The sequence below is a fragment of the Agrobacterium sp. 33MFTa1.1 genome (assembly GCF_004328495.1).
Classification (GTDB): Bacteria; Pseudomonadota; Alphaproteobacteria; order Rhizobiales; family Rhizobiaceae; genus Agrobacterium; species Agrobacterium pusense.
This window is the reverse complement of the sequence record NZ_CP036358.1, coordinates 790,962-848,632: the sequence shown is the minus strand read 5'-3', so window position 1 is coordinate 848,632 and position 57,671 is coordinate 790,962. Positions and strand designations below refer to the sequence as shown.

General features: G+C 59.5%; 53 protein-coding genes, 1 tRNA gene and 1 pseudogene. 17 read left to right on the top strand and 38 right to left on the bottom strand.

Annotated elements, in window-relative coordinates; genetic code table 11:
* Positions 1–28 precede the first annotated feature (28 nt).
* Complete coding sequence (locus EYD00_RS04290; RefSeq protein WP_004441220.1) at positions 29–646, top strand: FMN-dependent NADH-azoreductase; 618 nt, start codon at positions 29–31, stop codon at positions 644–646.
* Positions 647–836: 190 nt separating this feature from the next.
* Here the strand turns inward: EYD00_RS04290 and EYD00_RS04285 are convergent, their stop codons facing one another.
* Both EYD00_RS04285 and ilvA read right to left on the bottom strand, forming a co-directional pair.
* On the bottom strand, positions 837–1,148 hold the full coding sequence (locus EYD00_RS04285; RefSeq protein ID WP_004441218.1) for an HlyU family transcriptional regulator: 312 nt from the start codon (positions 1,146–1,148) through the stop codon (positions 837–839).
* A gap of 70 nt (positions 1,149–1,218) precedes the next feature.
* On the bottom strand, positions 1,219–2,493 hold the full coding sequence (gene ilvA, locus EYD00_RS04280; RefSeq protein WP_004441216.1) for a threonine ammonia-lyase: 1,275 nt from the start codon (positions 2,491–2,493) through the stop codon (positions 1,219–1,221).
* An 80-nt stretch (positions 2,494–2,573) separates the two neighbouring features.
* Between ilvA and EYD00_RS04275 the strand changes: the two genes are divergently transcribed.
* Both EYD00_RS04275 and EYD00_RS04270 read left to right on the top strand, forming a co-directional pair.
* Positions 2,574–4,031: a TrkH family potassium uptake protein gene (locus EYD00_RS04275; protein WP_004441214.1), complete on the top strand. Its 1,458-nt coding sequence runs from the start codon at positions 2,574–2,576 to the stop codon at positions 4,029–4,031.
* 96 nt (positions 4,032–4,127) lie between these two features.
* Positions 4,128–4,382 carry a heavy-metal-associated domain-containing protein gene (locus EYD00_RS04270; protein ID WP_004441212.1) on the top strand — a complete coding sequence of 85 codons (255 nt, stop codon included), beginning with the start codon at positions 4,128–4,130 and terminating at the stop codon, positions 4,380–4,382.
* Positions 4,383–4,773: 391 nt separating this feature from the next.
* Here the strand turns inward: EYD00_RS04270 and EYD00_RS04265 are convergent, their stop codons facing one another.
* From EYD00_RS04265 to EYD00_RS04190, 16 genes and pseudogenes are all read right to left on the bottom strand, one after another.
* On the bottom strand, positions 4,774–6,267 hold the full coding sequence (locus EYD00_RS04265) for an ABC transporter substrate-binding protein (RefSeq protein ID WP_034495779.1): 1,494 nt from the start codon (positions 6,265–6,267) through the stop codon (positions 4,774–4,776).
* Between the two features lie 230 nt (positions 6,268–6,497).
* Positions 6,498–7,508 (bottom strand): ABC transporter ATP-binding protein, encoded by a 1,011-nt coding sequence (locus EYD00_RS04260; protein ID WP_004441209.1) that lies wholly within the window; start codon positions 7,506–7,508, stop codon positions 6,498–6,500.
* Positions 7,509–7,519: 11 nt separating this feature from the next.
* A complete protein-coding gene (locus EYD00_RS04255; RefSeq protein WP_004441208.1) occupies positions 7,520–8,587 on the bottom strand; it encodes an ABC transporter ATP-binding protein in 1,068 nt (355 codons plus the stop codon).
* 139 nt (positions 8,588–8,726) lie between these two features.
* Entirely contained in the window at positions 8,727–9,626 is a 900-nt protein-coding gene (locus EYD00_RS04250; RefSeq protein WP_051674140.1) for an ABC transporter permease, read from the bottom strand.
* Positions 9,616–10,560 carry an ABC transporter permease gene (locus EYD00_RS04245; protein WP_004441204.1) on the bottom strand — a complete coding sequence of 315 codons (945 nt, stop codon included), beginning with the start codon at positions 10,558–10,560 and terminating at the stop codon, positions 9,616–9,618. Before EYD00_RS04245 ends, EYD00_RS04250 begins: the two co-directional genes overlap by 11 nt.
* Positions 10,561–10,627: 67 nt before the next feature.
* Positions 10,628–11,116 carry a Cu(I)-responsive transcriptional regulator gene (gene cueR / locus EYD00_RS04240; RefSeq protein ID WP_006697945.1) on the bottom strand — a complete coding sequence of 163 codons (489 nt, stop codon included), beginning with the start codon at positions 11,114–11,116 and terminating at the stop codon, positions 10,628–10,630.
* A gap of 47 nt (positions 11,117–11,163) precedes the next feature.
* Positions 11,164–11,463: pseudogene (locus EYD00_RS04235) on the bottom strand (2Fe-2S iron-sulfur cluster-binding protein); the annotation flags it as partial.
* An 11-nt stretch (positions 11,464–11,474) separates the two neighbouring features.
* A complete protein-coding gene (locus EYD00_RS04230; protein WP_004441199.1) occupies positions 11,475–13,979 on the bottom strand; it encodes a heavy metal translocating P-type ATPase in 2,505 nt (834 codons plus the stop codon).
* 238 nt (positions 13,980–14,217) lie between these two features.
* Positions 14,218–14,303: transfer RNA gene (locus EYD00_RS04225), tRNA-Leu, on the bottom strand.
* Positions 14,304–14,439: 136 nt separating this feature from the next.
* Complete coding sequence (locus EYD00_RS04220; RefSeq protein WP_004441197.1) at positions 14,440–15,168, bottom strand: thermonuclease family protein; 729 nt, start codon at positions 15,166–15,168, stop codon at positions 14,440–14,442.
* An 84-nt stretch (positions 15,169–15,252) separates the two neighbouring features.
* Entirely contained in the window at positions 15,253–15,786 is a 534-nt protein-coding gene (locus EYD00_RS04215; protein WP_004441196.1) for a MerR family transcriptional regulator, read from the bottom strand.
* Between the two features lie 276 nt (positions 15,787–16,062).
* Entirely contained in the window at positions 16,063–16,401 is a 339-nt protein-coding gene (locus EYD00_RS04210) for an integration host factor subunit alpha (protein WP_006697942.1), read from the bottom strand.
* 243 nt (positions 16,402–16,644) lie between these two features.
* The gene (locus EYD00_RS04205) at positions 16,645–17,616 is read right to left on the bottom strand and encodes a beta-ketoacyl-ACP synthase III (protein ID WP_004441193.1); all 972 of its coding nucleotides are present in this window, start codon (positions 17,614–17,616) and stop codon (positions 16,645–16,647) included.
* Positions 17,617–17,620: 4 nt separating this feature from the next.
* Positions 17,621–18,682, bottom strand: a complete 1,062-nt coding sequence (gene plsX, locus EYD00_RS04200) for a phosphate acyltransferase PlsX (protein WP_004441191.1) — start codon at positions 18,680–18,682, stop codon at positions 17,621–17,623.
* Between the two features lie 101 nt (positions 18,683–18,783).
* Positions 18,784–19,347 (bottom strand): YceD family protein, encoded by a 564-nt coding sequence (locus EYD00_RS04195; RefSeq protein ID WP_006697939.1) that lies wholly within the window; start codon positions 19,345–19,347, stop codon positions 18,784–18,786.
* A 7-nt stretch (positions 19,348–19,354) separates the two neighbouring features.
* Positions 19,355–19,894 carry a ubiquinol-cytochrome C chaperone family protein gene (locus tag EYD00_RS04190; protein WP_004441188.1) on the bottom strand — a complete coding sequence of 180 codons (540 nt, stop codon included), beginning with the start codon at positions 19,892–19,894 and terminating at the stop codon, positions 19,355–19,357.
* A 271-nt stretch (positions 19,895–20,165) separates the two neighbouring features.
* Between EYD00_RS04190 and EYD00_RS04185 the strand changes: the two genes are divergently transcribed.
* A complete protein-coding gene (locus tag EYD00_RS04185) occupies positions 20,166–20,696 on the top strand; it encodes an outer membrane protein assembly factor BamE (RefSeq protein ID WP_004441184.1) in 531 nt (176 codons plus the stop codon).
* Between the two features lie 75 nt (positions 20,697–20,771).
* Here EYD00_RS04185 and EYD00_RS04180 read toward each other — a convergent pair whose 3' ends face one another.
* The 12 genes from EYD00_RS04180 to EYD00_RS04125 form a co-directional block, all read right to left on the bottom strand.
* Positions 20,772–22,910: a sodium-translocating pyrophosphatase gene (locus EYD00_RS04180; RefSeq protein ID WP_004441182.1), complete on the bottom strand. Its 2,139-nt coding sequence runs from the start codon at positions 22,908–22,910 to the stop codon at positions 20,772–20,774.
* A 208-nt stretch (positions 22,911–23,118) separates the two neighbouring features.
* Complete coding sequence (locus EYD00_RS04175) at positions 23,119–24,348, bottom strand: MFS transporter (protein WP_022555986.1); 1,230 nt, start codon at positions 24,346–24,348, stop codon at positions 23,119–23,121.
* A gap of 22 nt (positions 24,349–24,370) precedes the next feature.
* On the bottom strand, positions 24,371–24,868 hold the full coding sequence (gene nusB / locus EYD00_RS04170) for a transcription antitermination factor NusB (protein WP_004441180.1): 498 nt from the start codon (positions 24,866–24,868) through the stop codon (positions 24,371–24,373).
* 4 nt (positions 24,869–24,872) lie between these two features.
* On the bottom strand, positions 24,873–25,319 hold the full coding sequence (gene ribH, locus EYD00_RS04165) for a 6,7-dimethyl-8-ribityllumazine synthase (protein ID WP_004441178.1): 447 nt from the start codon (positions 25,317–25,319) through the stop codon (positions 24,873–24,875).
* Between the two features lie 162 nt (positions 25,320–25,481).
* Positions 25,482–26,114 (bottom strand): LysE family translocator, encoded by a 633-nt coding sequence (locus tag EYD00_RS04160; RefSeq protein WP_004441175.1) that lies wholly within the window; start codon positions 26,112–26,114, stop codon positions 25,482–25,484.
* 296 nt (positions 26,115–26,410) lie between these two features.
* Positions 26,411–27,022 carry a riboflavin synthase gene (locus EYD00_RS04155; protein ID WP_004441174.1) on the bottom strand — a complete coding sequence of 204 codons (612 nt, stop codon included), beginning with the start codon at positions 27,020–27,022 and terminating at the stop codon, positions 26,411–26,413.
* Positions 27,022–28,266, bottom strand: a complete 1,245-nt coding sequence (gene ribD, locus EYD00_RS04150; RefSeq protein WP_034495789.1) for a bifunctional diaminohydroxyphosphoribosylaminopyrimidine deaminase/5-amino-6-(5-phosphoribosylamino)uracil reductase RibD — start codon at positions 28,264–28,266, stop codon at positions 27,022–27,024. The genes EYD00_RS04155 and ribD overlap by 1 nt, the downstream gene beginning before the upstream one ends.
* A 2-nt stretch (positions 28,267–28,268) precedes the next feature.
* Positions 28,269–28,748 carry a transcriptional regulator NrdR gene (nrdR, locus tag EYD00_RS04145; RefSeq protein WP_003512508.1) on the bottom strand — a complete coding sequence of 160 codons (480 nt, stop codon included), beginning with the start codon at positions 28,746–28,748 and terminating at the stop codon, positions 28,269–28,271.
* 12 nt (positions 28,749–28,760) lie between these two features.
* A complete protein-coding gene (gene glyA, locus EYD00_RS04140) occupies positions 28,761–30,050 on the bottom strand; it encodes a serine hydroxymethyltransferase (RefSeq protein WP_004441171.1) in 1,290 nt (429 codons plus the stop codon).
* 389 nt (positions 30,051–30,439) lie between these two features.
* Positions 30,440–31,771: a L,D-transpeptidase family protein gene (locus tag EYD00_RS04135; protein WP_004441170.1), complete on the bottom strand. Its 1,332-nt coding sequence runs from the start codon at positions 31,769–31,771 to the stop codon at positions 30,440–30,442.
* A gap of 374 nt (positions 31,772–32,145) precedes the next feature.
* Entirely contained in the window at positions 32,146–32,655 is a 510-nt protein-coding gene (gene ldtR / locus EYD00_RS04130; RefSeq protein ID WP_026363448.1) for a transcriptional regulator LdtR, read from the bottom strand.
* Between the two features lie 234 nt (positions 32,656–32,889).
* Positions 32,890–33,327 (bottom strand): DUF6163 family protein, encoded by a 438-nt coding sequence (locus tag EYD00_RS04125; RefSeq protein ID WP_006700200.1) that lies wholly within the window; start codon positions 33,325–33,327, stop codon positions 32,890–32,892.
* Positions 33,328–33,501: 174 nt separating this feature from the next.
* Here EYD00_RS04125 and hemB point away from each other — a divergent pair, with 174 nt between their 5' ends.
* From hemB to EYD00_RS04100, 5 genes are all read left to right on the top strand, one after another.
* A complete protein-coding gene (gene hemB / locus EYD00_RS04120) occupies positions 33,502–34,515 on the top strand; it encodes a porphobilinogen synthase (RefSeq protein ID WP_004441167.1) in 1,014 nt (337 codons plus the stop codon).
* A 95-nt stretch (positions 34,516–34,610) separates the two neighbouring features.
* Entirely contained in the window at positions 34,611–35,069 is a 459-nt protein-coding gene (locus tag EYD00_RS04115) for an RDD family protein (protein WP_004441165.1), read from the top strand.
* Between the two features lie 176 nt (positions 35,070–35,245).
* Entirely contained in the window at positions 35,246–36,004 is a 759-nt protein-coding gene (locus EYD00_RS04110; RefSeq protein WP_004441164.1) for an arginyltransferase, read from the top strand.
* Between the two features lie 99 nt (positions 36,005–36,103).
* Complete coding sequence (locus EYD00_RS04105; protein WP_004441162.1) at positions 36,104–36,325, top strand: AbrB/MazE/SpoVT family DNA-binding domain-containing protein; 222 nt, start codon at positions 36,104–36,106, stop codon at positions 36,323–36,325.
* Positions 36,322–36,711 carry a type II toxin-antitoxin system death-on-curing family toxin gene (locus EYD00_RS04100; protein ID WP_004441159.1) on the top strand — a complete coding sequence of 130 codons (390 nt, stop codon included), beginning with the start codon at positions 36,322–36,324 and terminating at the stop codon, positions 36,709–36,711. Before EYD00_RS04105 ends, EYD00_RS04100 begins: the two co-directional genes overlap by 4 nt.
* A gap of 66 nt (positions 36,712–36,777) precedes the next feature.
* Here the strand turns inward: EYD00_RS04100 and parC are convergent, their stop codons facing one another.
* Positions 36,778–39,030, bottom strand: a complete 2,253-nt coding sequence (parC, locus tag EYD00_RS04095) for a DNA topoisomerase IV subunit A (protein ID WP_004441156.1) — start codon at positions 39,028–39,030, stop codon at positions 36,778–36,780.
* Positions 39,031–39,259: 229 nt separating this feature from the next.
* Here parC and EYD00_RS04090 point away from each other — a divergent pair, with 229 nt between their 5' ends.
* Positions 39,260–40,450 (top strand): aq_1923 C-terminal domain, encoded by a 1,191-nt coding sequence (locus EYD00_RS04090; RefSeq protein WP_004441154.1) that lies wholly within the window; start codon positions 39,260–39,262, stop codon positions 40,448–40,450.
* A gap of 150 nt (positions 40,451–40,600) precedes the next feature.
* Here EYD00_RS04090 and creD read toward each other — a convergent pair whose 3' ends face one another.
* The 3 genes from creD to aspS form a co-directional block, all read right to left on the bottom strand.
* Entirely contained in the window at positions 40,601–42,052 is a 1,452-nt protein-coding gene (gene creD / locus EYD00_RS04085) for a cell envelope integrity protein CreD (RefSeq protein ID WP_004441152.1), read from the bottom strand.
* A 230-nt stretch (positions 42,053–42,282) separates the two neighbouring features.
* Entirely contained in the window at positions 42,283–42,759 is a 477-nt protein-coding gene (locus tag EYD00_RS04080; protein WP_022555974.1) for an FUSC family protein, read from the bottom strand.
* A 2-nt stretch (positions 42,760–42,761) separates the two neighbouring features.
* Positions 42,762–44,549, bottom strand: a complete 1,788-nt coding sequence (gene aspS / locus EYD00_RS04075; RefSeq protein WP_004441151.1) for an aspartate--tRNA ligase — start codon at positions 44,547–44,549, stop codon at positions 42,762–42,764.
* A 191-nt stretch (positions 44,550–44,740) separates the two neighbouring features.
* Between aspS and EYD00_RS04070 the strand changes: the two genes are divergently transcribed.
* The 7 genes from EYD00_RS04070 to EYD00_RS04040 all read left to right on the top strand — a co-directional run bounded on the left by EYD00_RS04070 (position 44,741) and on the right by EYD00_RS04040 (position 51,889).
* The gene (locus EYD00_RS04070) at positions 44,741–46,012 is read left to right on the top strand and encodes an MFS transporter (RefSeq protein ID WP_004441149.1); all 1,272 of its coding nucleotides are present in this window, start codon (positions 44,741–44,743) and stop codon (positions 46,010–46,012) included.
* Positions 46,013–46,094: 82 nt separating this feature from the next.
* Entirely contained in the window at positions 46,095–47,255 is a 1,161-nt protein-coding gene (gene rnd, locus EYD00_RS04065; protein WP_004441147.1) for a ribonuclease D, read from the top strand.
* Between the two features lie 329 nt (positions 47,256–47,584).
* Positions 47,585–48,613: an adenylate/guanylate cyclase domain-containing protein gene (locus EYD00_RS04060; RefSeq protein WP_004441145.1), complete on the top strand. Its 1,029-nt coding sequence runs from the start codon at positions 47,585–47,587 to the stop codon at positions 48,611–48,613.
* Between the two features lie 141 nt (positions 48,614–48,754).
* Positions 48,755–50,113 carry an esterase-like activity of phytase family protein gene (locus EYD00_RS04055; RefSeq protein WP_034495796.1) on the top strand — a complete coding sequence of 453 codons (1,359 nt, stop codon included), beginning with the start codon at positions 48,755–48,757 and terminating at the stop codon, positions 50,111–50,113.
* 136 nt (positions 50,114–50,249) lie between these two features.
* Complete coding sequence (locus EYD00_RS04050) at positions 50,250–50,597, top strand: YunG family protein (RefSeq protein WP_004441141.1); 348 nt, start codon at positions 50,250–50,252, stop codon at positions 50,595–50,597.
* A 164-nt stretch (positions 50,598–50,761) separates the two neighbouring features.
* The gene (locus EYD00_RS04045; protein WP_004441140.1) at positions 50,762–51,079 is read left to right on the top strand and encodes a hypothetical protein; all 318 of its coding nucleotides are present in this window, start codon (positions 50,762–50,764) and stop codon (positions 51,077–51,079) included.
* A gap of 177 nt (positions 51,080–51,256) precedes the next feature.
* A complete protein-coding gene (locus tag EYD00_RS04040; RefSeq protein WP_004441138.1) occupies positions 51,257–51,889 on the top strand; it encodes a DapH/DapD/GlmU-related protein in 633 nt (210 codons plus the stop codon).
* Positions 51,890–51,936: 47 nt separating this feature from the next.
* Here EYD00_RS04040 and ppx read toward each other — a convergent pair whose 3' ends face one another.
* The 4 genes from ppx to EYD00_RS04020 form a co-directional block, all read right to left on the bottom strand.
* Entirely contained in the window at positions 51,937–53,460 is a 1,524-nt protein-coding gene (gene ppx / locus EYD00_RS04035) for an exopolyphosphatase (protein ID WP_004441136.1), read from the bottom strand.
* Positions 53,457–55,655, bottom strand: coding sequence for an RNA degradosome polyphosphate kinase (locus tag EYD00_RS04030; RefSeq protein ID WP_034496238.1), 2,199 nt, complete (start codon positions 55,653–55,655; stop codon positions 53,457–53,459). Before EYD00_RS04030 ends, ppx begins: the two co-directional genes overlap by 4 nt.
* 101 nt (positions 55,656–55,756) lie before the next feature.
* Positions 55,757–56,485 (bottom strand): DnaA regulatory inactivator HdaA, encoded by a 729-nt coding sequence (hdaA, locus tag EYD00_RS04025; RefSeq protein ID WP_004441132.1) that lies wholly within the window; start codon positions 56,483–56,485, stop codon positions 55,757–55,759.
* Positions 56,486–56,487: 2 nt separating this feature from the next.
* Positions 56,488–57,645, bottom strand: coding sequence for an AI-2E family transporter (locus EYD00_RS04020; RefSeq protein WP_004441130.1), 1,158 nt, complete (start codon positions 57,643–57,645; stop codon positions 56,488–56,490).
* Positions 57,646–57,671 lie beyond the last annotated feature (26 nt).

The window sequence follows — 57,671 nt, the reverse complement described above, 5'->3', positions numbered from 1 at the left end:
AATTCATCGCATATGCAAGGAAAAGACCATGTCCAACATTCTTCTCATCACCTCCAGCCCGCGCGGCGAGGAATCGGTTTCGAACAAGTTCGCCGGTGAGCTCGCCAGCAAGCTGAAGGCCAAGTCGGCTTCCAACACCCTTGTCCACCGCGATCTCGCAGCTGACCCGATCCCACATCTCGACACCGTCAAGACAGCCGCAATCCGCAAGGCACCCGATCAGCGCACGGCTGAAGAAGCGGTTGCAGCCGATTATTCCGACAAGCTCGTTGCAGAGCTTCTGGCCGCCGACACCGTCGTCATCGGCACCGGCCTCATCAACTTCAACATCTATTCCGGCCTGAAGTCGTGGATCGACAACGTCGCCCGCGCTGGCCAGACCTTCAAATACACCGAAACCGGCCCGGTCGGTCTCGCCACTGGCAAGAAGGTGTACATCGTCCTGGCGGCTGCCGGCGTTTACTCCGAAGGCCCGGCCGTTTCGATGAACCATGCCGTTCCCTATCTGAAGACCGTTCTCGGCTTCATGGGCATGACCGATGTGGAAGTGATCTACGTCGAGGGTCTGGCTTTCGGCCCCGAAGCCGTCGAGAAGGCTGTAGCGGCTGCCGAAGCCAAGGTGGAAGAACTGGCACAGGCCGCCTGAGGCATTCATTCAAAGGCAATCCCGGCATGACCGCCGGGTATTGACCGAGCTCCGTTCCGTAACGGCCGTGGACCCTGTCCCGGCCGTTATTCTTTGCCACGTAGGCCACGCACCTGATTCAGATAACAAAGCACAGAAATACTGCCCGTCCCTGAAGGCCGTAGCGTTCAGGCACTCAATGCAGCCGTCATCATTTTCCTGGGAAGAGAGATGAGCCGTTCTGATCGATAATCAGCTTCGCCTTGCGGATGGTGAACTCCACCGCATCATCGAGGCTGGTGAAGACGTCGGCCCGCACGAATTCATGCACCAGCACCTCGTCACCGGCCTTTTTTTCAATACGGCCAGCCAGGCGGAACTGGCCACCTTCCTTTATCGGGGTCGCATAGATCAGATAGTCGCCATGCGCATGCGGTTCTGCCTGCGCCGTCTTCTGCGGGGCGTCGGAAGACGGCTGGCCGGAGCCGAAGGCCGAGAGGATTTTGGAAAAAAACGATGCCATGGCTTGCACTCCCTCAATTCGTGTCACGTTTGAAGGGCGGATGACACCCGCCCTTCCCTGCCTCTTCCGATCAGATGATCAGGTTTGACAGGATGTCATTTTCGGTGATGTCCTCATAACCGAGACCGGCCGCTTCGAAGCGCTCCAGCAGGCCGGCGAAGTTCTCCTTCGCGCTGGTTTCGATGCCGATAAGGATCGAGCCGAAGTTGCGGGCCGATTTCTTCAGATATTCGAAACGGGCGATATCATCATCGGGCCCGAGCAGGTTGAGGAAATCGCGAAGCGCACCGGGACGCTGCGGCAGGCGCAGGATGAAGTATTTCTTCACGCCCGTGTAACGCATGGCGCGCTCCTTCACATCCGGCAGGCGCTCGAAATCGAAATTGCCGCCGGAAACCACGGCGACGACCGTTTTGCCTTCCAGCTTTTCACGGCCGAGCTTTTCCAGCGCGGCGATCGAGAGCGCGCCTGCGGGCTCCAGCACCACGCCTTCGAGATTCAGCATCTCGATGATCGTCACGCAGATGGCATTTTCCGGGATGAGCTGGACCTGATCGGCCGGGAAATCCTTCAGCGCCTTGAAGTTGAGGTCGCCGATGCGGGCGACGGCGGCGCCATCGACAAAATTATCGATCTTGTTCAGCGTCACCGGTTCGCCACGTTCGAGGCTTTTCTTCAGGCTCGGTGCGCCTTCCGGCTCGCAGAACACGAAGTTTTCCTTGCGGACCGTCCCGGCCAAAAATCCGGACAGGCCAGCCGAAAGACCGCCACCGCCGACAGGCATCACGACGATGTCAGGCTTAGTGCCATCCGGGAGCTGGTCCATGATCTCGGCGGCAACCGTCGCCTGGCCCTCGATGATATCCTCATGGTCGAACGGCGGCACCATGTAGCCGTCATTGTCCTGCACGTGCTGGCGGGCAGCAGCGTAACACTGGTCGAATATATCGCCCACCAGACGGATGGAGATGAACTCGCCGCCGAAGATGCGGGTCTTTTCGATCTTCTGCTGCGGTGTGGTCACCGGCATGAAAACAACGCCATGAACGCCGAAATGGCGGCAGGCGAAAGCAAAACCCTGGGCGTGGTTTCCAGCCGAAGCACAGACGAAAATCTTGCCCTTGCCGGCCTTGGCCACCGCCTTGCGAAGAAAATTGAATGCGCCTCTAATCTTGTAGGAACGAACCGGGGACAGATCCTCACGCTTCAGCCAAATCGACGCGCCATACCGACGGCTGAGATGTTCATTCAACTGCAGCGGCGTTTCCGGGAATATTTCCCGCACTTCCCGCCGCGCTGCTTCCACAAGCTGCTTGTCCACGATAGTCAATCCATTGAAATTCATAATGGCACCCGCTATGCCATAGGAAGGCGTCCGAGACAAAGACTCATTTCAGCGCGGCCACGAACTCCGGGTTTCATTTCTTGAACAGTAACCTTCTGCGCTCGGTCATATATGTAGCGTCCATCTTCGGGCTCTATCTCGCCACGGCCATGTTCCTGCCCGCACTGACGGATCTTTATTACGGCAATGACGACTGGATGGTGTTCGCGCTTTCCGGCTTCATGTGTGGCGGGTTCGCGCTTGCCTGCGCGCTCGCCACGCGCGGGCCGATCGCTTCGTTCAACAAGCGTTTCGGCTTTTTGCTCGTCAACCTGCTCTGGCTGGTGTTTTCCATCGTCGGTGCAGTGCCGCTTTATCTGTCCGAACTCGGCCTGACGCCCGGCCAGGCGCTTTTCGAGTCCGTCTCCGCCATCACGACGACCGGATCCACAGCCATTTCGGGTCTCGACAATGCGCCGCAGGGTATTCTCCTGTGGCGGTCGCTGCTGTGCTGGCTCGGCGGCATCGGTATTGTCGCACTCGGCCTCTTCATCCTGCCGCTGCTGCGCGTCGGCGGCATGACCTTCTTCCGCATGGAATCCTCCGACACCGGCAACGACCGCCCCTTCGCCCGGCTGGCAAGCTTCACCCGGGCTTTCGTGGCGATCTACATCGTCATGACGCTCGCCTGTACCATCGCTTATGATTTTGCCGGCATGTCGCATTTCGATGCGCTGAACCATGCCATGTCGACGGTTGCGACGGGCGGCTTCTCCACCCATGACGCGTCCTTCGCCTATTTCAACAATACGGCCCTGCTGTGGATCGCCACCATCTTCCTCATCTTCGGCAGCCTGCCGTTCTCGGTCATGATCCTGCTCGCCGTGCGGCGCCGGCTGGAGACGTTGCGCGACCCGCAGATCGCGGTCTTCCTCGGCTACCTCTGCGCGATCTCGGTTGCCGTTGGTGTCTACCACCATTTCAGGAACGGCGTGCCGCTGGATGATGCGCTCAGCCATTCCTTCTTCAATATGACATCCATTCTGTCGACCGGCGGCTTTGCCAGCGATGACTACACGCTGTGGGGGCCCTTCGTCGTCGTCGTCGCCTTTTTCGCCACTTTCATGGGCGGCTGCTCGGGCTCGACGGCCGGCGGCATCAAGGCCTATCGTTTTCTGATCATCTTCAACGTGGCGCGGGCCGGGCTCAAGAAGCTGATCTATCCGAACGCCGTCTATTCCGTGCGCTACGGCCAGCAGGTGGTCGATCCGGAAACCATCCGCACCATCTTTCTCTTCATCAGCTGTTTCATCGCACTTTGGATTGCCGGCAGTCTGGCCATGAGCCTGATGGGCTATGATTTCCTCACCGCCACCTCGGCTGTGGCGACCTCGCTTGCCAATGTCGGCCCCGGCATCGGCCCGATCATCGGCCCGGCAGGCAATTTCTCCACGATAAGCGAACCGGCGCTCTATCTCCTGTCGATCCTTATGCTGCTGGGGCGTCTGGAAATCCTGACGGTTCTGGTGCTGCTGATGCCGATTTTCTGGAAGAGCTGAAATCACGGGCTTCGGGCGAATAAAGCGCTTGACCTTCCCACGTTGGAATAGTCCACGCTCTCCCTGTTACGAATTCCCAATCACGGAGAACCGCCTATGTGCACCGCTCACCAGCATCACCCGGAAACCACTGCCGCACCTGTCAATGCCGACCTTTCTTTCCACGTTGAAGACATGACCTGCGGGCACTGCGCCGGTGTGATCAAGGGTGCGATCGAGAAGACCGTTCCCGGCGCTGCCGTACATGCCGATCCGGCAAGCCGCACAGTCGTGGTTGGCGGCATCTCCGATGCGGCACGTATCGCAGAAATCATCACCGCGGCTGGGTACACGCCGGAAGCACGCGCCTGATCAGACGAGATACCGGCGGCGCTTTCATACAGCCGCCGCCGGATCGCACTGCCTGCCCCGCTTCGCGCTGAATTGTGTGACGGGTTTGGACGGCATCCATCCCTCTCTCCTTCTGGACGGCAAACGCCCTCTCCCTTTCAATCAAGGGTGACGGAGGAGGTTTCCCCAGCTTAATGAATCGAATCCGCCCTCCTCCGTCGTTCCGGCCCTGAACCGGAATCCAGCTGACGCGCGTCTGCACGGCGGGAAGACTCCTTTCAGTCCAAGGACCTGGACTGGCTGGATTCCGGCACAGGGCCGCAATGACGGCGAAGAGGTTCAGGGGCCTTCTTATAAAAGAGACCCGGCTCTTGCGAACCGGGCCACACCTCGTCAGCAATGTCACGTCGGCTTATTTCACCGCCAGATCCTTGGTCATGATGAAATAGTTGATCGGATGCGGCTTGAAGTTCTCGACCTTGTCCGAATAGGCGTCGAAAGCCGTCTCGTGGATGAGGTAGACGGTGACCGCTTCATCGTAAACCCTCTTCGCCGCCTCGGCATAGATGGCGTAACGCTTGGCCGGCTCGGCCACCGCATAGGTCGATTTGATCAGCTTGTCCGTCTCTTCGCTGCAATAATGCGAGATGTTGTAACCGCCTGTGCAGGTGTAGTCGGCGTTCAGGAAACCGATCGGCTCTGCAACGTCAGTGGCGTAACCGCGCGACAGAAGAACCATGTCGAAGTTGCCGGAAAGGAGATCGGGCTCGATCGCTGTGTAATCGGCAACGCGAACATCGACCTTGATGCCGATTTCCTGCAATTGGGCCTGGATAACGGCGGCAACATCCTTGAGTTCGGTTCTTTCCGTGTAGGCGAGAAGCGTCAACTTCAGGCTGCCGGGAGCAACTCCGGCCTCTTTCAGCAGAGCCTTTGCCTTCTCCAGGTCATAAGCGGGTGTGACGTCTTGCGGCGCCCACGGCTCACCCGGTGCGAAGGGCATCGTTGCGGGCTTTACCACGCCTTCATAGATGCTGTCCGCAATACCGGCGGTATCGATGGCAGCCCGGATCGCCTGCCGAACCTTGATATCCTTGAAAGGCGCCTTTGAATTATTGAGCAGCATTTCGGTGATCCGCGGCACGGTGATCGGCGCAACCTTGACGCCCTTGGCCGCTTCAACGGTCTTCACCGTCCAGGGCGGGATCATGCGCGAAATCTGCACTTCACCGCTTCTTATCTGGGTGGCGCGCGTATCGGCGTCCGGAATAAAGTTCACGCGGCCGCCCGAAAGCTTCGGCATACCGGCCCAATAGTCATGGTTTGCGGTCAGCTCCATATACTGGTTGGCATCGACCTTGGTAATCTTGAAGGGTCCGGTGCAGGTTCCGATCGGATCGACCTTGCCATCCTTATAGGCTGAAGGCGCGAGGATCGACGTTGCCGGACTTCCCATTTGCGCCGGCAGCAGCACCGATGGCTCGATGGTCGTGATCTTCACGATATCGTCACCATCGGCATCAACAGCGGCGATCAGCTTGGGCGAGAAGGCGCGCGCCGGAACAGGCGCTTTCAGAAGATTGGTGAGTGCATTGACCGCGGCTGCGGCATTGAGCGGCTCACCATTCTGGAATTTCACACCCTTGCGCAGCTTGAATTCCCAGACCTTCGGCGCGGTCTGCGTCCAGGATTCGGCAAGGCCAGGCTCCAGTGTCGCGTCATACCCGACACGAACCAGACTTTCGAAACATCCCGCCCGCGAGCCGAGATAGGCATCGTCGGAAGCCATCTGCCAGCCGGTCTTGACGCCGGTATAATCGTCATAGGTGATCGTTCCGGCTGTCGCCGCATGTGCCCCGAATGAGACAACAACGGCGCACGTCGCCAAAAGTGCGTGCTTCATCATAGAAAATTCCCCTTTTATTTTTGATGACAACGCTCACATCTCTTACATTTTCTCGAAAATTCGCTTATTCCATAAAATTACAACAATAATACCCTATGGATATCTTTCGATTATCCATTCGAATATCATCTATTTTACGTTTTATACTCGGAATTTTATTCCGATATTAAGCTTCAAACACACAATTCATCTGTTTTTACAGCACCAGAGAACTGTAGCTGCGTCGTCCTTCAACCCAGTTCCTGCCAGCGGTGGCAACGCGCGAAATGCTCGCCGGAAACGCCTTCCAGAACGGGTTCTACCTCTCCGCATATTGCGGTCGCGTATTTGCAGCGCGTGTGGAATTTGCATCCGTCGGGAGGATTGAGAGGGCTCGGCAGATCACCGTCCAGGAGCATTTCCGGTGCATACAACCCCGTCTCGTCCAGCATCGACGATGCAATGAGGGCCTTGGTGTAGGGATGCTTCGGCGTCCGGAAAAGCTCTTCACGGTCGGCGATTTCAACGACGCGCCCGAGATACATTACCGCGATGCGATCGCACAGATAACGCACCACACGCAGGTCATGGGAAATCATCAGAACCGTCAGACCGTGGCGACGCTTCATGTCCATCAGGAGGTTCAGTATCTGCGTGCGCATGGAGGCGTCGAGTGCCGATGTCGGCTCATCGCAAACGAGGAAACTCGGATTGAGAAGAAGTGCGCGCCCTATGACGACGCGCTGCAATTGCCCGCCGGAACACTGGCTGGGATAACGATCGTAAAATGAGGCATCAAGACCGACCTCCTCCAGCATCCGGAAAACCCGCGTCGCGCGTTCCTCGCGAGAGCCGATGCCGTGCTGGGCAAGCGGTGCTTCCATGCTTTGCCCGATGCGCATACGGGGATCGAGTGCCGAATAGGGATCCTGAAACACCAGTTGCACGACCCGACGCATCCGCCGAAGCTCTTCGCCCTGGATTTGCAGTATATTATGATTACCGATGCTGACCTCGCCTTTCGTCGCGTTCGTCAGCCGCGTTATCAATCCGGCGACGGTGCTTTTGCCGCAGCCGGATTCGCCGACGAGGCCCAGAACCTCGCCTTCGCCGATCGTCAGCGACACGTCGTCAACGGATTTCACCACCCGGTGACCAAGGCCCGATATGGGGTAATATTTGCAAAGATTTTTGGCAATCACATAGGGTCGGCTGTCGCTGCCGGCCGATGGCGTGGCCTGTTTCATCGTTGGCGATAACATCGTCACCTCCTTCAGCACATTGCGTGGCCAGCATGATCATGATTGACCTGCTCGTCACCCACTGCCCAGCACCGGGCCTTGCGTCCTTCCGGCAGGGCATTCAGATTCGGTTCGGCTGCCATGCAGCGGCTGCCCATGCCGGCGGATTTGGCGAGCGCGCAGCGCGGGTGAAACCGGCAGCCGCAGGACATGTCGTGGGCCTGCGAACTGGAGCCGGGGATTGTCAGCAACTGCCCCTCGCCGTCAGTGGTCAGAAGCGAGCAGCTGATGAGCGCCTTGGTATAGGGGTGCTGCGGCGCCTTGAGGATCGCCTGGGTGGGCCCTTCCTCCACGATGCGGCCGGCATACATGACCGCGATCCGGTCCGCGAATGCGGCGACAACCGAAAGATCATGGGTGATGAGCAGCGTGGCCAGCCGGCGCTTGCGGCGCTCGTCATCGAGCAGGCGCAATATCTGTGCCTGAACGGTGACATCGAGCGCTGTCGTCGGCTCGTCGGCGATCAGCAGTTGCGGATTGCCCGAGAGTGCCGCGGCGATCATGACACGTTGCGCCATGCCGCCGGAAAGTTCGTGCGCGAAGCATTGCGCCCGTGCAGACGGATCGGGAATACCGACATCGGACAGAAGGCCGACGACCCGATTGAGAGCGGCGTGCCGGCTCATCTTGCGATGGACCCATAGCGGTTCGGCAACCTGCGTCCTCACCCGGCTGGTGGGATCCAGCATGGCCTGTGGCTGCTGAAACAGCATACCGATATCTGCGCCGCGCAACGCGTCGAGTTCGGCGGATGACAGGGCGAGAATATCACGCCCGGCAAAGGAAATTCGGCCGGAGTCGATTTCCGCACCCTGTGGCAGGAGCCGCATCAGCGATAGCGCCGTCATGCTCTTGCCGGATCCGGACTCGCCGACGAGAGCGACAACTTCCCCGGCATTGACGGAAAGCGTCAGCCCGGAGATGACGAATTTCCGGCCATGTTGCGCCGGCACCGAAACGTGCAGGTCCTCAATTTCCAGAAGCGGTGCGCATTCGGAAGACATGGCCGTGCTGGCATGCGTGTGTCCTTCGATATTCATAAGAGTTCCCCTTATTTTTATTGAATCGGAGGCATTTACGGATTTTCATGCGGCTTCAGACGATATTACTCTCCTTCATTGTTCGTGGCGTCATCTATGTTTGACGGCAGTCAAATCGACCATTGCCCCTTCGCGGGCGTCAATGACCGCTCGTTTTCTTGGTTTCAAGGTTGAGGCCATGGCCGATCCAGGTCACGCTGAGCGCCGCCAGGAAAATCGCCAGACCCGGTGCGATAACCAGAACGGGGATGCGTTCGGCGTAGGCCTGCGCATCGGACAACATCAGCGCCCAGTCGGCGGCCGGCGGTTGTACGCCGAGCCCCAGAAATGACAGTCCGCCCACCGTGATCAGCTTGTGGCCGAACCGCAGGAACGCGACAGCGGCAATGGGCCAGATCGTGTTGGGAATAATATGCCGGAAGATGATGAAGCTCCGCGTACATCCAAGCACCTCTGCCGCGCGGATATATTCACGGGAATTGATCGAAAGCGTCAGTCCCCGTGCCAGCCGTGCGAAAGGCGTCCAGCCAACGATGGTCAGCGAGGCGATCAGCGTGCCGTATCCGGGCCCGAAGATGGCGACGAGGAAAATCGCGATCACGACATCTGGTATGGCTATGAGCAGGTCCACGATGCGCATCAAAATCTGATCGACTATGCCGCGGCTGCGGCCACTGACGATGCCGATCAAGGCTCCTATCACGACCGAGAGAATGACGGTGATCGCGGCGATGGTGACCGTGAAACGGCCGCCTATGAGCAGACGGCTGAGCACATCACGCCCCAGATAGTCCGTTCCGAGCCAATGGGCGGCGCTCGGCGCGTTCAGCCGCAGCCGAAGGTTCTGCTGCGCCGGATTATAAGGCGAAATCCACGGCGCAATGATGAGCAGCAGGATGATGGCGAGAAAGATCGCCGATCCCGCATAGAAGGTCCAGTGCCGCCGGCGAATGAAATCCATGAACCGGTTGAGTGTGGAGGGACGTCTGGGCGCGGTCATCGTCATGGCGGCAGCCTGTGGAAAGTGACTAATGGTCATGGCGACCTCGCATTGCTGGATTGATCAGGACATAGAAGCTGTCGGCCAGGGTATTGATCAGGATGGAAAGCGCGACGATGCAGATGAAGCCGCCCTGCAGCATCGGGATGTCGCGGTTGACCACCGCATCGTAGAGAAGCCGACCCATGCCGGGGATGGCGAAGATCACCTCCACCACCACCGATCCGCCCAGCAGGCCCGCAAGCCACAGGGCAAAAAACGTGACTACCGGAAGCGAGCCGTTGCGGATGCCGTGCCGCATGACCGTGCCATGCATGCCCAGCCCGCGGCTGCGCGCCGCCGTGATATAAGGGGCGCGTAAAACTTCGGCCATCGCCGCGCGCGTCACCTGCGTGAAATAGGCGAGCGGTCGCAGGGTCAGCGTCAGCGCAGGAAGGACCAGCGAACGCCAGCTGTCCCATCCCGCGGAGGGCAGCCAGCCAAGATAGAGGGCAAAGACGAGCGCAGACATGGGCGCGAACCAGTATTCGGGCGTGGCGACGAAGGTCTGGATCATCAGCGTCGCGAAATTGTCCAGCCTTCCGCCGGGACGCATTGCGGCAAGCGTGCCGAGCGGCAGGGCAACGGCCACCGCTATTGCCAGCGCCGTCAGCGCCAGTGTCACCGACACGCCGAGGGAACGTAAAAGCTCACCGGCGACGGGTTGGCTGCTGGTGAAGGAGAAGCCAAGGTCACCGCGTAACGCGTTCGACAGCCAGGCGAAATATTGCACATAGAGCGGACGGTCGAGCCCGAGGCTGGTTCTCAGCGCTTCAACGGCGTGTGGATCAAGCGCCGTATCGCGCATGCGCGAAAACAGGATGGTACGGGCCGGATCGCCACCGGCCATATAGGGCAAAAGAAACGCGATGACGGAAACGATCGCCAACATCAGGCAAAGGATAAGGAAGCGCTGTAATATCTGTATCCACATGGCTGGTCTCCTTCACCGCATTGGCATTTTTACCGCAATCGACGACGTCCACGATTGGAACGGCCGCTCATTTCGCAAGGCGCTGTAGTTCCGCTACCGGGCCGGACGTGCCCTTCAACATGCCCGAACGTTTCGGCACCACCGCCGCCGGGACGAAATCGGGATCTTCCGATTGCGCCAGATCCTGAATGATCGGACACTCCGGCTCGCCATTATCCGGGCAATAGGTCGCCAGATGGCGGAGCGTATCGGCCATGTCGCGAAGCGTTTGCATCTTGGCTTCGAGATCGACGACGTGTTCCATGACGATGCGTTTGACGTCGCAGGAGGCGCCGCCGGGATCACGCCACAAGGTCATGAGCTGCCTTATCTTTTCGATTGAAAAACCGAGGTCGCGGCCGCGCCTTATAAAGCGCAGTGTTTCCAGATCATTGGCCGTATAGACCCGGTAGCCGGAATCGGTGCGGCTCGCCGATTTGATCAGGCCGATCGTCTCGTAATGTCTGATCATCTTTGCAGAAACGCCGGATGCGGTGGCGGCTGTGCCGATGTTCATGGATCCTGCTCCTATCTTTCCGGGGTGGACAACAGATCTGCATCACTGTCGGAGAGCGCGTCAGCGCCATTCAGCCAGCCGATCACCACGTCGCTTAATGGTATGGCTCGGCATGCAAGCGTCAGGCCATCTGCTTTCTCTTCCTCAGTCAGCGAAAAAGGCGTGTGCTTGAGAAGGTGGACCTCACCGGAGATCAGCCTCGATTTGCAGGCCCCACAGCGGCCCATGCGACAGCCGTGCGGGTAAGCGATGCCCGATGCCAGGGCGGCCTGAAGGACAGTCTCGCCCTCCGCCACCGCGATGCTGCGATCAATCTGCGGCAAGTGGATGGACCGGGGGAGCGCCATTGTGTCCCCTCCTATTCCGCTGCTGCGAGCTGCAAGCCCGCGGGTCTGTCCGTGAGCGGCGCACGGAAGCTTTTCAGGCGCAGCGCGTTCGTCAGGACGAAGACGCTGGAAAGTGCCATTGCGCCGGCAGCAAGGACGGGTGACAGCAACACGCCGTTGACAGGATACAATATTCCGGCCGCCACGGGAACGAGCGCGGCATTGTAAGCGAAGGCCCAGAACAGGTTCTGGCCGATATTGCGGATCGTGGCCTTGGACAGGGCGATGGCATTGGCCACACCGCGCAGATCGCCCGACATCAGCACCACATCGGCGCTCTCAATCGCGACATCCGTGCCCGTTCCGATGGCGAGGCCGACATCGGCTGCCGCAAGCGCCGGTGCATCGTTGATGCCATCGCCTACGAAGGCGACCCGGCGCCCACCGGCGGCAAGCCTTTTGACGGCTTCGACCTTGCCGTCCGGCAGCACTTCCGCCACCACCTCGTCAATGCCGAGGCGATGGGCGATGGCCTCTGCGGTGCGGCGATTGTCACCCGTGATCATCGTGACCTTGAGGCCGAGCGCATGCAGCGCCGCGATCGCCTCCGGGGTCGTCTGCTTCACCGGATCGGCCACTGCGATAATCGCGGCCAGCCTGCCGTCGACTGCAGCATAAAGCGGCGACTGCCCTTCCCTGCCCAGCCGGTCTGCTTCATGCGCAAACATCGCGGTATCGTAACCGAGCTTCGCCATGAACCGGTCCGCGCCCGCTTCAACCCTGCGCCCTTCAACCACCGCCGCCACGCCAAAACCCGGCGTTGCCTCGAAACCTTCCGCATCGGCAATCGCCAGGCCGCCATGTTTCGCGGCTTCGACGATCGCCTCCGCAATCGGGTGTTCGGATCGGCTTTCGAGGGATGCCACAAGGCGCAGCACCTCATCGGCACCGAAGCCCTCGGTCGTTGTAAAATGCACCAGTTTCGGCCTGCCGAGCGTCAACGTGCCGGTCTTGTCGACGGCGATCACCTCGGCATCGCGGAGCGTCTGCAACGCATCACCGCGCCGGAACAGCACGCCCATCTCGGCGGCGCGGCCAGTGCCGACCATGATCGAGGTAGGCGTGGCAAGGCCCATAGCGCAGGGACAGGCGATGATGAGAACCGCAACCGCATTGACGAGAGCGAAGGTCAGAGCCGGATCCGGCCCGAAGACGAACCACACGAGGAAGGTGACGGCTGCGGCCAGCATCACCGCCGGCACGAACCAGTTGGTGACCTTGTCGACCAGCGCCTGAATGGGCAGCTTGTCGGCCTGTGCTTCCTCGACCATGCGGATGATCTGGGCGATCAGCGTATCGGCACCCACCTTGGTGGCGCGGAAGGTGAAAGAGCCGTTGCGGTTCACCGTACCGCCCACGACCTCGGAACCCGCCGTTTTCGTAACCGGCACTGGTTCGCCGGTTATCATCGATTCGTCGACATAGGACGAGCCACTGAGGATCACGCCATCGACTGGCACTTTCTCGCCAGGACGGACAATGATCACATCACCGGCGCGCACATCCTGCAACGGCACGTCCATGGTTTCGCCGTCGCGTAACACCCGCGCCGACTTGGCCTGCAACCCGAGCAATCGTTTTATCGCCTCGCTGGTGCGGCCTTTGGCGCGCGCTTCAAGGAACCGGCCAAGGAGGATGAGCGTGACGATGACAGCAGCGGCCTCGTAATAGACATTCGCCGTGCCGCGCGGCAATATTTCGGGCAGGAACGTTGCGACAACCGAAAATCCCCAGGCGGCGGCGGTGCCCAACACGACAAGCGAATTCATATCCGGCGCGAGCCGCAGAAGTGCGGGTATGCCTTTTTTGAAGAAACGCAGACCCGGTCCAAAGAGTACCAGCGTCGTCAGAACGGATTGCAGATACCAGCTTTCCCGCATGCCGACCGTTTCCATCACGATGTCGTGGATCGCGGGGACAAGATGCGAGCCCATTTCCAGAACGAAGACTGGCAGGGTCAAAGCAGCGGCCACGGCCAGGTTGATTTTCAGGCTGCGCAACTCCACGGCGCGTCGGTCCTGTTCCACTTCGCCGGCCCTGTCGGCGACGATTTCCTTCGCCGTGTAACCCGCCCGTCTGATCGCCTCCCCCAAGGTGGCGGTAGAAGCGGCATTGCCGGCGACGCGGATGGTGGCGCGCTCGGTCGCCAGGTTGACGCTCGCTTCCGAAACACCGGAAACAGCCTTCAGGGCCTTTTCAACACGCCCGACACAGGAGGCGCATGTCATGCCCTCAATATCAAGCTCTATCGTTCTTTCTTCGACCCCATAGCCGGCATTCCGCACCGCCGCGATCACGGCCGGCACGTCAGGTGATCCGGAAAAAGAGATGTCAGCGCGTTCCGTCGCAAGATTGACCGAAGCCTTGAAAACCCCGGGCACCCTGGCGATCGCCTTTTCAACGCGGCCGACGCAGGAGGCGCATGTCATGCCATCGATCGCAATCTGATGGCTCGCCCGGATCTCCATTTGTGACATGCGTATGACCCCTCTTTTCTCATTTAAAAAAAAGATAGGGCTTCCCATCGTGGCAAGGTCAATAGGTTCTTTCGGGTGATTTCAACGGAAAAATGCCGCCTGCGTGATCAAGCACACTTTTAAGGCAATCCTGCGGATCTCAGCGCCAACCATGCCGAAAACCTGGAAAATTCGGCATAAAATCCTCCAGACGCCGGGAAACCGCAGGGAAGCAAAAAAGAAAATTTAATCGGGGGTATGGTGCGGACGGCGGGACTTGAACCCGCAAGACCAATGGTCGGCAGATTTTAAGTCTGCTGCGTCTACCGATTTCGCCACGTCCGCATTGCGGCGCCATGAACCGTTTGGGGTCAAGTCGCTGCAAAAATGCTGTCATCGTTCAGGTGGCCGGCGCAAAGGCCGACCTTAAACACGACCGCGCCTCATCTACACAGTCCGGGCCGTTTCGGTCAACGGGGCCTCAGCCACACCAGGACTGATTTTTTCCCGAGAGCGGATGGGCCAGACCTTCGCGCACGAGTTGATCGGCGAAGGAGACGCCTGAACGCGAAAGGCGTGTCCGTTCCGTAGCTTGCCCGCCCGCAGCACCGGTAGATGCGACATCGAAGGCGCCGGCGTTCAGCATTTCGCGAAGCCTGACTTTCGCAATGAAACCGCGCTGGCGTTCTTCCATGCAGCGCGCCCGGTCGATCTGCGGAACCTCAATGCCGGCGAGCTGCATTTTGACGCCCTTCATCCAGAAGGTGTTGCCATCGGCCACACAATTGTTGAGGCCGGAGCGGCCGCAAAAGGCAAAAGTGCCGCTTTTTTCGCCGAGCGAGACCTTTTCGACTGACGGGCGGGTTTCCGGCAGGATAGCTGCGACCTTGTTCTGAGAGGCCGTAGGCGGCATGGCGATGGGGCGTGGCGGAACCGGTGCGTTGCCGGGCAGGACGGGGGCAGCAGGGCGCATGGCCGCGACTTTCTCGGAGGTAACCGCCTCGCGCTTGGCCGCCGTCGTGACTTTAGGAGCGTTGGCTGCCGAAGACGTCGCCTTAGCAACAGCCCGCTGCGGCAAAAGACTATCGCGATGTTCGTAGGCCTGAATGCCGCCGGCAACCACACCCAGCATCAGCACCCAGGGCCAAACGCTACCGCCACTCGATTTCTTCGCCGTGCGGCGTCGCGCTGTCGATTTTCGGTTGCTCACGGTCGGACTCCTTTTTACGGAGCCGCATTATCGGCCAAAGGGGTTTCTGAAAGGTTGGCGTCCCGAAACAGCTGTGGAAAAGGTTTAGCGAACCTGATCCAGCAGGCGCTTGCATTCGAGCAGATCAAACAGGGCCTCCTGCAAAAGCGCCTGGTCATCCTTGCCAATGCCGGACTTGCCCACCGATATTTCAGCGTCGCTGCCGCCACCGCCAAAACCGAAAAACCGGCCGCTTGGCTTCGCCTTCGGACGGCCGACGACCTCATCGCCATCGGTATCGATAACCCGCGGCTCGTTGACTTCCTTTTCGCCGCTCGCCGCCATGATGGCTTCCATGGTCGCGAGATCACCGGAGGCAATGGCAGCCACGAAGCGGTTGCCATTGGCTTTCAGCAGCTTCTGCACGCCCTTGATAGTGTAGCCATGGTCATAAAGAAGATGACGTATGCCTTTCAGCAGGTCGATGTCATCAGGGCGGTAATAACGGCGGCCCCCGCCCCGTTTCATCGGCTTGATCTGCGGAAAGCGCGTTTCCCAGAAACGCAGCACATGCTGCGGCAGGTTCAGCTCATCCGCCACTTCACTGATCGTCCGAAACGCGTCGGGGCTTTTATCCAAATTTCCACTCCCATCCGAACCGGAGCGCCATGCATCCGGCCGGACACTGAACGAGAACGCTTTTCACCCGTCGGCCCGCATATCACGCAAGGTCAGGTCCGACCTTCGCGCCAACACCGGTTGCGGCAGGATACAAATCACTAAAATTGATTATGATGTGAGTCGACCGGATTTCAACGGCTTGCGCGTTGAAATTCAAGCATGTTCACAGGAAGAATGGGAAAAAGGGCTTACGGAGGCGCAAAACCGCGCCATGGCGCTGCTTCGCGCGAAGGCTTACGTACCGGACTTCTGGCCCTTCTGCTTGGCTTTACGGGCGGTATGCGCTTTCAGAATGCGCTGCTTCAATACATTCGAAGCCTTGAAGGTCATGACGCGACGTGGGGAAATCGGAACTTCCTCCCCCGTCTTCGGGTTGCGGCCAATGCGCTCGTTCTTTTCCCTGATCTGAAACGTCGCGAAAGAGGAGAGCTTGACGACTTCGCCGCGGGTGATCGCGTTGCATATTTCGTCGATAATCGTTTCGACCAGCTCAGCGGATTCGGTGCGGGACAGCCCGACTTTACGAAACACAGATTCTGCAAGATCTGCGCGTGTCACTGTCTTCCCGGCCATTTTTCCCCACAAACCGTGTCTGAATTCTTCTCTAGGAGACGCCGAGATTATTTCCCTTGTGGCGGCCGGTCAAGGGACTGTTCCAGATTCATTTGCGGCTTTCGGCAATCGCTGCAAGGGCTTAGAGCAACTGATACGGTTTTGACACAGGCCGAGCCGTCAAGACGCGCCTTATCGGGGCGTGAGCGCGAAAATCACAGCGGATTTCGCTTCACCGCCCCGGCAAACGCTGAAATCGCGCCTTTACCAGCGCAGCAACACCGCACCCCAGGTGAAACCGCCGCCCATGGCCTCCAGCATGACAAGATCGCCCTTCTTGATGCGGCCATCACCTGCGGCAACGGCAAGCGCCAGCGGAATGGAGGCCGCGGAGGTATTGCCATGCTGATCGACGGTAATGACGACCTTTTCCGGGTCGATGTTGAGCTTTTTCGCCGATCCGTCGATGATGCGCTTGTTGGCCTGATGCGGAACGAGCCAGTCCAGATCGTCTGCCGTGGTGCCCGTGGCTTCGAATGCCTGTTCAATCACGTCGGTGATCATGCCGACGGCGTGTTTGAACACTTCACGGCCTTCCATGCGCAGATGACCGACCGTGCCCGTTGTTGAGGGCCCGCCATCGACATAGAGCTTTTCCTTGTGCGAACCGTCGGAACGCAGCTGCGCCGTCAGGATACCGCGATCGGCAGAGGTACCCTCGCCTTCCCCAGCCTCCAGAACAAGCGCGCCGGCGCCATCGCCGAAGAGAACGCAGGTGGTGCGGTCCTTCCAGTCAAGAATGCGCGAAAAGGTCTCGGAGCCGATTACAAGAACGCGCTTGGCCATGCCGCCTCGAACATAGAGGTCGGCGGTAGAGACGGCATAGACAAAGCCCGAGCAGACAGCCTGCATGTCGAAGGCGAAGCCGTGGGTCATGCCGAGGCGGTTCTGGATGTTCACTGCCGTCGCGGGGAAGGTGTTATCCGGCGTCGAGGTGGCCAGGATGATGAGATCGATATCGTCGGGCGTCAGACCGGCATTGTCGAGAGCCGCACGCGCCGCCGCTTCGCCGAGAGACGCGGTGGTTTCACCTTCGCCGGCGATGTAGCGCTGCTTGATGCCGGTTCGCTGCACGATCCATTCGTCTGACGTCTCCACGACGCCTTCGATTTCGCTGTTGGTCATCACACGCTTCGGCAGCGCTGCCCCGAAACCACGAACTATAGAGCGGATCATTCCGTTATTCCTCGTCAGCCACGAGTGCTTCGGGCGCCGGGGGCGGAAGCCGTCTTGCGTGGTAAATCTTGAGATCGTTTTCTATCTTGGCCGTCAGGCCGTTATGAACCATGTCGTAGCCGACATCGACGGCGGAAGCAAAACCGATGGCATCCGTACCGCCATGGCTCTTGATGACAATGCCGTTCAGGCCGAGAAACACGCCGCCATTGACCTTGCGCGGATCCATCTTTTCACGCAGCACGTCGAAGGCGCTCTTTGCGAGAACATAACCGATCTTGGCGAAGAAGCTGCGGGAGATCGCCTCACGCAGCAACGTGCTGATCTGGCGGGCGGTGCCTTCGGCCGCTTTCAGCGCGATATTGCCGGTGAAACCTTCGGTCACCACGACATCAACCGTGCCCTTGCCGATATCGTCACCTTCGACGAAACCGCGATAATCGATGGTGCCGAGATCTGCCTCGCGGATCAGCCGTCCGGCCTCGCGAACCTCTTCCTGACCCTTCACCTCCTCGACGCCGACATTGAGCAGGCCGACCGTCGGACGGTCGATATCGAAGAGCGCGCGCGCCATGGCGCCGCCCATGAGGGCGAAATCCAGAAGCTGCTGGGAGTCGGCGCCGATCGTCGCGCCTATGTCGAGCACGATGCTTTCGCCCTTCAGTGTCGGCCAGATACCGGCGATTGCCGGGCGTTCCACCCGCGCCATGGTGCGCAGACAGAATTTCGCCATGGCCATCAGCGCACCGGTATTGCCGGCGGAAACGGCGACGTCAGCCTCGCCGAGTTTCACGGCCTCAATGGCGCGCCACATGCTGGAGACGTAGCGGCCGCGGCGCAGCGCCTGGCTGGGCTTCTCGTCCATGCTGACAGAGACTTCACAATCGTGAAAGACCGACTTTTCCCGAAGTGCGGGATATTGTGCCAGAATGGGGTCGCATTTGCTCTTCTGCCCGTAGAGCAGAAAAGTTACATCGTTGTGCCGTTCGAGCGCCTTGGCGGCACCCGGGATGGCAACATCTGGGCCGAAATCGCCGCCCATGACGTCAATTGCAATTCTGATCACTCGTCCCTTATCCTTACTTGCCGCCAATCAAGCGGATTTTGCGCGAAAATACCTTTTCCGGCCTTCGTTACAATAAAATTATTTCAGCCCGGCTGGGCCATTCAGTCTTTTTTCCAATCTTTCAGCACGGCAAAGGGCGATGGCCGCTTCTCTTCTTCAGGTTCTTTTTCGGCCGTTTCGGGGAACGCCGCATCCGGTTTGCGCGGATAGGGATCGATGGCAAGGGCGGCAAATTCGGCAACGACAGCGCCGACATCGATGCTGTCGCCGGTGAACTGATCGGGAATGTCGGGACCATCGGGATCGAGCACGATTTCGCCTTCTTCGTTCGTGACCATCCGCGCCAGTTTCGAACCTTCCGGCACGAAAATCTGCTCGACAGTCTCGTCGATCTTGCTCGACACCGGCTCCAGCGTCACGACGCAGGACTGGGTCACGGCCGCATGCACCTCGCCTTTTACCTTCACGCCATCCTTCTTCCAGCGGGATACCTGCAGCTCTGCCTTCAGATATTCGACGGAAACCACGTCCCAGAATTTCGCCAGCGCCTTGAGCTCCTCGGCATCGGCTTCGAGACCAATCCTGACGGGATTGGCGGAAATATGGCCTACCTTCACGGGATAGGAGAAAGGCAGGTCGTCATTTGCGGCGTGTCGCGCGTTCATGTGAACCTCATCGTCCAGGCAAGGGCAGCGTCAGGCTTCCGGTTGCAATTGTTTCTTCGGAACAGGCGGCAAGGACGGAAGAAGCCTCCATCATCCAGCCCGCCAGCCCATCCAGCGCCGGCGCGTTCTCGTTTGCCTGCGGATATATATTGCGCCGGAGTGCCGCGGCAAGGGCCGCAAGGTCGGACGTATCCAGCGCCGCCGCGTAGGATTCGAGACGGCCATAAAACATGCCGGCGAATTTCTTCATGCGTTTTGGCACGCCCTGATCGCCAATGCCAAGCTCACGGATGGAGTGATCAAGGTCCTGAAAGAAGGCGTCGACAATCTCCTGGGCAATCTCCTGCCCGCTGACACCGGAGGATTTGGTGCGGCGGAAATAGAGAATCATCATGACTGACAGCATCTCGAAACGGCCCATTACAGTGTCCGGTACCCCGAGATCGAGATAAAATTCGGGTGTGCGGGCTGCTGCCGTCAAGGTCGCATATTGCCTGTCAACTATGGCGCGATTGTTGTTTTTCTTCTTGAACAGCCCGAATATCATCGTTTTTTTTCCGAACGGGACGGGTGAATGCGCTTACCGCCCATCGCACTTGTTGCATGATCGTCAAAGCTGGTTTACCGAAGCATCCACGAATTGCAATGCTGTCGCGGTCACGTTCGTCTTTGCGCTGAAACAGTCGAAGAGAACCGGAGGAGTTCCAAAAGGCCGGGAAAGCATTGAATTTGGGGGGTGATCGGGATTTTCCGTCCCCGGATTGACACAATCATGTGCACAGACACTGTGCACCACGCAATGCCGGAAGGTGCCATTCATGATCGCAGTCGGGGAAAAGCAGTTGAGCAAGCAGAAATCCGCAAGTCACGGCAAAATTCTGAGCAAGACCGCCATCGCAATCGTGCTCGCATCCAGCCTGCTTTCCGCCTGCACCAGCACGACAGATGTATTCCATAACGGCTATGTCATGGACGAGCAGTCGCTCCAGCTGATCCCGGAAGGCTCGAGCCGTGAGCAGGTTCTCCTGACCATGGGCACGCCCTCCACGACCGCGACCTTCGGCAATGAAGTGTTCTATTACATCTCGCAGAAGCGTGTGCGCCGTGCGGCCTTCATGAAGCCGTCGCTGGTCGAACAGAACATTCTCGCCATTTATTTCAACAAGGACGGCGTCATCGAGCGCAAGGCCAACTACACGCTGCAGGACGGCAAGGTCTTCGACACGATTTCGCGCACCACGCCGACAGGCGGCAAGGACCTCACCTTCCTGCAGCAGCTGCTTTCCGGCGGCACCTCGGGCGCCAATATCGCCAAGAGCATTCTCGGCCAGGGCGGCAATACGCCCTGACCTCAGCAGGAACGGAAAATTCAAAGGCCCGGGGATCGCTCCCCGGGCCTTTTCAATTTGTCGAAACGGTAGCCTTCAGTGGGCGAGAACCGCCAGCAGCAGCAGCGCCACGATATTGGTAATCTTGATGGCCGGGTTGACCGCCGGACCCGCGGTATCCTTATAGGGATCGCCTACGGTATCACCCGTGACCGATGCCTTGTGCGCCTCCGAACCCTTGACGTGGCGTACGCCGTCCTTGTCGACGAAACCGTCTTCGAAGCTCTTCTTGGCGTTATCCCATGCGCCGCCGCCTGACGTCATGGAAATCGCCACGAAGAGGCCATTGATGATGACACCGAGCAGTGATGCGCCGAGTGCGGCAAAGGCCGAGGCCTTGGAACCGGAAATCAGCAGCACACCGAAATAGACCACGAGAGGCGCCAGAACCGGCAGAAGCGACGGGATGACCATTTCCCTGATCGCCGCCCTGGTGAGCAGGTCCACGGCCTTGCCGTAGTCAGGCTTTTCCGTGCCGGCCATGATGCCGGGTTTTTCGCGGAACTGGCGACGGACTTCCTCAACGATGGCGCCTGCCGCCTTGCCCACCGCCGTCATGGCAATGCCGCCGAAGAGATAAGGAATGAGGCCGCCGAACAGCAGGCCGGCAACCACGTAAGGGTTGGCGAGGCTGAAGGAAATCTCGCCTATATCCTTGAAGTAGGGATAGGTGTCGCCGTTGGCTGCGAAATAGGAAAGGTCGTTGGCATAGGCGGCGAACAGAACCAGCGCGCCGAGACCGGCTGAGCCGATGGCATAACCCTTGGTCACGGCTTTCGTGGTATTGCCGACAGCATCCAGCGCGTCTGTCGCCTTGCGAACGTCTGGATCAAGACCAGCCATTTCAGCAATGCCGCCGGCATTGTCCGTGACCGGCCCGAAGGCATCGAGCGCGACGATCATGCCGGCGAGACCAAGCATGGCGGTAACGGCAATACCGGTGCCGAACAGGCCACCGAGCTGGTAGGTGCCGATGATGCCGCCGACGATGACGATGGCCGGCAATGCGGTCGATTCGAGCGAAACGGCAAGCCCCTGGATGACGTTGGTGCCGTGGCCCGTCACCGAGGCCTGGGCGATGGAATTGACCGGGCGCTTGTTGGTGCCGGTATAATATTCGGTAATGACGACGATCAGCGCCGTCACGACGAGACCGACAAGGCCGCACAGGAAGAGATTGGTGCCGGTGATTTCCGTGCCGGCCACCGTGCCCACCGTCCCCCAGCCGATCGTCGCATAAGTGGCGACGGCAAGACCCGCGACGGAAAAGATACCGGTGGCGATGAGGCCCTTGTACAGCGCGCCCATGATGGAATTGTTGGTGCCGAGCTTCACGAAGAAGGTGCCGGCAATCGAGGTCAGGATGCAGGCGCCGCAGATCGCCAGCGGATAGACCATTGCGCTTTCGAGTACCGGCGTTCCCGCAAAGAAGATCGCGGCGAGAACCATGGTGGCCACCACCGAAACGGCATAGGTCTCGAAAAGATCGGCCGCCATGCCGGCGCAGTCACCGACGTTGTCGCCGACATTGTCGGCGATGGTTGCGGGGTTGCGCGGGTCATCCTCAGGAATGCCCGCCTCGACCTTGCCGACGAGATCGCCGCCGACATCGGCGCCCTTTGTGAAGATGCCGCCGCCGAGACGCGCGAAGATGGAGATCAGCGACGCGCCGAATCCGAGCGACACCAGCGCATCGATCACTTCCCGCGAGCCGGGCGCATGGCCCATCACCGAGGTGAGGATGAAATAATAGATGGATACGCCGAGCAGCGCGAGGCCCGCCACCAGCATGCCGGTAATGGCGCCTGATTTGAACGCGATGTCGAGTCCGGCGGACAGGCTGTGTGACGCGGCCTGCGCCGTACGCAGATTGGCCCTGACGGACACATGCATGCCGACGAAACCGGCAACACCTGAAAGGACGGCACCGATGATGAAACCGATCGCGGCCATGGATGACAGGAGATACCAGGCCAGAACGGCGACGATCAGGCCGACGATGGCGATGGTGAGATATTGGCGGGTGAGATAAGCTTGCGCACCTTCACGGATATAACCTGCTATTTCACGCATGCGCTCGTTGCCCTGATCGGCATCGAGGACGCTCTTGGTTGCCCATACCGCGTAAACCACGGACAGGACACCGCATAAAATGACTATGGGTATTACGGTCATGCGCACTTACCTCCCAAAAGGCCGGGCCTCACTCCCACCCCGGCGTGGCGAAACCATGTGCAGCGGGACGCGGACGGCCTGTCCGAAGTCCCCTATTGGGCATTTGTTCCCCTCCCAAGGAAAAATGTCCTCGACGGGAGATTGCGTTGGCGCGACGTCTCGCGTCAAGCCCACAAATTTGCCTGAAACTTGAAAGGCGTAGCGCCGGCTATGCGACTGAGGCCGCTTTTCTGCGTGCCGTGAAGATGAGCGACAGCACCAGCAGGAGGCAAAGCCCTGAAACGGGCCAGATGACGAGGTTCATGACCGACCAGCCCCATGCCGTGAAGACCTTGCCGGAGGAGAAGGATGACAGGGCAACCGTGCCGAACAGCACGATATCGTGAAATCCCTGCACCTTGTCCGCTTCATGCGGGCGGTAACTTGACGTGATGATGGCGGTCGCGCCGATGAAACCGAAATTCCAGCCAAGCCCGAGCAGAATCAGCGCCGTCCAGAAATTCCACAATTCGATGCCCATGTGGGCGACGATGGCACAGGCCATCAGCACGATGAGGCCGGAAGCGACAATCTTTTCCGCGCCGAACCGGGAAATCAGCATCCCGGTGAAGAAACTCGGACCGAACATGGCAAGGACGTGCCACTGGATGCCGAGCGTGGCGAGTTCGGTCGGGAAACCGCAGCCGACCACCATGGCAAGCGGTGCGCCGGTCATCATGAAGGTCATCAGCGCATAAGAGCCGATGCCGCAGATCATGCCGGTGACGAAACGCTGCGTGCGGACGATTTCAGAAAGCGGCCTTGCCGATTCAACATGGGTGGCGGCCTTGGGATCGGGCAACTTCAAAAACGCCAGAATGGCGATCGAAACGAGCCCCAATGGCACGAGCGCCATGAAAGCGCCGGCAAAGGTGACCGGCGCCAGCAGGTCCTTGCCGAAGATGGCGAGCTGCGGTCCGACAATGGCGGAGATGATACCGCCCGCAAGTATCCAGGAGATAGCCTTGGGTTTGTAGAAGGACGGCGATGCGTCGGCTGCGGCAAATCGGATCTTCTGCGTAAAGCCGCCGGAAATGCCGATCAGCAGCAGGCCGACGGCAAAAAGCCAGAAATCCGACCGGAAGAGCGCGACCGCAGCAACTCCGCCGCCGATCGAGCACATCAGTGCGCCGACCATGAAGCCAGCCTTGCGACCGAGGAAACGGGATGCGGCCGCCACGCAGATCGCGCCAAGCGCCACACCGATATTAAACCCGGTAAGCGGTGCGGTCGCCAGCGACTTGTCGGCGCCAAGCAGTTGGTACCCTGCGAGCGCGCCGACGGAAAAGCTCATGGGCGCGGCCGATCCCATGATCGCCTGCGCCATGGTGAGGAGGAAGACGTTGCGCTTCGCCTCGTCCAGTTGACCTTCAAGTCCGGGGACGGAAACGGCGCTCATCTCTTCCTCATCTGCTTTTAGTTCAGCGTTTTGCCTCGCCGCGCACCTGCTTGGCAATGCGGTCAAGAACCGCATTCACCAGCTTCGGCTCGTCATGCTCGAAGAAAGCGCGGGCGATTTCAACATATTCCGTGACAATGACGGCGACCGGCACGTCCTTGCGCTCGAGAATCTCGAAAGTTCCTGCACGCAGGATAGCGCGGACGGTGGCATCGAGTCGCGACAGCGGCCAGTCTTCTAGAAGGGCGGAGCGCACCAGCGGGTCGATCTTCGTCTGGTCACGCACGACGCCCGAGACGATCGAACGGAACCACGACGGGTCGGCCTTGAGATAGGTATCGCCATCGACTTCCTGGCCGAGACGATGCGCTTCATATTCAGCGACGACTTCCATAACGCCGGTTCCGCCGACATCCATCTGATAAAGCGCCTGCACGGCCGCAAGGCGGGCTGCGCCGCGCTGATTGGCGGGCTTTACCGAAGGCTGGCGCGGTTCACCGCCATTTTCCACATTAGACATGCGTTCAGCCACCCAGTTTTTTCTTCAACTCGATCATCGTGAGCGCCGCACGGGCAGCGAAACCACCCTTATCCTTGTCGGAGCGGCGCACGCGCGCCCAGGCCTGCTCGTCGTTCTCGACGGTGAGGATGCCGTTGCCGATCGGCAGCGATTCGCTGACGGCCAGATCCATCAGGGCGCGGGAAGATTCGTTGGCGACGATATCGAAGTGATAGGTCTCACCACGAATGACCATGCCGAGTGCGACAAAACCGTCATATTCGGTGCCGTCATTGTCGGCGCCATCAAGCGCCATGGCGATGGCGGCCGGGATTTCGAGCGCGCCGGGAACGGTGATGACGTCATAGGTGGCGCCGGCTTCATCGAGCGCGAACTTCGCGCCTTCAAGAAGGGCATCCGCCATATCGTCATAAAAACGTGCTTCCACGATAAGAAGATGGGGTTTGGACATGATATTTCCTGAAAAGCTTGATGCCGGATCATACCGGCTTTTGCGGCGGTCAAACCACGGCTGGCCGTTTTTGGCAAGTAATTTCATGTGTCGACGGCGCAAGCGGCCGCGTTTGCAGGGCATTTGGCCGGGTTTTGCGCTCCCGGCGCGGCTCCCCGTGACTCAGGTTTTCTGGAAAGCGAGATGGACGCCGAGCCCCATCAGCACCGTTCCGGCAGCACGGCGGACAAGCATCTGCACCGCTCTCGAACGCTTCAAGCGCCCGACCATTGCGCCTGCCACAAGCACGCCGACGAGATCGGCGGAGGAGAAAATGAAATTGACGGCGATGCCAAGGATCAGGAACTGCAGCCAGACGGGAAAGGCGGCGGCCGGATCGACGAATTGCGGCAGGAAAGCCAGAAAGAACAGCGCTGTCTTCGGGTTGAGTATATCAACGATGATGCTGTCGATGAAGGCGCGGCGTGCCAATTTCGGCTCGATGGTCAGATTGACCGCCTCGCCTTCCATCTTGCTGCGCAACATCGAGAAGCCGAGCCAGACGAGATAAAGCGCGCCACAGAGCTTCACGGCGAGATAGAGCCACGGAACCGCCTGAAACAACACCGAGAGACCGGCCGCAGAGGCGAAGATGTGGACATAGCAGCCGACATGGATGCCGAGCACTGCCATCAACCCGGCAAACCGGCCGCGCGCCATGGTCTGCGCCGCCGCGTAAAGCATGGCCGGACCGGGGATATAGGCGAACAGGGCGGTGGTTATGAAAAAGGCGGTCAGCAGTTCGAAGGAAGGCATGATGTATTTCCCCTACCCCGTTTGGCTCGCGATCGATTTCAAACGGCCCAAAAGTCCTATAGCGTTTCCAGCTTCATCGGAAGCGGGTGCTTGAGAACAATTGCTATAGGCCGCGATTTCAGGTGTTGGCCACTCCCCTTTCCGTCATTCCGGCCTTGAGCCGGAATCCAGTCGACGCGCGTCTGCGCGGCGGGAAAAGTTCTTTCAGCCCAAAGACTTGGGTGACTGGATTCCGGCTCGAGGCCGGAATGACGGAGGAGGCGTCGGTGCGTCCTCCTCTCCAAAGCATCGTCACATTACGCCGAGGGGAATTCCGCAAGCCGCGCGGCGTAACGCGCCATGGTGTCGACCTCGAAATTGACGAAATCGCCCGTCTGGCGCTCACCCCAGGTGGTGACGGAAAGCGTGTGGCGGATCAACAGCACGTCGAAATCGGTGCCATCAACGGCGTTCACGGTGAGCGATGTGCCGTCGAGCGCCACGGAGCCCTTGGGGGCAACGAATTTCGCCAGATGTTCCGGCGCGCGCAGGCGGATGCGCACAGCCTCGCCCTCCGGCTCAACCGACAGGATTTCCGCCTTGCCGTCCACATGGCCGGAAACGATGTGACCGCCAAGCTCATCGCCGATCTTGAGCGCCCGCTCCAGGTTGACGTGCGTGCCCTTTTGCCAGCTGGCAATCGTCGTCAGGCGCAGCGCCTCTTCCCAGGCCTCGACCTCGTACCAACGCTCATTGCTGCCATCATCAGGCAGTCTCGTCACCGTCAGGCAGACGCCGCCATGGGAGATGGACGCGCCCATATCGATGGTCTTGGGGTCGTAATTTGTAGCCACCCGCAGACGCACGCCTTCGGCCAGAGCTTCCAGCTCGGAAACGGTTCCGACGTCGGTGACAATTCCGGTAAACATCAAATCGGCCTTTCATAATTAAAGCAGCGATCCGGCCCGTAGGTGGTTTCACTGATCAGAGCATAGTCGCCCTTGATGTCGGCACGGCTGAGCGGCGTTTCAATGCCGCCCTTGCCGATCACGACGGGGCTTTCAAACAGCATGATACGATCCACCAATCCAGCTTCAAGGAATGATTTTGCGGCAAAGGCGCCGCCTTCAACCAGAAGTTCCGACATGCCGCTTTCGGCAAGGATGTGGAGGAGGTTTTCGAACGTGGGGGCTTCGAGGATTTCGACGCCGGCGTTGGTCAGGAGTTGGCGGCGGAGGTCGAGGTTACCCCCCTCTGCCCTGCCGGGCATCTCCCCCTCAAGGGGGGAGATTGGCAAGGGGCTGTCCGCTCGTTCAAATTGTGCCCTATAGGCACCCTCTCCAGCCGTCGATGCAGGGCGAAGCAGCGCTCCATCGATCTCCCCCCTTGAGGGGGAGATGCCCGGCAGGGCAGAGGGGGGTAAAGCGGCAACCACCACCGGAACTTCCCGCGCACTCCGCACCAGTTTCGACGTCAATGGCAATTCAAATTGCCGATCCAGCACGATCCGCACAGGCGAGCGGTTTTCCAAACCGGCAATGCGCACGGTCAGCTCAGGATCATCCGCGATAGCGGTCCTGATACCAACGAGAATGCAGTCGCAGCGCGCCCGAAGTTGGTGCACTGCATGGCGTGACTCAGGGCCGGTAATGGCAATCTGCCCCTCACCTTGCCTGCCGATCATTCCGTCAGCAGAAACCGCAAGCTTCAGAATCACATGCGGTCTTTTCTTTACCTGTCTTGTGAGGTAACCGGCGAGCGCCCGTTGGGCTTCGGCACGCAGCAGACCGGTTTCCACCACGATACCAGCATCGCGCAATATCTGATAACCACGGCCGGAGACGCGCTCATCCGGATCGTCCACCGCGACCACGACACGGGCAACGCCATATTCCACCAGCGCGTTGGCGCAGGGCGGGGTTTTGCCCCAGTGTGAACAGGGTTCGAGCGTCACGTAGGCGGTCGCGCCGCGTGCCGTCTCTCCGGCCAGTTCCAGCGCCTGGCGTTCGGCGTGGGGGCGTCCGCCGATGGCGGTCACGGCCTCGGCGATGATTTGTCCGTCCTTGACGAGAACACAGCCGACCGAGGGGTTGGTCAGCGTCTGGCCCTGGTGGCGAAGCGAAACCTCGATGGCCCGCGCCATGAACCTTTCGTCATCGGCACGGCTCATCACGTCTATGCTCCAGCGTCGGTATCGCGCGCGATCTTGGCGTTGATTTCGGCAATCACGTTCTCGAAATCCTCGGCATGGCTGAAATCGCGATAGACCGAAGCATAACGAACGAAGGCGACGTCATCGAGGCTTTTCAGTGCTTCCAAAACCTGAAGACCGATTTCTTCCGAGGGAATTTCCGTCTCGCCGGAGCTTTCGAGGCGACGGGCAATGCCCGACACGGCGCGTTCGATCCGGTCTCGATCAACCGGCCGCTTGCGCAGCGCGATCTCGAACGAGCGCACCAGCTTTTCGCGGTCGAAAGGAAGCTTGCGGCCGCTTTTCTTGATGACCATCAGCTCGCGCAGTTGCACGCGCTCATAGGTCGTAAAACGGCCGCCGCAATCCGGGCAGATGCGCCGCCGGCGGATGGAGGTGTTGTCCTCCGCCGGACGCGAGTCCTTGACCTGTGTGTCTTCGGAACCGCAGAATGGGCAGCGCATCGTCTTCTTTCCTTACATGTACGGATACATCGGGAAACGGTCCGTCAGGCCGACGACCTTTTCACGCACCGCAGCCTCGACGGAGGCATTGCCTTCATCCGAATTAGCGACCTTCAAACCATCGAGAACCTCAACGATCAGCTTGCCGATTTCGCGGAATTCCGCTTCCTTGAAACCGCGCGTCGTGCCGGCCGGCGTGCCGAGACGGACACCAGAGGTAACGAAGGGCTTTTCCGGGTCGAAGGGAATGCCGTTCTTGTTGCAGGTGATGTAGGCGCGACCAAGGGCTGCCTCCGCACGCTTGCCGGTGGCGTTCTTCTTGCGAAGGTCGACCAGCATCAGGTGGTTGTCGGTACCGCCGGAAACGACATCAAGACCGCCTTCAACCAGGGTTTCGGCCAGCGCCTTGGCGTTCTTCACGACCTGTGCGGCATAATCCTTGAACTCGGGCTTCAGCGCTTCACCGAAGGCAACAGCCTTGGCGGCGATGACGTGCATCAGCGGGCCGCCCTGCAGGCCGGGGAAGACGGCGGAGTTGAACTTCTTCGCCAGATCCTCGTCGTTGGTGAGGATCATGCCACCGCGCGGGCCGCGCAGGGACTTGTGCGTCGTCGTGGTTGCGACGTGGCAGTGCGGGAACGGCGACGGGTGCTGGTCACCAGCCACGAGACCGGCGATGTGAGCCATGTCGACCATGAGGTAAGCGCCGACTTCGTCAGCGATTTCGCGGAAGCGCTTCCAGTCCCACACGCGCGAATAGGCGGTGCCGCCGGCGAGAATGAGCTTCGGCTTATGTTCCTTGGCCTTGCGCTCCACTTCGTCCATATCGAGCAGGTTATCGCCTTCGCGCACGCCGTAGGACACGACGTTGAACCACTTGCCGGACATGTTGACCGGGGAACCATGCGTCAGGTGACCTCCCGAATTCAGATCGAGACCCATGAAGGTGTCGCCCGGCTGCAGCAGCGCGAGGAACACGGCCTGGTTCATCTGCGAGCCGGAATTCGGCTGAACGTTGGCGAAGTTGACGCCGAACAGCTTCTTGGCGCGTTCGATGGCGAGTTCTTCAGCAATGTCGACGAACTGGCAGCCGCCGTAATAACGCTTGCCCGGATAACCTTCCGCATATTTGTTCGTCATGATCGAACCCTGTGCTTCGAGCACTGCACGGGAAACGATGTTTTCCGAGGCAATCAGTTCGATCTCGTGGCGCTGGCGGCCCAGTTCCTTCTCGATCGCGCCGAAAATTTCCGGATCGACATCGGCAAGCGGACTGGAGAAGAAAGCATCTGTGTTCGACATGGTGAAGGCTCCTGAAACAGTAATGCGATGGCGTCTTAGCGCCCTGCCCGAACAAGAGCAATACGGAGAGCGAGATTTGCCCGTCAAACTGCGACGTCGCGACGAAAAGTGGCAGTTGTTTTTATGAAGGCAGCGATGAGAGGAGAAAAAGCCGCACGCAGCGGGAGGATCAGACTTGTGAGGAAAGGCGACAAGCTTTGCTCCCGTCATGCCGGACTAGATCCGGCATCCAGCCACGGCGCGTCTGCGCCGTGAAAGGACTCTCTCGCGATCAAGGACTTGATCGCACTGGACCCCGGATCAGGTCCGGGGTGACGGCGTATGAGGCTACGCCGTACTCGGCGAAGCGCGGCCTTCATTCGTGATAAGAAACTGACAGCAATGCCCGATCAGTTGCGCGGCAGCAGATCGTCGTCCACGGCACCGGCCGGCTGTTCCATGCCCGCCGTCGTGTTCAGCGCCAGTTCGGCATTGCCGTCCTTGCCGTAGATATCGTCGCGGAACTGAACCACGCCGTCCTTCGCCGACCATGCGGTGATGTAGACGAAGTAGACGGGCACTTCCTGTGCGAGCTTGATCGGCGTGTTGACGCGCGAGGCAATGACGCGTTCCATTTCTTGGCGCGACCAGCCGGGCGTATCGCGCAGCAGCCACGACGTCAGGTCGCGCACGTTCTGCACGCGGACGCAACCGGAGGACTCGAAGCGCATCAGCTTGTTGAACAGGCCCTGCTGCGGCGTGTCGTGCATGTATTCGTTGTTCGGATTGTGGAAGTTGATCTTCGTCGAGGACATGGCGTTGATCTTGCCGGGGTCCTGGCGGAACATCAGGTTCGGCGCTTTCGGCGCGAACCAGTCGACCGTGGTCGGCGAGACTTCCTGTCCCTTGCCGTCGATAAGGCGGATATTGTTCCGCTCCAGATAGGTCGGATCCTTCTGCATCAGCGGCACGATGTCCTTTTCGACGATCGAGCGCGGTGCGGTCCAATAGGGGTTGAGGATGACCTCGTAAATCTTCGAATTGATAACGTGCGTCGGACGGCTGGCGCGGCCGACAACGGCAGTGTTGCGCAGCACGACGCGTTCGTTTTCAACGGCTTCAATGGCGGCGGCCGGAATGTTCACCATCAGGTGACGCTGTCCGAGATCGCCGGACATGGACTGGATGCGCACGAGGTTGGTCTGCAGCTGCGCGAGACGGATCTGCGCGGACACATTGAGAGCCTTGGTGGTATATTCGCCGCTGACGCCGTCAGCCGGAAGGCCATGACGGGCCTGGAAACGCTTCAGCGCGCCATCGACATAGGAGTCGAAGGCGCTGGAAATGCCGGCTTCACGCGGCAGGTCGCCCGATACCATCAGTCGCTGGCGCAGTGCCTGAACGGAGGGATCGGAGACGCCGATCTGCAGACGCTGCTGCGACGCCGGAACTTCCGGCCAGCCGCCATTCTGCACGATCTGCTGATATTGCATGATCGCCTGCTGCATATAGACGGGGGCTTCGCGGCCGAGGACCGGATTGTTGGAAACGACGCCCACAGCCGAACGCGACGTATTGGCGTCGAACTGGTCATCCCAGTTGCCGCGGCGCGAGGAACCCATGAGATCGTTAAGCGCGTCCTGCGCCAAGGCCGGCGCAGCGAGCGCGGCGACACCAGCGGAAACGGCCGAGCGCAGAAGCGTGCGGCGCGATACGGAATTGGAAACGGATGTCTTTGTCATTCTACCTACCAGCCACTCTATTCGGCATTCTCTATAATGCCTAAATCAATATGATTAACAAACACGTACAACGTGCCTGCCGGCCTGGAATACTCGACACCCATCGCCTGGGCGCTATTGTCTGGCAGAACGGTCGGGACTTGCCGCGACAGCAGGAGAAACAGCCGGCTCCTCAAGCTTTGCGGGTCCCATATCAATATGGCCAATTCGTGTCACGGGCCATTTCTCACGAAGCTGTGTATGCCCCACAAAACAGGGTTCCTACGAGCTTTGCAGGTTGGGCTTGACATGAAGAAACGGCAGAGATGTAGCCGCCGAATCCGCAGGCCGGGAGCAAGAATGCCCCCGGCCTAAACAGTGAAACCGTCGCGGCATTACAGGCGGTAAGCGATCGAGTCGTTCCAGAAGCGATCGAGGCGCTGCAGCAGCTTGTTCATTTCGGAGAACTCACCGGTGCCGATGCCGCCGACCTTTTCGATCGAGCCGACGTGGCGTTCATAAAGGCGGGCAACCGTTTCGGCGATTTCCTGGCCCTTTTCGGTCAGGCTGATGCGAACCGAGCGGCGATCGACGCGAGAGCGCTGGTGGTTGATGAGACCAAGGTCGACCAGCTTCTTGACGTTGTAGGAAACGTTTGAGCCGAGATAATAACCACGCGAACGAAGCTCGCCGGCGGTCAGTTCAGAATTGCCGATGTTGAACAGCAGCAGGGCCTGAACGGCGTTGACGTCATCGCGACCCTGGCGGTCGAACTCATCCTTGATGACATCGAGGAGACGGCGGTGGAGACGTTCCACCAGATGCAGCGACTCCATGTAGAGCGAGCGGATGGTATCTTCATGTGCATCGGCAACAACGGCCTGGGGCTTAACTTTGCTATTGATCATGACTGCCTCACTGTTTTGTTTGGCGGTGTGTTTGTTTGTCTCCCGCCTTGAGTGAGAACCTAATCAATGCGCATAAAATTCTACTTAAAAGCTACGATTAACAAATGGTTACCTGCATTTTGCCTGGAGGCCCCAACTTGTGGCGAAGCGGGAATGCCTGACAGGCGATCGTTATAAATCAATGGGTTAGATATGAAATTCGGCCGCAAATCAGGCCGAATTGCTTTATTCTTATGGTAAATCAATTCTTGCCCGTTCTTCATTCTGCCGCTGATCCAGCCAGAAAGCGACCAGGAATAGTATATAAATGGTTGCCACGAGACCGTGCATGACGGGCACCAGCGTGTTGGCGCCGAAGATGTGGGGCCACACCTTGTACATCGCGATCTGCGTGCCCGCGCCCATCACCCACATGACAGCGCCCCAGGAGGCGCCGAGCCAAAGGCCGAGGGCGGCGACCGGGAAAATGACGGCAAGCGCGCTGCCGGCCACACGCCAGGGCAGGTTCAGCATATCGAACCTGCCGTGACCGCCCAGAGAATAGCCCGTCAGCATTGCCCAATATTGCAGCCCGAACCAGAAACACGAAACCGCGACCAGCCTCATGAAGACCAGAAACAGGATTTCAGTGAGCGGGCGCTTCGGCAGAGGTTGAGAATCAGGTTCCATGGCCGGAAGATACGGTCTCGACGAACGGGCGACCAGCCCATACTGAATTCCGCCGCCTGCCTTGTCAAAGCATCATCGTCATTGCCGGACGGCAATGAGGGAAGATTGTCGCATTCGCATGCGCCGCGCTTCATGGTATGCAGCCTTCCAAATTTGATCGAAGGACATTCTGACATGCAGGACAAAACCCACCTGGTCGACGAAATCACCGGCCATCGCCGCATGCGTCGCAATCGCAAGGCGGATTGGACGCGCCGTCTGGTACAGGAAAGCCGCCTCACTGTGGACGACCTGATCTGGCCGGTCTTCATCGTGCCGGGCAGCAATATTCTGGAGCCCATTCCGGCGATGCCTGGCGTCAACCGCATGAGCGTCGACAGACTGGTCGAAGCGGCGAAGGAAGCCGCCGATCTCGGCATTCCGGCAATCGCCACCTTCCCGAATGTCGAGATGGAATTGCGGGACGAGACCGGCTCGAACGCGCTTGAGGCCAATAACCTCATCAATCAGGCGACTGCCGCCGTCAAGAAAGCCGTTCCCAATATTGGCATGATCACCGACGTGGCGCTCGACCCATTCACCAGCCACGGGCATGACGGCATTCTGCGCGGCAACGAGATCGTCAACGATGAGACCGTGGAACAGGTCGTCAAGGCGGCGATCCTGCAGGCGGAAGCCGGATCGGACATTATTTCTCCTTCTGAGATGATGGACGGCCGTATCGGCGCCATCCGCCGCGGCCTTGATGCGGCCGGGCACCAGAATGTCGGGATCATGGCCTATGCGACAAAGTTCTCATCCGGCTATTACGGCCCCTATCGCGAGGCGATTTCCACCGCCGGCCTGCTGAAGGGCGACAAGGCAAGCTACTACATCAGCCCTGCCAACGGCATGGAGGCCATCCGCGACGCGGCGCTCGATGTGGAAGAAGGCGCGGACATGCTGATGGTCAAGCCCGGCCTGCCCTATCTCGACATCTGCTGGCGGCTGAAGGAGAATTTCGGCCTGCCGACCTTTGCCTATCAGGTCTCCGGCGAATATACCCAGATCAAGGCTGCGGCGATGAACGGCTGGATCGACGGCGAGCGGGTGATGATGGAAACGCTTCTCTGTTTCAAGCGTGCAGGTTGCGACGGCATTCTGACTTATTTCGCCATCGAAGCCGCACACAAACTCAACAGGGGCTAAGGCCAGCGCTTATTGTATTCGGTGGTTCCTTACCCATATTGTTGCTGACACGGCACTCATGCCGAGCTGTCAGTTCCTTCAGGAGAAAACGACCGATGAGCCTCGACCAGAACCCCACCTATGCCGCACCGGATGACTGGCGCGCCTATAGCGGCGTCCTGAGCCGACGGGTCTTTGCGTTCCTGATCGATTACGCAATCGTTCTCCTCCTGTGCATCCCGGCCGCCGTGATTGTCATCTTTCTCGGCATTATCACGCTGGGTCTCGGCTTCATTCTCCTGCCTTCGCTCTTCATTATCGTTGCGGTACTCTATTTCGGCATGACGCTCGGAGGCCCGTCGCAGGCCACCCCCGGTATGCGGGCGATGGGTATTGCGATGGCGCGCATGGACGGGCGGCGAATCGATTTCCTGCTGTCCACCGTTCACATCGTGCTTTTCTGGGTCATCAACTCGGTTTTGACGCCGCTGATCCTGCTTGCCGGCCTGTTTACGGAGCGCTCGCGCCTCGTTCACGACTTCCTGCTCGGCACCGTCATCGTCAGAACACGCTAATATTACGGAAAGCCACGGAAACGTGGCTTTCACCCCGCCAAATACCTCATCCCGCAGTTGACGTTTTCCGTCATTTTGCCATTCTGTGACATTATGCATGTCGCTTGAAGCGCCGCCGTCAGCCCCGTGAAATCGCGGCGCGCTTTATAACAGACGCAGGAGGCGATCACGGTTCGATGAACACGCAGGCGACGCCCTCTCCACAATTCTATCTTACGGCGCCGGCCACCTGCCCCTATCTGCCGAACCAGATGGAGCGGAAGGTCTTCACCCATCTGGTTGGCCCGCGCGCCTCGGAAATGAACGACCTTCTGACCCAGGGCGGTTTCAGGCGCTCGCAGAACATCGCTTATCGTCCGGCCTGCGAAAACTGCCGCGCCTGTGTATCCGTGCGGATCCTGACCGAGCAGTTTCAACCGACAAAATCGATGCGACGCGTTCTTGCCGCCAACAAGGATGTCGTCGCCACGGTGCATGCGGCCGAGCCTTCCACCGAACAGTTTGCCCTGTTTCGCCGCTACCTCGACCACCGGCACCAGTCTGGCGGCATGTCCGACATGTCGGCGCTGGATTATGCGATCATGGTGGAAGACACACATGTGAACACCCGCATCATCGAATACCGCGTCCGCGAGCCCGGCTCCGGCATCGATTCCAGCAAACGCGGCGAGCTTCTCGCCGTGGCGCTCAGCGACGTGATGAGCGACGGCCTGTCGATGGTCTATTCCTTCTTCAATCCGGAACTCGAGAAGCGCTCGCTTGGCACCTACATGATCATCGATCATATCACCCGCACCCGTGCGCTCGGCCTGCCACACGTCTATCTCGGCTATTGGGTCGATGGCTCCGAAAAGATGGGCTATAAGACCCGCTACCACCCGCAGGAGCATCTGACGCCGCGCGGGTGGGAGGTTTATACGCCGGAAGATAAGTAACCCGCGTTTGGAAGTGTCATACCGAGAACCTCCGGAAATCGTACATTGTGTACGAATTTCAGCCATGTTATAACCACTGTTATAACAGGAGTTACTACCATGAACATTACGATCCGCAAAATCGGCAATTCCGAAGGCATCCTCATTCCGAAGGAAGTTCTGGATCGCATGGGTCTCAAGGCCGGCGACGCGCTGGAACTCAGAGAAACTGCCGGCAATATCGAACTCATTCCCGAGCATGCGGAAATGAGAGAACAGCTTGAAGCCGCCCGGCGTGGTATGAAAAAATACCATAAAGCTCTGAGAGAACTCGCTAAGTGAGCAATATAAAGTGGCTCTCCCGTGTCGCCATCGAAGTTATACATCAAGAGCAATTAGCCGAACATGGTGGCTTGCCGGGCCTTAAGGATGAAAACGCACTCGAGGCAGCTTTGGCGCGTCCATTGCACAAAGCTGCCTATGGAGAAGAGGAACCGCTGAAACTCGCCGCCGCTTATCTTTACGGTATAGCGCGCAACCATCCCTTTTCCGACGGTAACAAACGGACCGCTTTTCTTGCCGCCTACACCTTCCTTTTTATCAACCGACTTGAAGTCGTTGCCGAACAAGCGGAGATCGTGGCTTTTGTTCTTGATGTCGCGGCAGGTGAGATCGATGAGGACGGCGCATATCTGTTCCTCAAGGACCACGTCATCCCACTCGAATAGACAGAAACGCCGCACATCTTTCCGATGCGCGGCGCTTCATCGATAACCTGTCAATACCAGGCGGCTTTACCCACCAAATTTCCCGCTGCGCGGAAAGCCCTTCGGCACGGTGCGGCCGGCGGTGGCGCGGTCGGCAAGCCATTCGCGCAGTTCTTCACCCACCTTGTTGAAGAGACGCCCGGCCGTGTCGGACCAGCTGAGGCCGTCGGCAAGCGCGAAACATTTCACATCCACGACGCCGCCGTCCTTGTAACGCTGCAGGCGCACGCCCTTGCCGCGCGACATTTCCGGGACCTGCGCCAGCGGGAACGCCAGGAGCTTGCGGTTTTCGCCGACGACAGCGACGTGGTCGCCGGTAACGGGAACCGCGAGCTTGGCCTCATCGGGCATGGATACGTTCATGATCTGCTTGCCCTTGCGGGTATTCGCGACCATTTCGCTTTCCGCCACGACGAAGCCGTTCCCGGCCGTCGAAACGAGCAGCAGCTTGCGCGACGGATCATGCACGAAGGCGGTGAGGACATCCTGATCGTTTTCCATATCGACCATGATGCGGATCGGCTCGCCATGGCCGCGTCCGCCCGGCAGCTTGTCGGCGCCGAGCGTATAGGCCTTGCCACCCGTCGTCAGCAGCAGCAGCTTGTCGGTCGTCTGCGCCGGGAAGGCAAGCTTTGGACCGTCGCCTTCCTTGAAGGTCAGGGTCGAGGTGTCAGACATGTGACCCTTCAGCGCCCGGATCCAGCCCTTCTGCGAGATAACGATGGTGACCGGTTCCTTCTCGATCATCGCCTGCTGAATGGCCTCGATATCGGCGTCAGGAGCGTCGGCAAACTGCGTGCGACGGCGGCCGAGTTCGGTCGCCTTGGCATATTTCTTTTTGACCTCGCCGATTTCCCAGGCGATGGTTTGCCACTGTTTGTCATCAGAGGCGATCAGCGCTTCGATCTCGGCCTTCTCATTCGTCAGTTCGTCGAATTCCTTGCGGATTTCGAATTCCTCTAGCTTGCGCAGGTTGCGCAGCCGCATGTTGAGGATGGATTCGGCCTGCAGGTCCGTCAGCGACCATTTCGCCATCATCACCTGTTTCGGCTCATCCTCCTCGCGGATGATGCGGATCACCTCATCAAGATTAAGATAAGCGACGAGCAGGCCGCCCAGAATTTCCAGTCTGCGATCAATTGCCGCCAGACGATGGCGCGAGCGGCGGACCAGCACGTCCTTGCGGTGCGCCAGCCACTCCGTCAGCACCTCGTTCAGCGCCATCACCTTCGGCACCTTGCCGAGCGACAGCACGTTCATGTTGAGCGGCAGGCGGCTCTCAAGATCGGAGAGACGGAAGAGCGATTCCATCAACAGCGTCGCATCGACGGTGCGGCTCTTTGGCACCAGAACGATACGCACATCCTCGGCGGATTCGTCTCTGACATCCTCCAGAAGCGGCAACTTGCGCGCGATAAGCAGCTCGGCGATCTTTTCGATCAGCCGCGATTTCTGCACCTGGAACGGAATTTCGGTGATGACGATCTGATAACCGCCACGGCCCAGATCTTCCGTTTCCCACTTGGCGCGCACGCGGAAACCGCCACGGCCGGTCTTGTAGGCATCGAGAATATTCTCGCGGCTTTCAACGATCACGCCGCCGGTCGGCAGGTCGGGACCGGGAATGAATTCCACCAGCTTTTCAACGGTCGCATCGGGATGTTTGATGAGGTACAGCGCCGCGTCACACAGTTCATGCGCATTGTGCGGCGGGATCGACGTCGCCATGCCAACAGCGATGCCGGAAGCACCGTTCGCCAGCAGATTGGGGAAAGCGCCGGGCAATACCACCGGCTCGGAATTGGATTCGTCATAGGTGTCGCGGAAATCGACCGCGTCTTCCCCGATACCTTCCAGCAGAAGCTCGGCCACCGCCGTCATCTTGCTTTCGGTGTAACGCATGGCGGCGGGGCTATCACCGTCAATGTTACCGAAGTTGCCCTGCCCGTCGACCAGGGGATAACGCAGCGAGAAATCCTGCGCCAGACGCGCCAGCGCATCATAGATCGCCTGGTCGCCGTGGGGGTGGTAGTTACCCATCACCTCACCGACAATCTTGGCACATTTGCGGAAGGCGGAATTGGGTCTCAGGCCCATTTCGCTCATCGCATAGACAATGCGGCGATGGACCGGCTTCAGGCCGTCGCGGACATCCGGAAGCGCACGATGCATGATCGTGGACAAGGCGTAAGCGAGGTAGCGCTCTTCGAGCGCTGCCTTCAAATCGACCGGATGAATATTATCGTCTCCGCCGGACGGAGGTACAAGATTTTTTCCCATGGTGCTTGACTAGCGGAAATGGCGATTCCCGGCAAGAAACACAGGGGTCGCGGCTGTGGATGAAACCAGCCCTTCCATGCGGTTTTTTGTTAACCGCGCTGCAAATGCCGCAATGCCGCCGTCATGGGAATCGATCTAAATACCCTAGACCTTTGATTATCAGCGAATATAAGTATCACCATTAGCATTAAGGCTCGGTTTGCAGCCGTACGTTGAGGGAAGAAACATCATGAGACTGAAATCCACCCGGCAGGTTCTTTTTGCGAGCGCCGCGCTTCTTGCCCTTTCCGCGCCGGCTTTCGCGCTGGATGGTGGGGATGTGCTGAAGAAGATCAATGCGGCCTATGCCGCGCAGGGCGGTCAAATTGATGCAGGCTCCGTCGCCGTCAACGGCTCGACGGTGACGCTGAACGACGTGACCCTCAGTGCCGCTGCCGACCCGGCCAAGAAAATCCCGGTTGGCAATATCACGCTTGATGGCGTCGAGGAAAACAACGGCGGCTACAAGATCAAGAACGCCCGCTTCGACAATATCGACTACAAGCAGGACAAGGTCGAGATCAAGGCCAGCGACATCTACATGTCCGGCCTCGTCATCCCCGCTGATGCCACCACCGGCACCGTCGATGCGCTGATGTTCTACGACGAAGCCCATAGCGGCCCGATTTCCGTGTCCGTCGACGGGAAGCAGGCTTTCTCGCTCGAGGAAACCAGTGCGACGATGTCGGTCAGCGACGACAAGAACTCGATCGGCTTTGACCTCGACGCCTCCGGCTTCAAGGCCGACCTCAGCGACGTCACCGACCCCGCCACCAAGGATGCAATCGAAAAACTGAAGCTGCAGGCGCTTTCCGGCGACATGACCATGAGCGGCAGCTGGGAAGTGGCTTCCGGCACTGTTGATGTCGAGGAATACGCGATCGACCTCGATGATGTCGGCCGCCTGAACATGTCGTTCGGTTTCTCCGGCTACACGCTCGCCTTCATCAAGTCGATGCAGGAAACGGTGAAGGCGCAGGCTGCCAACCCGAACAAGGAACAGGCAGACCAGGCCGCGAGCCTTGCCATGCTCGGCCTGATGCAGCAACTCTCCTTCGTCAACGCCGAGATCAGCTTCGAAGACGCCAGCATCACCAAGCGCGCGATCGATTATGCGGCGAGCCAGCAGGGTATGACGGGCGACCAGCTTGCACAGACCATCAAGGGCATGGCGCCGATCATGATGGCCTCGCTCAACGTTCCCGAATTGCAGAACATGGTGTCGGCGGCGATCAACACCTATATCGACGATCCGAAGAACTTCTCGATCACGGCAGCGCCGGAAAAGCCGGTCCCCTTCCCCATGATCATGGGCGCTGCCATGGGCGCGCCGAACACCTTGCCGAAAATGCTCGGCGTCACGGTGACGGCAAACGAATAAGACGAAAGAGCCCCGGTCCATTGCACCGGGGCTTTCCTTTTGTGCTCAATTAACATCCGGAAATGTCGTCAGCTCCCGATAACTTATCTCACGATCAACGCCAAAAGCGGGTCGCAGCTTGCGTCCCGCTTTTGGGGGCGGCAGTGGCGCTCAGGCTGTTTCGCCCTGTGCGATTATCCTGCCCTCACCTGCAGTGCCCGCTCCCGACCAGTCAACGCGGCGCGTCGCAAACATTGTGGCGGCTATGGCGATGAACGAGATTACCGCACCGGCCAACAGTGCATATTCATCTTCATTCAGCACCAGGTACATGACGCTGTAGGCGAGTGAGAGCACGCTGAACAGGGCAATGCCGTTCCTTCGGCTACGGGTTGCGCTGCCGAGATAAAAGGAGATCAGCACCGCTGTTGAAAGTGCGGCGGCGACATAAGCAATGGTGAATCCCGTGTGCTCCGAAAGCGCCAGGAGAAGTACATAAAAAACGATCAGCGCCAGCCCTGTCAGCACATATTGTAGCCAGTGCACGATGGTGCCGCCCTTGAGTTCGACGATAAAGACGGCAAGGAAAACGAGAGAGATGAACCCGATCGAATATTTCAGTGTCCGCGCGATGATCTGGTAAAATTTCACTGGCTCTACGAGATTGATTGTCATCAGACTGTTGGAGAGCGGCAATCGCGGGCCTTCAACAACCCGATCCAAGCCCCGTGCGAGATACGGAATGGTCCAACTGGCATTGAACTCCGTGGCGGTGATCGTTTTTTCCTCCGGCAAAAACAGGCCTTCGAAACCCGGATGTGGCCAATTGGCTTTTGCGGCAAAACTCGTCGTCTGACCTGCCGGCGCGACGGCGAAACTGCCCCACCCGTTCAGCGAAAAGGCGATATCGAAGGCAAAGCCGGTTTCAATGAGGCTTCTGTCAATCTGCCTATGCACTCCGGCATCGGACATCATTCGCGCCTGCGGGTCGTCATGCGTTGCCGTTGCGGACATGTCCCGCATGCCGGGATCAAATGGCAGAACGGGCCCGCCGTCTATCCGGACGCCTGCGCTGGACCGGATGCCTGTCATGTCAGCGATATTGAGAACCAGGACGGCGTTATCGAGACGGGGCGTGCCAGCAAAACGGGCGAGATCCGTCAGGATGCCGGAACCAAAGCGACCGGCAAGCGCGAGATCGCCTTTATAAACGGGCAAGCTATAGATCGACAGCTGCTTTTCCTCGGCCTTGAGATCAGCCGTGACCTTTAGTGTTTCCGGCATGACAAGCACCCATTCCGTCACACGATCAACGACGCTTTGGCCATTGACCTCGCGGCGGCGTTCCACATCGAAGGGCACGGCAAGATAAGGTCCATTCACCACCTGATCGCCACCCCATCCATGGGCGATCCGTCCGGATACCTCTTGTGCACGCGAGGCGCGTTCTTCCGTCAATGCCCAGACCAGCAGGAGCGGCACCAGCAAGACCATCGAAATGAAGCCGATCATGACAAATTTCGCGCCCGGCGAGCGCAGCCCGGCCGCGAAATGAGTGCGGTGCGTGGCCGGATGCATATGCCCGGCCGCGATGGCAGGGTCTTTTTCCGTTTGATGAACCATTCTGAAATCCTTACCAATATTATCGCGCGAACCGGATTCAACGTTCGGTCGGCGCCGTCCCAAGTTTAAAATCTGCGTTAGACTTGCATCCTCCTGGTGGACGCAGGGCTATACTGGGATCGGATTTCGGCTGATTATGTGCGGAAGTGGGTTCGACTCGCGGTAAAATTGTGTCTTTGCCGCGTTCGCGAGAAAAAGACGGAAAATTCCTCATCCACCAGTGGTGACGGCTAGAGTTTCAGCCGCTCGCGAAAGAAGACCAGCGCTACGGTGACACCGGTCGCGACACCCACGATCACGTCGATGAAGCGGACAAGGCCGGCAACCTGCGGCCCCATGAGGAGCACGAGCATGGCGGAAGCACCAGCCTGTATCGGTACGACTGGCGGCAGGCCGAACATGGAGGCGAGGATCATGGCGATGAAGGTCGCCGAGGCCAGCCTGATTTCGGCGAAATCATGCGGGACCAGGAGGGCTATTTCCCCGACGAGAATGCCGACGGTGACGCCCACCATCAAGCCGAGGCCCTGACGAACATGGCTTGGAATTCCCGGCGCCAGACAGATGAGCGCGCTGATTGCCGCGAAGACGGGTTGCGGATGGCCTAGCCAGCGATGCGCGACCCAGAACGCAAAAGCGGCCGCAAGCGCGGCCGCCAATGCACGGGTGAAGGCTGCGCGAACACGGTCGAGCAGCGTCTTCAACACGATCAGTCTTTCTTGGACGGAACGACGCGCAGCGCCAGTTCGCGAAGCTGCGTCGGCGTTGCCGGCGACGGCGCGTTCATCAGAAGGTCCTGCGCCTGCTGGTTCATCGGGAACAGCGTGATTTCGCGCAGGTTCTTCGCACCGACCAGCAGCATGACCACACGGTCGATACCGAAAGCGCAACCGCCATGCGGAGGCGCGCCATACTGGAAGGCGCGGTAGAGACCGCCGAAGCGCTCTTCAACGTCGGTCTGCGACAGGCCAACCTTTTCGAAAGCCTTGACCATCAACTCGGGCGACTGGTTACGGATCGAACCGGAGGCGATTTCGAAGCCGTTGCAGACGGCGTCATACTGGAAGGCCTTGATGGAGAGCGGGTCCTGCCCTTCCAGCGCTTCCAGACCACCCTGCGGCATGGAGAAGGGGTTGTGGGCGAAATCGATCTTCTTTTCTTCTTCGTTGTATTCGAAGAAGGGGAAGTCGACGATCCAGCACATTTCGAATCGGTCGCGATCGATCAGGTTCAGTTCATCGGCAGCGCGGGTGCGCGCCTCACCGGCAAACTTGTAGAACTTGGCGGGATCACCGGCGACGAAGAAGCAGGCATCACCTGCCTCGAGGCCGAGCTGCTGGCGCAGCGCCTCGGTGCGTTCCTCGCCAATGTTCTTGGCGAGCGGACCGGAACCGCCGACCTTGCCGTCCTCTTCCTTCCAGAAGATGTAACCGAGGCCGGGCTGACCCTGAGACTGCGCCCAGGCGTTCATGCGGTCGCAGAATGCGCGCGAACCGCCGGTCTTGGCCGGAATTGCCCAGACCTGAACCTTCGGGTTGGAGGCGATCATGTTCGCGAAGACCTTGAAGCCCGAACCATCGAAATGCTCGGTCACGGCCTGCATGACGATCGGGTTGCGCAGGTCCGGCTTGTCGGAGCCGTATTTGCGGATCGCTTCATCATAGGGAATGCGCGGCCACTCTTTGGTGACAGGCTTGCCTTCGGCAAACTTTTCGAAGACGGCAGTCATCATCGGCTCCATCGTGGTCCAGACATCTTCCTGGGTCACGAAGCTCATTTCGACGTCGAGCTGGTAGAATTCGCCCGGCAGGCGGTCGGCGCGCGGGTCTTCATCGCGGAAGCACGGCGCGATCTGGAAGTAACGGTCGAAACCCGCCACCATCAGAAGCTGCTTGTACTGCTGCGGCGCCTGCGGCAGCGCGAAGAACTTGCCCTCATGAATACGCGACGGCACGAGGAAGTCGCGTGCACCTTCCGGCGAGGAGGCCGTGAGGATCGGCGTCGTATATTCGGCAAAGCCGGCATCGGCCATGCCGGTGCGCATGGCGGAGATGATCTGCGTGCGCTTGACAATGTTCTTGTGCAGCGTTTCGCGGCGCAGGTCGAGGAAGCGGTACTTCAGGCGAACGTCTTCCGGATAGTCAGGCTCACCGAAGACCGGCAGCGGCAGCTCCTTGGCGACGCCGAGAACCTCGATCTCCTGAGCGTAAAGTTCGATCTCGCCGGTCGCCATGCCCTTGTTGACGGTGTCTTCCGAACGCGCCTTGACGAGGCCGTCGATGCGGATGACCCATTCGCCGCGTACGGTTTCCGCAACCTTGAAAGCCGGGCTGTCAGGATCGGCAACCACCTGGGTGATGCCGTAATGGTCGCGAAGGTCGATGAAGAGAACGCCGCCATGATCTCGCACGCGATGAACCCAACCGGAAAGGCGAACGGTTTCGCCGACGTCGGACTTGCGGAGAGCGGCACAGGTGTGGCTGCGGTAACGATGCATTTTTTTATCCTGGAACGTGTCGTGGGCCCGTTGGAGGCCAGATGGGCGGCACTGTCGAAATTTGCCGGAAAAGCGCATGGCCAGCCTGATTTGTCAAGGCAAAGCGCAACAATGTCGCCTTCAGCCTGTCCTTTCCCCCGCCGTGGCTTTAGATAGTGCATATTCAGCCCGCCAAACCGAGTCGGCCCGCAATGAGCCAGATCAGACCCCTCATCCCGCTTCTCGTCACCGCCGGCATCCTGATCGGCGGCAACGGCCTGCAGGGAACCTATATTGCCCTGCGCGGCATCTCCGAAGGTTTTTCCGCCAGCACCATCGGCGTCATCAGCGCCGCCTACAGCATCGGATTCGCACTCGGCTGCATTTCGGTGACGCGGCTTCTGCGAAAGATCGGCCATATCAGAACCTTCGCGACCATGGCAGCGGTCGCCTCGGCCGCTTCGATCGCCATGCCGCTCATCATCCACCCGCTATTCTGGATGCTGATGCGTTTCGTCATCGGCATTGCCGTCGCCTGTCTTTTTGCGGCCATCGAAAGCTGGATCAATGCCCAGGTGACGAATTCCAATCGCGCTCGCACGCTTTCCATCTATCGTTTCGTCGATCTCGGCTCCGTGACACTGGCGCAATATGTCATTGCCGTGATGGGTGTCGAAGGTCCGGTGGTGTTTTCGCTGATCGCGATAGCGCTGGTGCTGTCTCTGGTGCCGATCTCGCTTGCCGACAAATCCAACCCTGCCCCGCCGAAGCAGATTCCCTTCGACCTTTTCGCCGTCTGGCGCATTTCCCCGCTTGCCGTCGTCGGTTGCGTGGCAGTCGGCCTCAGCATGGCGGCCTTCCGCAATATTGGCCCGATCTATGCCGAACAGATAGGCTTTTCCGTCACCGCCATCGCCACATTCATGAGTGCGGGCATTATTGGCGGTGTGGTGCTGCAATATCCGCTTGGCGTTTATTCCGACCGTTATGACCGGCGCATCATCATCCTCGCCACCACGGCGGCCTCTGTCGTCGTCGGGCTCTTTCTCGCTTTCTTCGCCGGTACTGATGAATGGAGCAATATCATCGGCGTCTTCATCTTCGGCGCCTTCGCCCTGCCGCTTTATTCGCTGAGTTCGGCGCATGGCAACGATCACGCCAGGGAAGGCGAACATGCGATGATGTCAGCCGGACTGCTGTTCTTCTGGTCGGTGGGCGCAACCGTGGGGCCGCTTCTCGCTTCCGTCCTGATCGATCAGTTCGGTCCGAAGGCACTCTTCAGCTATACCGCCGCGATCCAGATCGTTTTCATCGCCTACACCATATATCGGCTGCAGGTGCGCGAGGGCGTTCCGCTTGAGGAGAGGAACTGGCGTTTCAGTTCGCTGTTGCGCACCTCGGCCTATTTCCAGAAGCTCGCCGCACCCGCACCACCTAAAAAGAATGGGTCGGAGCCCAATCCGCCGGAGAAAAACGATCGTTAGGCCTTCAAAAACGGGCTTTGTATTGACATGCGCCCGGCAAAGGGAAAGTAAGACGGATAATTTTCACGAGTGGCCATTTGCAATGATTGAAACGACCGCCGCCCTCGCCGAGGCCTGCACGGAACTGGCGAAATCGGAATTCATCACCATCGACACCGAATTTTTGCGGGAAACCACCTTCTGGCCGGAACTCTGCCTCGTGCAGATGGCAAGCCCGACTCTCGAGGTGCTGGTCGATCCGCTGGCGAAGGGCCTCGATCTTACGCCGCTTTTCGAGTTGATGGCCAATCCCGACGTCGTGAAGGTTTTCCACGCGGCGCGACAGGACATCGAAATCATCTACCATCTCGGCGGGCTTATTCCGCATCCGATCTTCGACACGCAGGTCGCCGCCATGGTCTGCGGTTTCGGCGATTCGATCTCATACGACCAGCTGGTTCAGAAGATCAAAAACGTGCAGATCGACAAATCCTCGCGTTTCACCGACTGGAGCCGCCGCCCGCTGACCGAAAAGCAGCTGGATTACGCGCTGGCCGACGTGACCCATCTGCGGGATGTCTATCTCTCGCTGAAAGCCCAGCTCGAGCGTGAAGGCCGCTCGCTGTGGCTGACCGAAGAGATGGATATTCTCGAGTCTCGCGACACGTATGACATGCATCCCGACGATGCCTGGCTGCGGCTGAAATCGCGCCTGCGCAAGCCGACCGAGCTTGCCATCCTCAAATTCGTCGCCGCCTGGCGCGAGCGGGAGGCGCGCTCCCGCAACGTGCCTCGCTCGCGCGTGCTGAAAGACGATGCGATCTTCGAAATCGCTCAGCAGCAGCCAAAGGATGCCGAGGCGCTGTCGCGGCTTCGCACCATTCCCAAGGGCTGGGAACGCTCCGCGTCCGGCAACGCCATCGTCGAGACGGTGAATGCGGCGCTGGCGCTGCCGAAAGAAGAAATGCCGAAGGCACCGCGTCACAGCCACGCGCCGGAAGGCTCGGGCGCTGCCGTGGAACTGTTGAAGGTTCTGCTGAAGCTGACAGCTGACAAGCACGGCGTCGCCGCCAAGGTCATCGCCAATAGCGACGATCTGGACAAGATCGCCGCCGAGGGCGAAAAGGCAACGGTGGCGGCGCTGACCGGTTGGCGGCGGGAGCTTTTCGGCAATGTGGCGCTGAAGCTCATCAATGGTGAGGTCGCCCTGCGTTTTGCCGGCAAGAAGGTCGAGGCTGTAGAGGTTGCGGCGAACGAGTCGTAACGCTCGCTCTTTCCGCGACCTTCTCATACCGCGTATCGCCTCATTCGCTAGCGCTGCGTCTGAAGGGCGCTGGCCGAACACCCGAATCGCCCGACGGCGCGTCGGGCGACAAAATCGGTGAAGCCATCGATTATACAATATCAACTTAGGCGGGGTGCGGGCCCCGCCCGTTGCGGCAACCGGGCAACAGGCTTTCCGATCCTTTATGCAACCTTACCGATTGCTCACTTTTTCCAGCGCTTTTTCCACATTAATGTCGCATATGACCTGAACAGAAGCTTTGCCCGCAAGGAGCGACGGGCCTGCCCTTCCCGAGATCAAGAATCGACATGAGAAAATTGCTGCCCATTCTGGATTACGTGGTGCTCTTCGTTGCCGTGGCCGGCAGCGGCGTGGCCTACGCCTTCCTGGAATATGGCGGTGGCGCGCTCATCGGCGCGACCTATGCGCTGTTTGCCTGCGCGCCAATCCTCGCCTTCGAGCGCGGTTACATCATGCCCGGCCTGTCGCGGCAGGTCAGCGCCCTGCCGACACCGGTTTACATTGCCGTCGGTCTTGTCATCTATGCCGTTCTCGTCTTCTGCGGCTTCGGGCTGGGCGGCACGATCCTGTGGCTGAGCGGCATCTTTCCCGGCACCTGGAAACGCGCCGTTCATGCCGAAGTACAGACGCTGGTCTTCACGCTCATCGTCTGCGGCATCATCGTCTTCATCATGCGCGTGCGTGAACTTCTTGGCCGCGATATCTTCATCGACCTCATTCTCGGGCGCTATCGCAGACCGGTGAGCGAAGACCGTGTCTTCATCTTCATCGACCTTGTCGGCTCCACCTCCTTCGCCGAAACCCATGGCGACCTGAAGGCACAGGAATTTCTGGGCGAAATCTTCGCGAGCTATGCCGCACCGGTCAGGAAACACGGCGGCGTCATCGACGATTACATCGGCGACGCCGCGATCATCACCTGGCCGTACCATAGGGCGATAAGGCGCGCGGCCTGCGTGCGCTGCGTTTTCGATATTCAGGCGACCATCGAGGAAAAGCGCGACATGTGGCTTTCCCGCTTCGGTGAAGTGCCGCGCCTGCGCTTCGCCATCCATGGCGGACCTGTCATCACTGCGGAAATCGGCGTCGACCATCACAAGATCACCTATTTCGGCGATACGGTGAACACGACCTCCAGACTCGAATCGCTGAGCAAGATGCTTGGCCATCCCGTGCTGATTTCCGCCGACCTCGCCCATCAGCTGGTGCTTCCCAAGGGCGTGCGCAGCGAATATCTCGGCGAGCACGCGGTCAAGGGCCGTGGTCAGACGCTCGGTGTCTGCACGCTCAGCCAGTATCAGGCCCCCGCCGCTTAGGGCGAAGCAACGTCGCCGTCACCTTGCCAGCGGCGCCGTCATCAAAATTCATCAAAGCTTCAAACGGCAATCACCTCTCTGTCATGTGCTCCCCCTATCGCGTCAATCCTGTCTTCAACAGGTACTGAGAGGGGTCTCAACATGAAGCACGTTCTTTTCGCCTCTTGCGCGGTTCTCGCGCTCGCTTCTGCATCGCAGGCAGCGGAAAAGGAGTTTCCGGCAAAGCTGGTTTCACATGCCATTCTACCGGCCAACACCATCATCGCCGCGCCTGCCGATGCGCCGGCACATCTCAAGACCTCCGCCAAGTTCACCACAGCCGACCGCAAGCGCGCCGAAGGCCTCGGCACCGTGCCCGGCAAGGACGGCGTGCGCCTGACGGGCCTTTCCATGCCGTTCAACGGCCAGCCCATGCAGGGCTTTTCCGGCATCAAGGCCATGCCGGACGGCAGCTTCTGGAGCCTTTCCGACAACGGTTTCGGCTCCAAGCTCAATTCGAGCGACGCCATGCTGATGCTTCACCATCTGAAGTTCGACTGGGAAGCCGGCAAGGTCAATGCGCTTGAAACCGTGTTTCTCTCCGACCCCGACATGAAATCGCCCTTCCCCATCGTTCTGGAAGGCACGGAAAAGCGCTACCTGACGGGCGCCGATTTCGATGTCGAATCCATTCAGCCTGTTGCCGACGGTTTCTGGGTGGGTGAGGAATTCGGTCCTTACATCCTGAAATTCACCCGCGACGGCAAGCTGACCGATGTGATCTCCACCAAGGCCGGTGATATCGAGGTGAAGTCTCCCGACCATTCGGCTCTCGCACTGCCTGGCAACCCGACTCAGAAAATGCCCGCTTTCAACCTGAAACGCTCCGGCGGTTATGAAGGCATGGCGCTCTCCAAGGACGGCTCAAAGCTCTACGGCCTTCTCGAAGGACCGCTTTATATGGCGGACGGCCAGGTAGAAAAGACCGAAGACGGCGCGACCGCGCTGCGCATCATCGAACTGGACACCGCCAGGAAAGAGTGGACCGGTCGCAGCTGGCTTTATCCGCTGGCGGAAGGCGGCGAGGCGATCGGTGACTTCAACATGCTGGACGAGACCACTGCCCTCGTCATCGAACGCGACAACGGCGCCGGCACGGCCGACAAGGCCTGCGCCGACCCGAAGGCTCCCACTGCGGACTGCTTCGCCCGCCCAGCCAAGGTCAAGCGCATCTACAAGATCGAATTCAACGACGCCAATGTCGGCAAGGCCGCCCGCAAGATCGGCTATATCGACCTGATGAAGATCTCCGACCCTGATAACAAGAAGCGCCAGGGCGGCGGCAACGGTTTCTACGACATGCCTTTCGTCACCATCGAGAATGTCGACCGCGTCGATGCCACGCATATCATCGTCGGCAATGACAACAACCTGCCTTTCTCTGCCGGGCGGGCGCTGGACAAGGCTGATGACAACGAATTCGTTCTGCTTGAGGTCAAGGACCTGCTCGAGGCGAAGTGAGGCCACGGCTGCCGTCATTTGCATTGACGGTCACCAATGATCCGGACGGAGCGCTGGCAGACACGAACGTCTGCGCGGCGCTCCTCCCGATTTTCCGGCCGCGACAGAAACATGCTTGCGGAAAAGAAGACGTTTCATGCAGGACCATGCCGAAAGACTGTACTACGCCCTGAAGAGAAGCTGGTCGGGCGAGACCAGCGGCCTCTGGTCGCGCGAAAATCCAGCCAGGGGGCAAGGAAGCGTCACTGCCCTGGTGGTTCAGGACATTTTCGGTGGCGAAATTGCGAAAACCGCTGTCAGCGGCGCGCAACACTTCTACAATATCATTGATGGCGTCCGCTGGGATTTCACCTTCACCCAATTCGATCTGCCGGTGGGTTATCAGGATCATCCCGCCAATCGGACCGAAGTCATGGCGACGATAACGCCGCTGCAATATGCCTATCTCAGCGCCTGCATTCGAAAGGCACTCGGCCACGGCTGAACGGCTTGCAAAAAGGACAGCCCATTGCTGTTCGATCCGCACGGCATGGAGGTCAACCGGCGCGCTACACTTCAAGACCGAGATTTATGTTTCCCGCAAAGCGGACACAATCCACGCGATAATATTGCTTGGCGAAATGGTTGTACCCACAGGAGAGACATTTAATGAGCGAGAGTTGTCCGGTTTTGACACCGGCAGAACGGCAGGTTCAGGATATATTGGAACGCAAGGAAGCGGCGATGATGGCGAGTGTTCATGCAGCGGTTGAGCGCGCCAGCAAAGAAGTCGCCGAAGCATTCGAGGCGGCCGGGTCAGACATGCAGCCACCACCCCGGGATTATTTTGCCGCGGTCGCGCATCAACAGCTCTTTTTGTTGTTATGCGGGGCCGACCCGCAGACCTTCGAGGGCGGCGACCCAGAAATCGCCGGTCATATCATTCGGAATGCTCAAAACATAACGGAGCACTACTGGAAACGATAATGCGCCCGAATGTCGCCGGCAGGTGACGCCGATCTGTAAGGAGAGAATGTCACACGAAGCAAGAGACGTGTTCTGAACTTGACAGGGTATGCCGGTCACGGATGGAATGCTCCGCCGTCTCGCGTCATAGGGCCTTCATCATGCCCGGTTAAGCAGGCGCAAAATCGGGAGACTGCAATGGATTCGACCGCACAGATCAAGCGCCCTAAGCTCGCAGAGACCGTCATTCATGCAACAGCCAGCGTAAGAGACTCGAGCATCGGCAGATGCTGCGAGATTTTGGCCGATACCTCGCTGCATAATGTTGAGCTCGGAGACTACTCTTATCTTGGTCCCCGCTGCATGGTGGGGGATGCGATCATCGGGAAGTTCTGCGCCATCGCCGCGGAGGTCAGGATAGGCGCTCCCAACCATCCGATGGACCGGCCATCCATGCACCGTTTCAGCTACTGCCCGGAATATTACTCTGCCGATGCGGTGCGCGACGATGCCTTTTTCGCGCAGCGGAAGCAGGATCGCGCCGTTATCGGTCACGATGTCTGGATCGGACACGGGGTCATCGTCCTGCCGGGCGTCAAGGTGGGAGACGGCGCGGTGCTGGCCGCCGGCGCCGTGGTGACCAGGGACGTGCCGCCCTATACCATCGTCGGCGGCGTACCCGCAAAAATCATTCGCGAGCGCTTTTCACGATCGATTGCGCAGAAGCTTACCGCTATTGCGTGGTGGGACTGGCCCTTCGAGACAATCATGGCGCGGCTTGGCGACTTTCAGTCAAACGATATCGAAGCGTTCTGCGAGCGCTGGTCCTAGCACGGGGCCAATGTCGTTTCTGTCGTGAACGGAAACTCCGCCGCTCCTTATTCGAACACGAAGGCCAGCCGCTTGCCCGTCAGCTTCGCCAGTTGCTGCAAACGTCCGTCCAGCCGCTCGCCGGCAAAATCGCAATAATCATGCGGCACCACAAATTCCAGATCGAGATCCGGATTATCTGTCTTGCGGAATTTCAGGTGATCCACGACACCCGGCATGGAGGCTGAAAAAAGATATACGACGCGCAGCAGGCCGCCCAGCAGTTTGGCGAGTTCCTGCAGACGCTCCCCCGCCATGGCGGCAAGCGGCTCGGTGGTGCCGTTGTCGTTCAGGCCTTCAAAGCGGTAATAATTGGCAAGTGCAATATAGGCGCGCCCGGGATGGGTGATCGCCACGAAGGACGAGTGGGCGATGATATTGAGCGCCTGCAGACCGCGGTAATCGGGATGCGCGCGCCAGCTGATGTCGGCCAGCAGGCAGGCGGCCTGCCGATAGCGGCTTTCCTCTTCCGTCTCGTCGATGCCGAAAACCGGGAAGGTGCGACCGCTCCAGTCCGCCAGTTCTCGCGCATGCTCCGGAGAACGGGCGCGCAAAATGGCAAGTTCGTCGGCGGCAACCAGCAGCGGATCGGATTCGCGCTCCGCCTCCGTCAGCAGCGAATAAAGGTAACCCTCGCGTACGCCCTGTGCGGAAAAAGCGATCCTGGCCGGCTTCATCATCTTCAGAACTTCGCGCATGGCGATGGCACCGAATGGCAGCAGCGAGCGGCGGTTCTTGGAGACCGCCTGCCAGGCGGGATCCTTGCTATCCCGGGAGACGATGACCTCCTCGAGGAAATTCAGCATTTCCTCCAGCGGCAATTCATAACCCTGCATCATGTGCAGGGGATAACCGGATATCTCCATGTGCAGCTTGGCGATATTTCGCCAGGTGCCGCCGACGGCGTAAAAGGTGCGCCCCTCACCCGCCGCCAGAAGTTTGGCGAAGGATTTGACGTGTTTTCTGGCAATGGTCGCCGCTTTTTCCAGCGAGCCGTCCGATTGCTCCGAAAGCCGCAGACCGCCAAGCGGCAGGGTGATGCCTTCGCCGCAGCTCTTGCCCTTGATGTCGATCAGCTCCAGCGAGCCGCCCCCGAGGTCGCCGGCGATGCCATCAGGATCATGGAAACCGCTGATCACGCCATAGGCCGAATAAAGCGCTTCCTTCTCACCCGACAGAACCTCGATCTCGCAGCCGAGGATGGCTTCGGCCTCACGAATGAAATCGGGACCATTTTCCGCTTCTCGGGCCGCGGCCGTGGCCAGCACATAAAGCTGCTGCGCCTGCGCCTGCTCGGAGAGGGCGTGAAAACGCCTGAGCGCCAGGAGCGCGCGGCTCACACCTTCCTCATGCATGCGCCCCGTCAGCGCCAAACCTTTGCCAAGCCCGCAAAGCACCTTTTCGTTGAACAGCACCGCAGGCGCGCGGGAAAGACCTTCATATACGACAAGACGAACGGAGTTCGAGCCAATATCTATGACGGAAACGGGGGCAAGGCCGGTCAGCCGCCCCTGTGCTTCTGATCGAGTCATTCAGCCTGTTTCTTGCGGGACGAAATCAACCCGGCAATCAATTTGGGCGCACTGGATTTCAGGGCTTCACCACGTCCGGAAAGGCTGGGATTGGTCATGAAATAGTGCTGCGCGTTGAACGGTTCTTCGCCTTTACGCACCTCGATGCGCCTCGACGTTCCGTCCGCAAGTATCTCGTAGCTCTGCTGGTTGTCAATGAGATTGCCCAGCATAATCTGTGAAAGAACCTGCTCATGCACGGTGGGATTGGTCAGCGGCACCAGCGTCTCCACGCGGCGGTCAAGATTGCGCGGCATCATGTCGGCAGAGCCGATATAGACCAGCGCCTTGTCCGACGGCAGGCCGAAACCATTGCCGAAGCAGAAGATGCGGCTGTGCTCCAGGAAGCGGCCGACGATGGATTTGACGCGGATATTGTCCGACAGGCCGGGCACCTGCGGGCGCAGGCAGCAGATGCCGCGCACGACGAGGTCCACCTCAACACCGGCGGCGCTGGCATGGTAGAGCGCATCGATGATCTCTGGATCGACAAGCGAATTCATCTTCATCCAGATCGCCGCCGGCGCGCCGCGCTTGGCGTGCTCGATTTCCTCGTGAATATGCTTGAGGATGCGTGCGCGTAGCGTATAGGGCGAGACGGCCAGCTTCATGCCCTCCTCCGGTTCGCCGTAACCCGTGATGAAGTTGAAGATATTCGCCATGTCGTGGGCGATCTTTGGGTTGCAGGTGAAGAAGGACAGGTCGGTATAGATCTTCGCCGTGATCGGGTGATAGTTGCCCGTGCCAAGGTGGCAGTAGGTCCTGAGCTTGCCATCCTCGCGGCGCACCACCATCGACATCTTGGCGTGGGTCTTGAGTTCGATGAAGCCGAACACGACCTGCACGCCGGCGCGCTCCAGATCGCGCGCCCAGCGGATGTTTGCTTCCTCGTCGAAACGCGCTTTGAGCTCGACCAGCGCGGTGACGGATTTACCTGCTTCCGCGGCGTCGATCAGCGCGCGAACGATCGGGCTGTCGTTGGAGGTGCGGTAAAGCGTCTGCTTGATGGCGAGTACTTCGGGATCGCGCGCAGCCTGCAGGAGGAACTGCACCACCACGTCGAAGCTTTCATAGGGATGGTGAACCACCATGTCCTTTTCGCGGATCGCAGCGAGGCAATCGCCGGCATGTTCACGAACGCGCTCCGGGAAACGGGCATTGTAGGGCTCGAATTTCAGGTCGTCGCGCGGGGCACGCACGATTTCCGAGATCGTGTTGAGCGCGAGAAGACCGGGCAGAACCGCGACGCGATTATCCGGCACACCGAGTTCGTGCACCACGAACTGCCTGAGCGACTGCGGCATTTCGCTATCGGTCTCGATGCGGATGACGGAACCGCGGCGGCGGCGTTTCAGCGCGCTTTCGAAGAAGCGCACCAGATCTTCGGCCTCTTCCTCCACCTCGATATCGCTATCGCGGATGATGCGGAACGTGCCGGAACCGCGAACGGTATAGCCGGGATAGAGCCGGTGAATGAACAGACCAACCACATCCTCGAGCGTGATGTAGCGGATGGCGTTCTTTTCATCAGGCAGCCGCACGAAGCGGTCGAGCGCCGGCGGCAGGCGCAAAAGCGCCGTCATCGGCTCGCGGCCGTTGACGCTGTCCAACTGCAGGCCCATGGAAAAGCCGAGATTGGGAATGAAGGGGAACGGGTGCGCCGGATCGATGGAGAGCGGCGTCAGCACCGGGAACATGCGTTCCTCAAACTCGGTCTCCAGCCAGTTGCGATCCTCATCCGAAAGCGCAGCCGGGCGTACGATGTAGATTTCTTCCTTGGCAAGATATTGCTGCAGAACGGCAAGCGAGGCCTGCTGCTCCATCTGCAGGTTGTCGATTTCCTTCAGAATATCTTCGAGCTGTTCTGCCGGGGTCTTGCCGTCCGGGGTCCTGACGGTGATCTTCTGGCGCACCTGGCCTTCGAGGCCGGCGACGCGAACCATGAAGAACTCATCGAGATTGGCCGCCGAGATGGACAGGAAACGCAGCCGCTCCAGCAGCGGGTGATCGGTGTTCAGCGTTTCCTCAAGGACACGGCGGTTGAACTGGAGCCAGGAGAATTCGCGGTTGATGAAACGCGCGGGGCTATCCCAGAGGTTCTCGCCCTCGGTCTGCGGCTGAACCTTGTTGAAATCTTCCTGCGCGACAGCGTCCATGCCCTGTTCCATCCCCTGACCAATTTCCAATCCGTGATCCTGCTGCATCCCGCGATCGTCCTTCTTGCCCGTATAACAGTTTGACGACGGAACTGTGACAGTCAATCGTCGTCCGGTCCGTTATGTCTCTCGGCATTGTCCATCGCGTTGAGGACTTCCGCGACCAGTGGGCGGGTGATCCTCGTTCCGCGCGAAAGCGCCAGCCTGTCGATCCGCTCTACGATCGTCTGCGCCGTATCGAGCGAACGTTCCATTCTGTTGACGATGTAGCCTATGAGTTTGTCATCCATGTAAAGCTGCCGGTCAGCGAAGAGCTTCACCAGCACCTGCGCCAGCAGCGCCTCGTCCGGTTCACCCGTTTCCACCACCGTCACGGCCTTGAGGCGCGAGCGCAGATCCGGCAGCGTGACCGGCCAGGCCGACGGCCATTGCCGGCTGGTCATCAGAAGCGTCGTGCCATTCTGGCGTACGCTGTTGATGACATGGAAGAGTTCGGTATCGTCAAAACCACGCCGATCGGCGTCCTCGAACAGCACCGCCCCCCTTTCGGCCGCGCGCGCGGCATCCGCGCCCGCCTGCGGATGAATCTCGCGAGCCTCGCTGATATTTTTCCAGATATTGGCAAGGTGCGATTTTCCGGAACCGGGCGGCCCTGCCAGCACGACCACCGGCGAGGGCCAGTGCGGCCATGCGTCAACGAGGCTGACGGCGGCCTCCAGCGAAGCCGACACGAGGAGATCCTCCCGGCCGGAGGCGGACGGATGCGAAAATGCGAGCGGCAGCTGCTCGGCCTTCGACCGGGCGTTGTCGGTTTTGATTGGGTCAGTCATTGTCAGCTCTGAGAGTCAACCTTGCCGGAGGACGTTTCCCTTTCTTCCAGGGTGAGGTTGGCTTCCCAGGGAAGGTTGGCGGCGTGCCCGTGGTAAAGATCGCTTTCAAGATACCGCGACAAGGCGAAGCGGACAAGCACGCCGACCGCCGCCGCAGCCGGCACCGCGACTAGAAGCCCGACGAAGCCGAAAAGCGCGCCGAAAGCGAAGAGGGCAAACATCAGCCAGACAGGATGCAGGCCGACGCTGCTGCCGACAAGTTTCGGCTGCAGGATATTGCCTTCGATGAACTGGCCGGAAAAGAACACGACGAGGGTCAGCACGACATAGAGATAATCCGGCCAGAACTGCACGATGGCGACGCCAACCGCCAGGATCAGGCCGACCATGGAGCCGATATAGGGAATGAAGCTGATGAGGCCCGAAAAAAGGCCGATCAAAAGGCCGAAATTAAGCCCGACCAGCGATAGGCCGACGGCGTAATAAACCCCGAGAATGAGGCAGAGCGAGCCCTGCCCACGCACGAAACCGGCAATGGTCTTGTCCATGTCGCGGGCGATCTGGCGCACCGTGTGCACGTAATCGCGCGGTATCCAGCTGTCGACCTTGTCGATCATCCGGTCCCAGTCAAGCAACAGGTAAAAGGCGACGACGGGGGTGACCACCAGGAGCGACACGACATCGACCAGCGATTTGCCGGAATTCCATATCTGCGTCAGCAATGTGCCGATGAAACCCGCACCTTCGGTGAGGAGTTTCGAGAAGTTCTCCTTTACCGCGTCGATCTGGCTGCTCACCCAGTCCGGCAGGAGATTGGTATCCGCGCCGGCGATCAGCTGCTGCAGCGACGAGATATATTGCGGGATGCGCGTGATGAATTCCGAGGCCTGGGCGGCAATGAGCGGAATGATGATGATGAGCGACAGCGCGAAGACCAGCACGAAGGAGATGAGAATGACGACTGTGGCCATCAGCCGGCTGAGGCCGCGCCTCTCCAGCCAATCGGCCACCGGATCGAGAAAATAGGCTAGCGCCATGCCAGCCACGAAAGGCAGGAGAATGGAGCTGAAGACCATCAGGAAGAGGATAAAGACGGCAAGCACGCCGATCCAGAAAAACACCTGCCGGCGCAGGCTGGTACCGCTTACATGGGGTTGCATCCGTTCATCCTTCTGTCACCGCATCG

Excerpts from the sequence above, each read along its gene's own strand:
- EYD00_RS04290 (WP_004441220.1), top strand. The coding sequence starts at position 29 with ATGTCCAACATTCTTCTCATCACCTCCAGCCCGCGCGGCGAGGAATCG.
- EYD00_RS04285 (WP_004441218.1), bottom strand. The coding sequence starts at position 1,148 with ATGGCATCGTTTTTTTCCAAAATCCTCTCGGCCTTCGGCTCCGGCCAG.
- ilvA (WP_004441216.1), bottom strand. The coding sequence starts at position 2,493 with ATGAATTTCAATGGATTGACTATCGTGGACAAGCAGCTTGTGGAAGCA.
- EYD00_RS04270 (WP_004441212.1), top strand. The coding sequence starts at position 4,128 with ATGTGCACCGCTCACCAGCATCACCCGGAAACCACTGCCGCACCTGTC.
- EYD00_RS04265 (WP_034495779.1), bottom strand. The coding sequence starts at position 6,267 with ATGATGAAGCACGCACTTTTGGCGACGTGCGCCGTTGTTGTCTCATTC.
- EYD00_RS04260 (WP_004441209.1), bottom strand. The coding sequence starts at position 7,508 with ATGTTATCGCCAACGATGAAACAGGCCACGCCATCGGCCGGCAGCGAC.
- EYD00_RS04255 (WP_004441208.1), bottom strand. The coding sequence starts at position 8,587 with ATGAATATCGAAGGACACACGCATGCCAGCACGGCCATGTCTTCCGAA.
- EYD00_RS04250 (WP_051674140.1), bottom strand. The coding sequence starts at position 9,626 with ATGACCATTAGTCACTTTCCACAGGCTGCCGCCATGACGATGACCGCG.
- EYD00_RS04245 (WP_004441204.1), bottom strand. The coding sequence starts at position 10,560 with ATGTGGATACAGATATTACAGCGCTTCCTTATCCTTTGCCTGATGTTG.
- cueR (WP_006697945.1), bottom strand. The coding sequence starts at position 11,116 with ATGAACATCGGCACAGCCGCCACCGCATCCGGCGTTTCTGCAAAGATG.
- EYD00_RS04230 (WP_004441199.1), bottom strand. The coding sequence starts at position 13,979 with ATGTCACAAATGGAGATCCGGGCGAGCCATCAGATTGCGATCGATGGC.
- EYD00_RS04210 (WP_006697942.1), bottom strand. The coding sequence starts at position 16,401 with ATGGCCGGGAAGACAGTGACACGCGCAGATCTTGCAGAATCTGTGTTT.
- EYD00_RS04205 (WP_004441193.1), bottom strand. The coding sequence starts at position 17,616 with ATGATCCGCTCTATAGTTCGTGGTTTCGGGGCAGCGCTGCCGAAGCGT.
- EYD00_RS04195 (WP_006697939.1), bottom strand. The coding sequence starts at position 19,347 with ATGAACGCGCGACACGCCGCAAATGACGACCTGCCTTTCTCCTATCCC.
- EYD00_RS04190 (WP_004441188.1), bottom strand. The coding sequence starts at position 19,894 with ATGATATTCGGGCTGTTCAAGAAGAAAAACAACAATCGCGCCATAGTT.
- EYD00_RS04185 (WP_004441184.1), top strand. The coding sequence starts at position 20,166 with ATGATCGCAGTCGGGGAAAAGCAGTTGAGCAAGCAGAAATCCGCAAGT.
- EYD00_RS04180 (WP_004441182.1), bottom strand. The coding sequence starts at position 22,910 with ATGACCGTAATACCCATAGTCATTTTATGCGGTGTCCTGTCCGTGGTT.
- EYD00_RS04175 (WP_022555986.1), bottom strand. The coding sequence starts at position 24,348 with ATGAGCGCCGTTTCCGTCCCCGGACTTGAAGGTCAACTGGACGAGGCG.
- nusB (WP_004441180.1), bottom strand. The coding sequence starts at position 24,868 with ATGTCTAATGTGGAAAATGGCGGTGAACCGCGCCAGCCTTCGGTAAAG.
- ribH (WP_004441178.1), bottom strand. The coding sequence starts at position 25,319 with ATGTCCAAACCCCATCTTCTTATCGTGGAAGCACGTTTTTATGACGAT.
- EYD00_RS04160 (WP_004441175.1), bottom strand. The coding sequence starts at position 26,114 with ATGCCTTCCTTCGAACTGCTGACCGCCTTTTTCATAACCACCGCCCTG.
- EYD00_RS04155 (WP_004441174.1), bottom strand. The coding sequence starts at position 27,022 with ATGTTTACCGGAATTGTCACCGACGTCGGAACCGTTTCCGAGCTGGAA.
- nrdR (WP_003512508.1), bottom strand. The coding sequence starts at position 28,748 with ATGCGCTGCCCATTCTGCGGTTCCGAAGACACACAGGTCAAGGACTCG.
- glyA (WP_004441171.1), bottom strand. The coding sequence starts at position 30,050 with ATGTCGAACACAGATGCTTTCTTCTCCAGTCCGCTTGCCGATGTCGAT.
- EYD00_RS04135 (WP_004441170.1), bottom strand. The coding sequence starts at position 31,771 with ATGACAAAGACATCCGTTTCCAATTCCGTATCGCGCCGCACGCTTCTG.
- EYD00_RS04125 (WP_006700200.1), bottom strand. The coding sequence starts at position 33,327 with ATGGAACCTGATTCTCAACCTCTGCCGAAGCGCCCGCTCACTGAAATC.
- hemB (WP_004441167.1), top strand. The coding sequence starts at position 33,502 with ATGCAGGACAAAACCCACCTGGTCGACGAAATCACCGGCCATCGCCGC.
- EYD00_RS04115 (WP_004441165.1), top strand. The coding sequence starts at position 34,611 with ATGAGCCTCGACCAGAACCCCACCTATGCCGCACCGGATGACTGGCGC.
- EYD00_RS04110 (WP_004441164.1), top strand. The coding sequence starts at position 35,246 with ATGAACACGCAGGCGACGCCCTCTCCACAATTCTATCTTACGGCGCCG.
- EYD00_RS04105 (WP_004441162.1), top strand. The coding sequence starts at position 36,104 with ATGAACATTACGATCCGCAAAATCGGCAATTCCGAAGGCATCCTCATT.
- parC (WP_004441156.1), bottom strand. The coding sequence starts at position 39,030 with ATGGGAAAAAATCTTGTACCTCCGTCCGGCGGAGACGATAATATTCAT.
- EYD00_RS04090 (WP_004441154.1), top strand. The coding sequence starts at position 39,260 with ATGAGACTGAAATCCACCCGGCAGGTTCTTTTTGCGAGCGCCGCGCTT.
- creD (WP_004441152.1), bottom strand. The coding sequence starts at position 42,052 with ATGGTTCATCAAACGGAAAAAGACCCTGCCATCGCGGCCGGGCATATG.
- aspS (WP_004441151.1), bottom strand. The coding sequence starts at position 44,549 with ATGCATCGTTACCGCAGCCACACCTGTGCCGCTCTCCGCAAGTCCGAC.
- EYD00_RS04070 (WP_004441149.1), top strand. The coding sequence starts at position 44,741 with ATGAGCCAGATCAGACCCCTCATCCCGCTTCTCGTCACCGCCGGCATC.
- rnd (WP_004441147.1), top strand. The coding sequence starts at position 46,095 with ATGATTGAAACGACCGCCGCCCTCGCCGAGGCCTGCACGGAACTGGCG.
- EYD00_RS04060 (WP_004441145.1), top strand. The coding sequence starts at position 47,585 with ATGAGAAAATTGCTGCCCATTCTGGATTACGTGGTGCTCTTCGTTGCC.
- EYD00_RS04055 (WP_034495796.1), top strand. The coding sequence starts at position 48,755 with ATGAAGCACGTTCTTTTCGCCTCTTGCGCGGTTCTCGCGCTCGCTTCT.
- EYD00_RS04050 (WP_004441141.1), top strand. The coding sequence starts at position 50,250 with ATGCAGGACCATGCCGAAAGACTGTACTACGCCCTGAAGAGAAGCTGG.
- EYD00_RS04045 (WP_004441140.1), top strand. The coding sequence starts at position 50,762 with ATGAGCGAGAGTTGTCCGGTTTTGACACCGGCAGAACGGCAGGTTCAG.
- EYD00_RS04040 (WP_004441138.1), top strand. The coding sequence starts at position 51,257 with ATGGATTCGACCGCACAGATCAAGCGCCCTAAGCTCGCAGAGACCGTC.
- ppx (WP_004441136.1), bottom strand. The coding sequence starts at position 53,460 with ATGACTCGATCAGAAGCACAGGGGCGGCTGACCGGCCTTGCCCCCGTT.
- EYD00_RS04030 (WP_034496238.1), bottom strand. The coding sequence starts at position 55,655 with ATGGACGCTGTCGCGCAGGAAGATTTCAACAAGGTTCAGCCGCAGACC.
- hdaA (WP_004441132.1), bottom strand. The coding sequence starts at position 56,485 with ATGACTGACCCAATCAAAACCGACAACGCCCGGTCGAAGGCCGAGCAG.
- EYD00_RS04020 (WP_004441130.1), bottom strand. The coding sequence starts at position 57,645 with ATGCAACCCCATGTAAGCGGTACCAGCCTGCGCCGGCAGGTGTTTTTC.